The sequence below is a fragment of the Prochlorococcus marinus subsp. marinus str. CCMP1375 genome, assembly GCF_000007925.1.
GTDB classification, from domain to species: Bacteria; Cyanobacteriota; Cyanobacteriia; order PCC-6307; family Cyanobiaceae; genus Prochlorococcus_E; species Prochlorococcus_E marinus.
In genome coordinates, this window is record NC_005042.1 from 1080119 (window position 1) to 1133927 (window position 53809).

Annotated in this window: 79 protein-coding genes (2 of these 79 cut by a window edge); 37 read left to right on the forward strand and 42 right to left on the reverse strand. The window is 34.5% G+C overall.

The features are described from left to right. The 3 genes in view from PRO_RS05680 to PRO_RS05690 are tightly spaced (at most 47 nt apart) and all read left to right on the forward strand, a layout consistent with a single transcriptional unit that may run on beyond the window. A protein-coding gene (locus PRO_RS05680) for a hypothetical protein (RefSeq protein WP_225866372.1) crosses the window boundary here: on the forward strand, positions 1–164 show its 3' portion. Its footprint begins 13 nt before the window's first position; only the last 164 of its 177 coding nucleotides appear in the window; its start codon lies off the left edge, out of view; it ends in the stop codon at positions 162–164. Between the two features lie 47 nt (positions 165–211). Beyond that, positions 212–1813 (forward strand): ABC transporter substrate-binding protein, encoded by a 1602-nt coding sequence (locus PRO_RS05685; protein ID WP_011125304.1) that lies wholly within the window; start codon positions 212–214, stop codon positions 1811–1813. Next, positions 1806–2825 carry an ABC transporter permease gene (locus PRO_RS05690; protein WP_011125305.1) on the forward strand — a complete coding sequence of 340 codons (1020 nt, stop codon included), beginning with the start codon at positions 1806–1808 and terminating at the stop codon, positions 2823–2825. Before PRO_RS05685 ends, PRO_RS05690 begins: the two co-directional genes overlap by 8 nt. Here the strand turns inward: PRO_RS05690 and PRO_RS05695 are convergent. Next, positions 2822–4447, reverse strand: coding sequence for an alpha/beta hydrolase (locus PRO_RS05695; protein WP_225866373.1), 1626 nt, complete (start codon positions 4445–4447; stop codon positions 2822–2824). The genes PRO_RS05690 and PRO_RS05695 overlap by 4 nt on opposite strands. Here PRO_RS05695 and PRO_RS05700 point away from each other — a divergent pair. Further along, a complete protein-coding gene (locus PRO_RS05700) occupies positions 4438–5700 on the forward strand; it encodes an MFS transporter (RefSeq protein ID WP_036892288.1) in 1263 nt (420 codons plus the stop codon). The two genes, PRO_RS05695 and PRO_RS05700, sit on opposite strands and share 10 nt — an antisense overlap. A gap of 5 nt (positions 5701–5705) precedes the next feature. On the opposite strand, the gene PRO_RS05705 is transcribed toward PRO_RS05700, so the two are convergent. After that, a complete protein-coding gene (locus tag PRO_RS05705; RefSeq protein WP_036892290.1) occupies positions 5706–6065 on the reverse strand; it encodes a DUF2834 domain-containing protein in 360 nt (119 codons plus the stop codon). A 334-nt stretch (positions 6066–6399) separates the two neighbouring features. Here PRO_RS05705 and PRO_RS05710 point away from each other — a divergent pair, with 334 nt between their 5' ends. Together PRO_RS05710 and PRO_RS05715 are read left to right on the forward strand one after the other, a co-directional pair. After that, entirely contained in the window at positions 6400–7224 is an 825-nt protein-coding gene (locus PRO_RS05710; protein ID WP_011125309.1) for a carbohydrate kinase family protein, read from the forward strand. Positions 7225–7241: 17 nt separating this feature from the next. Continuing rightward, positions 7242–7445 (forward strand): hypothetical protein, encoded by a 204-nt coding sequence (locus tag PRO_RS05715; protein ID WP_011125310.1) that lies wholly within the window; start codon positions 7242–7244, stop codon positions 7443–7445. Positions 7446–7623: 178 nt separating this feature from the next. Here PRO_RS05715 and PRO_RS05720 read toward each other — a convergent pair whose 3' ends face one another. From PRO_RS05720 to PRO_RS05735, 4 genes are all read right to left on the reverse strand, one after another. Further along, positions 7624–7881: a hypothetical protein gene (locus PRO_RS05720; protein WP_036892294.1), complete on the reverse strand. Its 258-nt coding sequence runs from the start codon at positions 7879–7881 to the stop codon at positions 7624–7626. Positions 7882–7999: 118 nt separating this feature from the next. Continuing rightward, entirely contained in the window at positions 8000–8194 is a 195-nt protein-coding gene (locus tag PRO_RS05725) for a hypothetical protein (RefSeq protein WP_011125312.1), read from the reverse strand. Between the two features lie 124 nt (positions 8195–8318). Next, positions 8319–8870, reverse strand: coding sequence for a pentapeptide repeat-containing protein (locus tag PRO_RS05730; protein ID WP_011125313.1), 552 nt, complete (start codon positions 8868–8870; stop codon positions 8319–8321). Positions 8871–8994: 124 nt separating this feature from the next. Next, positions 8995–9177 (reverse strand): hypothetical protein, encoded by a 183-nt coding sequence (locus tag PRO_RS05735; RefSeq protein WP_011125314.1) that lies wholly within the window; start codon positions 9175–9177, stop codon positions 8995–8997. A 315-nt stretch (positions 9178–9492) separates the two neighbouring features. Between PRO_RS05735 and PRO_RS05740 the strand changes: the two genes are divergently transcribed. Further along, positions 9493–9696, forward strand: coding sequence for a hypothetical protein (locus tag PRO_RS05740; RefSeq protein ID WP_011125315.1), 204 nt, complete (start codon positions 9493–9495; stop codon positions 9694–9696). A 56-nt stretch (positions 9697–9752) separates the two neighbouring features. Here the strand turns inward: PRO_RS05740 and fldA are convergent, their stop codons facing one another. From fldA to PRO_RS05750, 3 genes are all read right to left on the reverse strand, one after another. After that, complete coding sequence (gene fldA, locus PRO_RS05745; protein ID WP_011125316.1) at positions 9753–10274, reverse strand: flavodoxin FldA; 522 nt, start codon at positions 10272–10274, stop codon at positions 9753–9755. A 482-nt stretch (positions 10275–10756) separates the two neighbouring features. After that, positions 10757–10900, reverse strand: a complete 144-nt coding sequence (locus PRO_RS09390; protein ID WP_011125318.1) for a hypothetical protein — start codon at positions 10898–10900, stop codon at positions 10757–10759. Positions 10901–11163: 263 nt separating this feature from the next. After that, positions 11164–12249, reverse strand: a complete 1086-nt coding sequence (locus tag PRO_RS05750; protein ID WP_011125319.1) for a chlorophyll a/b binding light-harvesting protein — start codon at positions 12247–12249, stop codon at positions 11164–11166. 597 nt (positions 12250–12846) lie between these two features. On the opposite strand from PRO_RS05750, the gene PRO_RS05755 reads away from it, so the two are divergent. Next, on the forward strand, positions 12847–13059 hold the full coding sequence (locus PRO_RS05755) for a hypothetical protein (RefSeq protein WP_036892297.1): 213 nt from the start codon (positions 12847–12849) through the stop codon (positions 13057–13059). A gap of 177 nt (positions 13060–13236) precedes the next feature. On the opposite strand, the gene PRO_RS05760 is transcribed toward PRO_RS05755, so the two are convergent. Beyond that, positions 13237–14286, reverse strand: a complete 1050-nt coding sequence (locus PRO_RS05760; protein ID WP_011125321.1) for a chlorophyll a/b binding light-harvesting protein — start codon at positions 14284–14286, stop codon at positions 13237–13239. Positions 14287–14319: 33 nt separating this feature from the next. Between PRO_RS05760 and PRO_RS05765 the strand changes: the two genes are divergently transcribed. From PRO_RS05765 to PRO_RS09395, 3 genes are all read left to right on the forward strand, one after another. Further along, entirely contained in the window at positions 14320–14625 is a 306-nt protein-coding gene (locus tag PRO_RS05765; protein WP_011125322.1) for a hypothetical protein, read from the forward strand. A 486-nt stretch (positions 14626–15111) separates the two neighbouring features. Next, positions 15112–15354, forward strand: a complete 243-nt coding sequence (locus tag PRO_RS05770) for a hypothetical protein (protein ID WP_011125324.1) — start codon at positions 15112–15114, stop codon at positions 15352–15354. A 133-nt stretch (positions 15355–15487) separates the two neighbouring features. Then, positions 15488–15655 (forward strand): hypothetical protein, encoded by a 168-nt coding sequence (locus tag PRO_RS09395; RefSeq protein ID WP_011125325.1) that lies wholly within the window; start codon positions 15488–15490, stop codon positions 15653–15655. A gap of 119 nt (positions 15656–15774) precedes the next feature. Here PRO_RS09395 and PRO_RS05775 read toward each other — a convergent pair whose 3' ends face one another. Together PRO_RS05775 and PRO_RS05780 are read right to left on the reverse strand one after the other, a co-directional pair. After that, positions 15775–16833: a chlorophyll a/b binding light-harvesting protein gene (locus tag PRO_RS05775; protein ID WP_011125326.1), complete on the reverse strand. Its 1059-nt coding sequence runs from the start codon at positions 16831–16833 to the stop codon at positions 15775–15777. A gap of 106 nt (positions 16834–16939) precedes the next feature. After that, the gene (locus PRO_RS05780; RefSeq protein ID WP_164923232.1) at positions 16940–17110 is read right to left on the reverse strand and encodes a hypothetical protein; all 171 of its coding nucleotides are present in this window, start codon (positions 17108–17110) and stop codon (positions 16940–16942) included. Between the two features lie 229 nt (positions 17111–17339). Between PRO_RS05780 and PRO_RS05785 the strand changes: the two genes are divergently transcribed. The 5 genes from PRO_RS05785 (at position 17340) to PRO_RS05805 (ending at position 18949) form a co-directional block, all read left to right on the forward strand. Then, entirely contained in the window at positions 17340–17447 is a 108-nt protein-coding gene (locus tag PRO_RS05785; RefSeq protein WP_011125327.1) for a high light inducible protein, read from the forward strand. Positions 17448–17461: 14 nt separating this feature from the next. Beyond that, the gene (locus tag PRO_RS05790) at positions 17462–17671 is read left to right on the forward strand and encodes a high light inducible protein (protein WP_011125328.1); all 210 of its coding nucleotides are present in this window, start codon (positions 17462–17464) and stop codon (positions 17669–17671) included. A gap of 341 nt (positions 17672–18012) precedes the next feature. Beyond that, the gene (locus tag PRO_RS05795; protein WP_225866374.1) at positions 18013–18279 is read left to right on the forward strand and encodes a hypothetical protein; all 267 of its coding nucleotides are present in this window, start codon (positions 18013–18015) and stop codon (positions 18277–18279) included. 187 nt (positions 18280–18466) lie between these two features. Further along, entirely contained in the window at positions 18467–18607 is a 141-nt protein-coding gene (locus PRO_RS05800; protein WP_164923233.1) for a hypothetical protein, read from the forward strand. A 111-nt stretch (positions 18608–18718) separates the two neighbouring features. Then, the gene (locus PRO_RS05805; RefSeq protein WP_011125330.1) at positions 18719–18949 is read left to right on the forward strand and encodes a hypothetical protein; all 231 of its coding nucleotides are present in this window, start codon (positions 18719–18721) and stop codon (positions 18947–18949) included. Between the two features lie 64 nt (positions 18950–19013). On the opposite strand, the gene PRO_RS05810 is transcribed toward PRO_RS05805, so the two are convergent. The 4 genes from PRO_RS05810 to PRO_RS05825 form a co-directional block, all read right to left on the reverse strand. Then, a complete protein-coding gene (locus PRO_RS05810) occupies positions 19014–19229 on the reverse strand; it encodes a hypothetical protein (RefSeq protein ID WP_011125331.1) in 216 nt (71 codons plus the stop codon). A 136-nt stretch (positions 19230–19365) separates the two neighbouring features. Further along, positions 19366–19632 carry a DUF2470 domain-containing protein gene (locus PRO_RS05815; RefSeq protein WP_011125332.1) on the reverse strand — a complete coding sequence of 89 codons (267 nt, stop codon included), beginning with the start codon at positions 19630–19632 and terminating at the stop codon, positions 19366–19368. Between the two features lie 42 nt (positions 19633–19674). Then, positions 19675–20337 (reverse strand): DUF3386 domain-containing protein, encoded by a 663-nt coding sequence (locus tag PRO_RS05820; RefSeq protein WP_011125333.1) that lies wholly within the window; start codon positions 20335–20337, stop codon positions 19675–19677. 398 nt (positions 20338–20735) lie between these two features. Next, a complete protein-coding gene (locus tag PRO_RS05825) occupies positions 20736–20951 on the reverse strand; it encodes a Nif11-like leader peptide family natural product precursor (protein ID WP_011125335.1) in 216 nt (71 codons plus the stop codon). 341 nt (positions 20952–21292) lie between these two features. Between PRO_RS05825 and purT the strand changes: the two genes are divergently transcribed. Next, on the forward strand, positions 21293–22474 hold the full coding sequence (purT, locus tag PRO_RS05830; RefSeq protein WP_011125336.1) for a formate-dependent phosphoribosylglycinamide formyltransferase: 1182 nt from the start codon (positions 21293–21295) through the stop codon (positions 22472–22474). Positions 22475–22609: 135 nt separating this feature from the next. Next, on the forward strand, positions 22610–22921 hold the full coding sequence (locus tag PRO_RS05835; protein WP_052039725.1) for a hypothetical protein: 312 nt from the start codon (positions 22610–22612) through the stop codon (positions 22919–22921). Between the two features lie 368 nt (positions 22922–23289). Here PRO_RS05835 and PRO_RS05840 read toward each other — a convergent pair whose 3' ends face one another. Continuing rightward, complete coding sequence (locus PRO_RS05840) at positions 23290–24039, reverse strand: MBL fold metallo-hydrolase (RefSeq protein WP_011125339.1); 750 nt, start codon at positions 24037–24039, stop codon at positions 23290–23292. Positions 24040–24331: 292 nt separating this feature from the next. Between PRO_RS05840 and PRO_RS05845 the strand changes: the two genes are divergently transcribed. Continuing rightward, on the forward strand, positions 24332–24517 hold the full coding sequence (locus PRO_RS05845; RefSeq protein WP_011125340.1) for a hypothetical protein: 186 nt from the start codon (positions 24332–24334) through the stop codon (positions 24515–24517). Between the two features lie 24 nt (positions 24518–24541). Here PRO_RS05845 and PRO_RS05850 read toward each other — a convergent pair whose 3' ends face one another. From PRO_RS05850 to PRO_RS05855, 3 genes are all read right to left on the reverse strand, one after another. Then, positions 24542–24721 carry a hypothetical protein gene (locus PRO_RS05850; protein WP_036892302.1) on the reverse strand — a complete coding sequence of 60 codons (180 nt, stop codon included), beginning with the start codon at positions 24719–24721 and terminating at the stop codon, positions 24542–24544. A 104-nt stretch (positions 24722–24825) separates the two neighbouring features. Continuing rightward, positions 24826–25002 carry a hypothetical protein gene (locus PRO_RS09400; protein ID WP_011125342.1) on the reverse strand — a complete coding sequence of 59 codons (177 nt, stop codon included), beginning with the start codon at positions 25000–25002 and terminating at the stop codon, positions 24826–24828. Between the two features lie 54 nt (positions 25003–25056). Next, positions 25057–25533 (reverse strand): hypothetical protein, encoded by a 477-nt coding sequence (locus tag PRO_RS05855; protein WP_011125343.1) that lies wholly within the window; start codon positions 25531–25533, stop codon positions 25057–25059. Positions 25534–25797: 264 nt separating this feature from the next. Here PRO_RS05855 and PRO_RS05860 point away from each other — a divergent pair, with 264 nt between their 5' ends. After that, entirely contained in the window at positions 25798–26757 is a 960-nt protein-coding gene (locus PRO_RS05860; RefSeq protein ID WP_011125344.1) for an aldo/keto reductase, read from the forward strand. A 4-nt stretch (positions 26758–26761) separates the two neighbouring features. Here PRO_RS05860 and PRO_RS05865 read toward each other — a convergent pair whose 3' ends face one another. Then, a complete protein-coding gene (locus PRO_RS05865; protein ID WP_011125345.1) occupies positions 26762–27037 on the reverse strand; it encodes a SemiSWEET transporter in 276 nt (91 codons plus the stop codon). A 188-nt stretch (positions 27038–27225) separates the two neighbouring features. Beyond that, the gene (locus tag PRO_RS09405) at positions 27226–27399 is read right to left on the reverse strand and encodes a hypothetical protein (RefSeq protein WP_011125346.1); all 174 of its coding nucleotides are present in this window, start codon (positions 27397–27399) and stop codon (positions 27226–27228) included. A gap of 143 nt (positions 27400–27542) precedes the next feature. Between PRO_RS09405 and PRO_RS05870 the strand changes: the two genes are divergently transcribed. Together PRO_RS05870 and PRO_RS05875 are read left to right on the forward strand one after the other, a co-directional pair. Further along, positions 27543–27860: a hypothetical protein gene (locus PRO_RS05870; RefSeq protein WP_011125347.1), complete on the forward strand. Its 318-nt coding sequence runs from the start codon at positions 27543–27545 to the stop codon at positions 27858–27860. A gap of 157 nt (positions 27861–28017) precedes the next feature. After that, entirely contained in the window at positions 28018–29949 is a 1932-nt protein-coding gene (locus PRO_RS05875; RefSeq protein WP_011125348.1) for an ABC-F family ATP-binding cassette domain-containing protein, read from the forward strand. A 138-nt stretch (positions 29950–30087) separates the two neighbouring features. Here PRO_RS05875 and PRO_RS05880 read toward each other — a convergent pair whose 3' ends face one another. After that, complete coding sequence (locus PRO_RS05880) at positions 30088–30384, reverse strand: RNA recognition motif domain-containing protein (RefSeq protein WP_011125349.1); 297 nt, start codon at positions 30382–30384, stop codon at positions 30088–30090. 231 nt (positions 30385–30615) lie between these two features. On the opposite strand from PRO_RS05880, the gene PRO_RS05885 reads away from it, so the two are divergent. From PRO_RS05885 to PRO_RS05910, 6 genes are all read left to right on the forward strand, one after another. Beyond that, on the forward strand, positions 30616–31047 hold the full coding sequence (locus PRO_RS05885; RefSeq protein WP_011125350.1) for a hypothetical protein: 432 nt from the start codon (positions 30616–30618) through the stop codon (positions 31045–31047). A gap of 324 nt (positions 31048–31371) precedes the next feature. Continuing rightward, the gene (locus PRO_RS05890) at positions 31372–31581 is read left to right on the forward strand and encodes a hypothetical protein (RefSeq protein WP_011125351.1); all 210 of its coding nucleotides are present in this window, start codon (positions 31372–31374) and stop codon (positions 31579–31581) included. 47 nt (positions 31582–31628) lie between these two features. Then, positions 31629–32261 (forward strand): 2OG-Fe(II) oxygenase, encoded by a 633-nt coding sequence (locus tag PRO_RS05895; protein ID WP_011125352.1) that lies wholly within the window; start codon positions 31629–31631, stop codon positions 32259–32261. A gap of 44 nt (positions 32262–32305) precedes the next feature. After that, a complete protein-coding gene (locus PRO_RS05900; protein ID WP_011125353.1) occupies positions 32306–33226 on the forward strand; it encodes an AEC family transporter in 921 nt (306 codons plus the stop codon). 184 nt (positions 33227–33410) lie between these two features. Then, the gene (locus PRO_RS05905; protein WP_011125354.1) at positions 33411–33656 is read left to right on the forward strand and encodes a hypothetical protein; all 246 of its coding nucleotides are present in this window, start codon (positions 33411–33413) and stop codon (positions 33654–33656) included. Positions 33657–33844: 188 nt separating this feature from the next. After that, positions 33845–35152 (forward strand): NRAMP family divalent metal transporter, encoded by a 1308-nt coding sequence (locus PRO_RS05910; protein ID WP_011125355.1) that lies wholly within the window; start codon positions 33845–33847, stop codon positions 35150–35152. A 53-nt stretch (positions 35153–35205) separates the two neighbouring features. Here the strand turns inward: PRO_RS05910 and PRO_RS05915 are convergent, their stop codons facing one another. The 10 genes from PRO_RS05915 to PRO_RS05960 form a co-directional block, all read right to left on the reverse strand. Continuing rightward, entirely contained in the window at positions 35206–35544 is a 339-nt protein-coding gene (locus tag PRO_RS05915) for a phenylpyruvate tautomerase MIF-related protein (RefSeq protein ID WP_011125356.1), read from the reverse strand. A 92-nt stretch (positions 35545–35636) separates the two neighbouring features. Beyond that, positions 35637–36029, reverse strand: coding sequence for a DUF2237 family protein (locus tag PRO_RS05920; protein ID WP_011125357.1), 393 nt, complete (start codon positions 36027–36029; stop codon positions 35637–35639). Between the two features lie 316 nt (positions 36030–36345). Next, positions 36346–36558, reverse strand: a complete 213-nt coding sequence (locus PRO_RS05925) for a hypothetical protein (RefSeq protein WP_036892430.1) — start codon at positions 36556–36558, stop codon at positions 36346–36348. Between the two features lie 227 nt (positions 36559–36785). Continuing rightward, positions 36786–37898, reverse strand: a complete 1113-nt coding sequence (locus PRO_RS05930) for a fatty acid desaturase (RefSeq protein WP_011125360.1) — start codon at positions 37896–37898, stop codon at positions 36786–36788. 355 nt (positions 37899–38253) lie between these two features. Beyond that, positions 38254–38502, reverse strand: a complete 249-nt coding sequence (locus PRO_RS05935; RefSeq protein ID WP_011125361.1) for a hypothetical protein — start codon at positions 38500–38502, stop codon at positions 38254–38256. A 403-nt stretch (positions 38503–38905) separates the two neighbouring features. Continuing rightward, positions 38906–39370, reverse strand: coding sequence for a nucleoside 2-deoxyribosyltransferase (locus tag PRO_RS05940; RefSeq protein WP_011125362.1), 465 nt, complete (start codon positions 39368–39370; stop codon positions 38906–38908). 4 nt (positions 39371–39374) lie between these two features. Next, positions 39375–39761: a phosphoribosyltransferase gene (locus tag PRO_RS05945; RefSeq protein WP_011125363.1), complete on the reverse strand. Its 387-nt coding sequence runs from the start codon at positions 39759–39761 to the stop codon at positions 39375–39377. Between the two features lie 88 nt (positions 39762–39849). Beyond that, positions 39850–40341, reverse strand: a complete 492-nt coding sequence (locus PRO_RS05950) for a hypothetical protein (RefSeq protein WP_011125364.1) — start codon at positions 40339–40341, stop codon at positions 39850–39852. Positions 40342–40625: 284 nt separating this feature from the next. Then, positions 40626–40826, reverse strand: coding sequence for a hypothetical protein (locus PRO_RS05955; RefSeq protein WP_036892307.1), 201 nt, complete (start codon positions 40824–40826; stop codon positions 40626–40628). Positions 40827–41025: 199 nt separating this feature from the next. Then, the gene (locus PRO_RS05960) at positions 41026–42132 is read right to left on the reverse strand and encodes a fatty acid desaturase (protein WP_011125366.1); all 1107 of its coding nucleotides are present in this window, start codon (positions 42130–42132) and stop codon (positions 41026–41028) included. Positions 42133–42514: 382 nt separating this feature from the next. On the opposite strand from PRO_RS05960, the gene PRO_RS05965 reads away from it, so the two are divergent. Beyond that, positions 42515–42736: a hypothetical protein gene (locus PRO_RS05965; protein ID WP_011125367.1), complete on the forward strand. Its 222-nt coding sequence runs from the start codon at positions 42515–42517 to the stop codon at positions 42734–42736. A gap of 135 nt (positions 42737–42871) precedes the next feature. Here the strand turns inward: PRO_RS05965 and PRO_RS05970 are convergent, their stop codons facing one another. Next, positions 42872–43204, reverse strand: coding sequence for a hypothetical protein (locus PRO_RS05970; protein WP_011125368.1), 333 nt, complete (start codon positions 43202–43204; stop codon positions 42872–42874). Positions 43205–43693: 489 nt separating this feature from the next. Between PRO_RS05970 and PRO_RS05975 the strand changes: the two genes are divergently transcribed. The 3 genes from PRO_RS05975 to PRO_RS05985 all read left to right on the forward strand — a co-directional run bounded on the left by PRO_RS05975 (position 43694) and on the right by PRO_RS05985 (position 45336). Continuing rightward, positions 43694–43891 (forward strand): hypothetical protein, encoded by a 198-nt coding sequence (locus tag PRO_RS05975; RefSeq protein WP_011125369.1) that lies wholly within the window; start codon positions 43694–43696, stop codon positions 43889–43891. A gap of 533 nt (positions 43892–44424) precedes the next feature. Further along, positions 44425–44685, forward strand: a complete 261-nt coding sequence (locus PRO_RS05980; RefSeq protein WP_011125370.1) for a DUF1651 domain-containing protein — start codon at positions 44425–44427, stop codon at positions 44683–44685. 96 nt (positions 44686–44781) lie between these two features. Further along, the gene (locus PRO_RS05985; protein WP_036891862.1) at positions 44782–45336 is read left to right on the forward strand and encodes a hypothetical protein; all 555 of its coding nucleotides are present in this window, start codon (positions 44782–44784) and stop codon (positions 45334–45336) included. Between the two features lie 62 nt (positions 45337–45398). Here the strand turns inward: PRO_RS05985 and PRO_RS05990 are convergent, their stop codons facing one another. The 3 genes from PRO_RS05990 to PRO_RS09605 all read right to left on the reverse strand — a co-directional run bounded on the left by PRO_RS05990 (position 45399) and on the right by PRO_RS09605 (position 47125). Next, positions 45399–45986: a rhomboid family intramembrane serine protease gene (locus PRO_RS05990; RefSeq protein ID WP_011125372.1), complete on the reverse strand. Its 588-nt coding sequence runs from the start codon at positions 45984–45986 to the stop codon at positions 45399–45401. 9 nt (positions 45987–45995) lie between these two features. After that, the gene (locus PRO_RS05995) at positions 45996–46475 is read right to left on the reverse strand and encodes a glutathione peroxidase (RefSeq protein ID WP_011125373.1); all 480 of its coding nucleotides are present in this window, start codon (positions 46473–46475) and stop codon (positions 45996–45998) included. Between the two features lie 515 nt (positions 46476–46990). After that, a complete protein-coding gene (locus tag PRO_RS09605; RefSeq protein WP_268741273.1) occupies positions 46991–47125 on the reverse strand; it encodes a hypothetical protein in 135 nt (44 codons plus the stop codon). A 182-nt stretch (positions 47126–47307) separates the two neighbouring features. On the opposite strand from PRO_RS09605, the gene PRO_RS06000 reads away from it, so the two are divergent. Next, positions 47308–47709 carry a hypothetical protein gene (locus PRO_RS06000; RefSeq protein ID WP_011125375.1) on the forward strand — a complete coding sequence of 134 codons (402 nt, stop codon included), beginning with the start codon at positions 47308–47310 and terminating at the stop codon, positions 47707–47709. Positions 47710–47853: 144 nt separating this feature from the next. On the opposite strand, the gene PRO_RS06005 is transcribed toward PRO_RS06000, so the two are convergent. Beyond that, a complete protein-coding gene (locus PRO_RS06005; protein WP_225866375.1) occupies positions 47854–48138 on the reverse strand; it encodes a hypothetical protein in 285 nt (94 codons plus the stop codon). A 99-nt stretch (positions 48139–48237) separates the two neighbouring features. Between PRO_RS06005 and arfB the strand changes: the two genes are divergently transcribed. After that, positions 48238–48669: an alternative ribosome rescue aminoacyl-tRNA hydrolase ArfB gene (gene arfB / locus PRO_RS06010; protein WP_011125377.1), complete on the forward strand. Its 432-nt coding sequence runs from the start codon at positions 48238–48240 to the stop codon at positions 48667–48669. Positions 48670–48920: 251 nt separating this feature from the next. Here the strand turns inward: arfB and PRO_RS06015 are convergent, their stop codons facing one another. The 4 genes from PRO_RS06015 to PRO_RS06030 all read right to left on the reverse strand — a co-directional run bounded on the left by PRO_RS06015 (position 48921) and on the right by PRO_RS06030 (position 50933). Further along, a complete protein-coding gene (locus PRO_RS06015) occupies positions 48921–49070 on the reverse strand; it encodes a hypothetical protein (protein WP_164923234.1) in 150 nt (49 codons plus the stop codon). Positions 49071–49354: 284 nt separating this feature from the next. Further along, the gene (locus tag PRO_RS06020) at positions 49355–49642 is read right to left on the reverse strand and encodes a hypothetical protein (RefSeq protein ID WP_011125378.1); all 288 of its coding nucleotides are present in this window, start codon (positions 49640–49642) and stop codon (positions 49355–49357) included. Positions 49643–49908: 266 nt separating this feature from the next. After that, positions 49909–50628 carry a potassium channel family protein gene (locus tag PRO_RS06025; protein ID WP_011125379.1) on the reverse strand — a complete coding sequence of 240 codons (720 nt, stop codon included), beginning with the start codon at positions 50626–50628 and terminating at the stop codon, positions 49909–49911. 53 nt (positions 50629–50681) lie between these two features. Further along, a complete protein-coding gene (locus PRO_RS06030; RefSeq protein ID WP_011125380.1) occupies positions 50682–50933 on the reverse strand; it encodes a hypothetical protein in 252 nt (83 codons plus the stop codon). Positions 50934–51238: 305 nt separating this feature from the next. Between PRO_RS06030 and PRO_RS06035 the strand changes: the two genes are divergently transcribed. From PRO_RS06035 to PRO_RS06045, 3 genes are all read left to right on the forward strand, one after another. Continuing rightward, positions 51239–52135: an NAD(P)-dependent oxidoreductase gene (locus PRO_RS06035; RefSeq protein WP_011125381.1), complete on the forward strand. Its 897-nt coding sequence runs from the start codon at positions 51239–51241 to the stop codon at positions 52133–52135. Between the two features lie 192 nt (positions 52136–52327). Continuing rightward, on the forward strand, positions 52328–52585 hold the full coding sequence (locus PRO_RS06040; RefSeq protein ID WP_011125382.1) for a TatA/E family twin arginine-targeting protein translocase: 258 nt from the start codon (positions 52328–52330) through the stop codon (positions 52583–52585). A 640-nt stretch (positions 52586–53225) separates the two neighbouring features. Further along, positions 53226–53809 carry the 5' portion of a hypothetical protein gene (locus PRO_RS06045; RefSeq protein WP_011125383.1) on the forward strand. It continues 34 nt past the right edge of the window, so only the first 584 of its 618 coding nucleotides appear in the window; its start codon is at positions 53226–53228; its stop codon lies beyond the right edge, outside the window.

Sequence of the window (53809 nt, forward strand, 5' to 3'; positions counted from 1 at the left end):
ACCTTAATCAAGGTGACTGCGTTCAGCTGTTAGACGAAGAAAACCTTTTTCAAATAATAGGTATTGATACTGAGCATGAGAAATGTTGGGTAAGACAGTGGCCATTATTACCTAAAGGTTCTCCTGTATTCGAAATATCAATCCAACAAATTGCATCCCCATGAAAGAAATTTAAGAATATTGTTAGTTAAAAGTGAAAGAGAATGATTTCATGAAATTTCTAAGCAAACCCAAATTTAAAAAAAATTTAACTCTAACAATTAATTTCGTAGCTATTTTATTAGTTGTCAGCCAAGTATCATGCAAATCGGATAGGAATTCTAAAAATATAGTTCTTGCTAGTAATGGGAAGATAGAGTCTCTAGATCCAGCACAGGCAAACAAACTAATTGCCATTCAATTAATAAGTAACTTAGGTGATACCCTCTACAGAATTAATTCTAAAGGGTCTCTAATACCTAGGCTGGCAATGGATATGCCTAGAGTTAGTAATGATGGGTTAACTATTTCTATACCTCTTAGAGAAGATGTTCTTTTTCATGATGGAACGATTTTTGATGCAAAGGCAATGGCTTTTAGTATTAGGCGTTTTATAAAAATAGGAACCCTTAATTATATAATAGATAATCGGATTAAGTCTATAGAGACACCTGAGAAATTTCTTCTTAAAATTAACCTTTCAAGACCTTCAAGTTCAATTAAAGGATTACTCACATCTATCAATCTTACACCAATATCTCCAAGCTCATACTCTCAACATCAGAACAAGTTTTTAAACAATAATTTCATAGGAACTGGTCCATACAAATTAAATAGCTATTCTCCCGAAAGGCTAAGTCTTGTTCCTTTTGAAGACTATTGGGGGGAACCCCCTAGTAATTCGGGCATAAGTTATATAAATTTCAATACCTCAACAGCTCTTTTTAGTTCCATAAAAACAGGTCAAGTCGATATACTTTTATCGCATTCATTAGAAGATGGTCATAGACTCGCACTACATAAATTATCCAAGAAAGGTTTGCTTCTTGAAGAAGAAGGGCCTCCGATGCAAATTGGTTATATTGTTTTTCGTTCAAACTCAAAACTTTTAGAAAGAAAAGAGATTAGACAAGCCCTTTTATATACGATTGATAGAAGTTTGATCTCTAGACAAGTAAGCTATGGGTTAAGAGAACCTTTGAAATCTTTAATTCCCCCTATATTAAATAAAGAAGGCAATTCTATATGGCCAAGTTATAATATTGGATTAGCATCAAAATTGTTTAGAAACTCTGGCTTATGTGATAACAATAAACTTGTTCTTCCACTAACTTTTAGATCTAATGTTCCTGCAGATAAACTCTTAGCGCTTACTTGGCAAGAACAAATCAAAAGAGATCTATCAAACTGCTTGGAATTATCATTAAATGGTGTTGAATCAACAACTGTATACAAACAACTAGCTGAAGCAGTTTTTGATGCTGTAATACTTGATTGGACAGGAGGATATCCTGATCCATATGCATATTTATCACCTTTACTTGATTGCAAAAAAATAAATAGAGATTTATGTGAAGAAGGAGAAGCAGTATTTGGAGGAACTTTCTGGGCTAATAGTGAATTACAAAAATCCCTAGAAAAAAGTGAGACTTTATTTGGAGACAATAGGCTTAATGAGTTAAAAAAAGTTGAAAACCTTGCAAAAGATGGTGCTGCTCTTTTACCAGTTTGGATTGTTAAACCAAGAGCATGGAGCAAAACAAACTTAAGTCAACCTAAATTTGATGGAAGTGGGAAATTGCTTTTAGGTGAAATAATTAAAACAAATGAATAGAGCCAGATCACTTCTTAAATACTCGTTAACTAGGCTGGCTTTAGCTCCTGTTATGTTATGGCTTATTTCTAGCTTAGTTTTCTTATTACTAAGAGTTGCACCTGGCGACCCAGTAGATGCAATATTAGGCAATCGTGCAGATTATGCAGCACGAGAAGCAATGAGAGCAAAATTAGGTTTAGATATCCCTCTAATAAATCAATATTTTAAATATCTAAATGGTCTTATCCATGGAGATTTAGGACAATCTTTAAACAACCAAGAATCTGTAAGGGAAACAATTGCAAATACCTTGCCTGCGAGTATTGAATTAGGAATTATTGCATTATTAATAGCATCAATTATTGGCCTTATAGTTGGATTTACAGGAATCGCTAAGCCTGAAGGTAAAACAGATCTTGCAGGACGCTTATTTGGGATTGGCACTTATGCCTTACCTCCATTCTGGGCAGCAATGCTCATCCAAATGCTTTTTGCTGTCGTTCTTGGATGGCTTCCTGTTGGAGGGCGATTCCCGCCAAGCCTTTCACCTCCTCAAGGGAGTGGCTTTTTAATTTTAGACAGTATTAGAAAGGGCGACTTGGATGCTCTTGGAGGAGCAATTAGGCATCTTGTACTTCCTGCCAGCACACTAGGGATTTTACTAAGTGGGATCTTCAGTAGATCTTTAAGAATTAATCTAGAGAAAGTACTTAGTACAAATTATATTCAAGCTGCTAGTAGTCGGGGCATAAAAAAATCTCAAATTATTTTTTCTCATGCTTTGCCTAATGCATTGCTACCGGTTCTTACAATAGCTGGTCTTACGATATCCTCCTTAATTGGTGGTGCACTTCTAATAGAAGTTACATTTTCATGGCCAGGGATAGCATTAGGACTAAAAGAGGCTATAAGTCAGCGAGACTACAATATGGTTCAAGGTATTGTTGTCATTATTTCAACTATAGTTGTTATGGTTAGTCTAACTATAGACTTATTAATTGCCTTTATAGATCCTAGAGTTAAATATTAGTTGGCTATAATTTTTTTAATAGAAATACGATCTATAATATGAAATTTTAAATTTGTTGATAAATTATTTGTTTTCACAGTTAAAGGTTTTTCTTTTTCAAGGTTATCAAGGAATCTAATAATTTCTGTTGCTAATATACTTCTAACAGAGGAAGGATGTGAGCCAACCAAAGCATCACTAATCTGATATATGTCACTATTAATGGTTTGATCTTCTTGCTCATCTACTTCAATAGGGGAAAAATGACTTGCTCCTTCAACAATTAATGCTCTACTAAACTTATTTGGCTTAGTAGAAAGAAGAAGGCCCAATTGTTCTGAAATAGCAGGAGTTATCAGATCAAAAGTACCTCCTGTTAGAAAGACAGGTACATTTGTTTCTGCGCTTAAAGATTCAGGCCATAGCAATTTACCAAAACTATTTATACCTACAATTGCGGACAAATAAGATATTCCTTTAGTTTTCTCTAAAGGAATATCTACTATTTGGCATTGAAGGAGCCTAGAAAGATTTGTTATTGATAAATCATATAAAGCTTGATTACAACGACCTTCCAAACCTTTCTGAGGTAAAGCTCCAGAGGCAAAAAATGCGGTCAACGCCCCTAAAGAATGACCCATCAGAACAAGTCGCTTCCCTTTTAAATCAATAGTTCCTTCTTTCTTGGCTTTCAAAACAGCTTGTAAATCAGCTAAGCGGTAAAGAAAGACTTCTGCACCTCCAGGGAAGGGGTCCGTTCCTTCCACAAGTGAATGCATCGCTTTTGTATTGCTGCCAGGGTGATCAAGAATAACCACTTCCCATCCCTGATGACTCAAGCTTCTTGCAAGCCATCGGAAATGATCTTGGTCTCCTCCTAGCCCAGGCATAAACGCAATCCAATTCTCCCTAGAAATTTTTCTTTTTAAAGGCTTCCAAACCTGCACTTTCAACTGTTCAGATCGATGCGATGCATTTATGGCTACGAATTCATTTAATGACTCCTTCAATCCTCTATCAGTATTTTGAAGAGGAGTTAAAAGGCTTACCTTTGGAGATAGATCTCTCAAGTCGGTTAAAAGTTTTTGTTGAAGTTTTAACTCATTACGCCAGTTGTCTAAGACCTTAAACCATCCATCTAAATCAAGATGAATTACTTCTGCCGGTAAAGCTTTTAATAGATCTAATAAAGAAACAGTTTCTTGCTCTTCCAAAAGGATCTCAAGTGTATTAAAAACTTTTATTCCAGTTTTATCTTGATCAAGAACAACCAAATCACTAATTTGATCTAGTAACTTTCGCCCTACCCAACTTCTCAAAAGCTGTCTAGCCATACTTTTATCTTTTACAAGAGGTGTTTCAAGAAATTCTGATAAAGCTTCTCTACTTTTAAAGCCAAGCATATTAAGCCAAAAAGAAAGCTCTGACTTGTTGGTTGGATCTATTAATTTGTCAGAGTTTTTTTTATTGAGATCACTATTCCAAAGATTTAATTCATCTATTGGGATAGGTATAGTCATATCATCAAAATGAAAATCAACTCTTTCTGCAGCATGAAGCCAATTACCTGTGCAATTTCCTGCTGTCAGAATTGCAAGCAAACAACTAGCTATTATTCTTCTTGCTGAGAGAATTGAATACAACGACAAATATCAAGAAGTGGTGGAACCAGTTTCCCGCAAAATTGCGCAGAATCACAATATGTCGATTTCTAGCATCAATAGGTGCTGGTGGAGTGTTGTATTTAACACCATTAGTTTTCAATAGTCTTTCTTTCAGTGGCACTCAAATAGGGCTAGGTTTTTGCGCTGCTGCTATTGCCGGAACAATTTCTAGGCTATTTACAGGTATATGGCTCGACAAAGGAATTAGTTTCTCAACCCCTCTAAGAGTTGCAGCCTTATTTGCTGTGACTGCTGACCTAGTTCTTTTTGGAGCATATACAACCACAAGATATTTGTTAGGAGAAGTGTTTTTAGGATGCGCTGCTGGTTTTTACTGGCCATCAGTAGAACTAGCTGTGCCTATATGTTGCGAAAATATCAGCTCAAGTAAAGGTTTTGCTTTGGCTCGAAGCGCCGATGCACTAGGAGTAAGTATAGGAGCATTAATAGGTTCATTATCATCAACTATTGGCCATATACGCTTTGTATATGTAATAGAAATATTGTGTATGTGTTTACTTATAGCCCTTATAAGTAATAAGAAATTCTATAACTTTGCTAAAAACAATAGTATGGTTAAAAACAAGGCGACCAAAATATCACTTGTACCAAGAATTGACAAGATCTATTCATTGATAAAAACACTATATCCTATAATTATAATTAGCATTCTTGGCACAGGTGTGCTTTGTTTAATGCAAATTGGATTACAACTTGATCTAGCAAAAGGTGGTATATACAGACCTGCGATAGAAGATAGTTCTATAAGTTGGATTGTAGCCTATAAGCTCATCTTACTTTTAGTGATTCAATGGCCTATTGGTAGATGGTTATCAGAAAGAAATGTAAAGCTTGGCTTAAAACTATGTCTAATTAACTTCTCAATTGGTTCATTAATACTATGTATATCAAGCTTTTATATTAATGGTTTGTTTCTATTTTCTACAGGTTTGATAGCTATTTCTATAGGTATTGCAATGTTCCTGCCTACTGCAACTGAAACAATAGTCCAAGTATCTCCACTAGAGCAACGCGGAATCTCTATGGCTATTTACTCTCAATGTTTTGGCATTAGCTTCCTAATTTTTCCAATAATTGCAGGCAAAATAATCGATAATCAAGGAACAGGAATGCTGCTTTGGTTATTAATAAGTATTTGCTCACTTTTAGTATATCCATTAACAAATAGAATAAATCCGATTAATAAAGTTAAAGTTAAAATTAATAATTAAATAATTTAATTTATTTCTTCATTTTTTAATTGTATTATTCTACGTTCACGAAGGAAAAGGAATAGCGGTGCTGAAAAAGCTATTGCAATAGTAAATGTCCCTACGACAACTACCCAAAAATGACGAATACCCAACCTTCGAGACTCGACGAACATCCAGACAAATACAGCTGTTGCTAATATAAATAGATCGAAAGACAGAGATCGAGAGGCCGGATTGCTATTAGCCAAAGCTATAAAATTAAGCAGATCAAAACCAGGCCCATAATCTTTAATGAATTGGATATTTGCAAGAGTTGGCATGACAGCCCCAAAAACGGAGAGAAGCAAATACACAACAGATATCAAATTAATGTTGGGTTTCATTGTTTTTAAATAGCATTAATTAATAGTAGATGATCAGAATAAACCTTACACCTTATTCTCAAGGCAAGAGAGTAACCGTCTGAATAATCTAAAAGTGCGTGGCTATATATTATATTTAAATGAAGACAAATGATTCCTTTTATTGATATATTTAGAATTAAGTTTAATACTTTTAAGAGGATAACAAATTATACTTATCTCTAAATTCTAGAATCTCAAGTTGAGTATAAGCAATGCCTCTTGAAGTATTGCTTTTAATAAATAAGATTGCTTTATATATTGCAAAGATAAATAATTTAGTCGAGTATAAGCAAGAAGAATTAAGCAGAATAATATGAGTGGAAACAAAGAGCTCAAGCTTGCTGTAGTAGGTCATATCGAATGGGTGTCCTTCCTTTCCGTTGACAAAATGCCTAGACAGGGCTTGATAAATAGAAGTAATAATTTTAAAGAGGAGCCTGCTGGGGGCGGAGCAGTCGCAGCAGTACAAATGTCAAAACTAACTGATGTGCCTGTTCACTTCTTCACTTCTCTTGGTAATGATTATATAGGTGAAAAAAGTTTTGAGCGGCTTTCTTCATTTGGCATCACTATGCATACAGCTTGGCGAAATAAACCCACTAGAAGAGCTCTAAGTTTTATCGACAACAATGGGGATAGAGCGATTACAGTCATAGGTGAAAGGCTGCAGCCTCAAGGAATGGATGATTTACCCTGGTCCATATTAAAAGAATTTGATGGAGTTTTTATTACTGCTGCTGACAGTAAAGCTATTCAATTTTGCAGAGAAGCAAAGATTCTTTGCGCTACTCCCCGAGTAAAGTTTAAACATTTAAACGATGCAAATATACAATTAGACGCCTTAGTGGGAAGCAACCTTGACCCTGACGAAAAAGTCCACAAAAACAGCTTATTAATCAAACCAAAGGTCACTGTCCTAACAGAAGGTGAATCAGGAGGAATAGTCAATCCTGGTGGAAGATATAAAGCTGTTGAACTTAGGAGTAAAGCAATAGACAGTTATGGATGCGGAGATAGTTTTGCTGCTGGCCTAACATATGGAATGGCAGCAAACATGGATATTCAAAAAGCAATTAACTTAGGCGCAAAATGCGGTGCTGCATGCGCAACTCAATTTGGTCCTTATAATAGTAGATAGAAGAATCTATTTAGAACATGGATAGTACAAATAAAATAAGCAATAAATCTAATGAGAAAGATCTAGTTTCATTATTTATCTCTATATTATTAACAATGATAATTATTTTTATTGAATCAATCTATATTTTAATAAGAGCAATTGACAAAGGAATTTTAAAAAAAGAAGTTCTTTCTAGAAAAAGTAATCTAGGCTTTGATATTGATATTATAATAAAGTAATATCAAATCTATTATTGGATTATTACTTGTATAAGAAAATCAGATGTTGATAAAAATTAAATAAGTAGCTTTTAGCAAATTAATATCTAATCAAGCAAAATTTATAAAGATAAAAATATTTACTAGTTTTTCTTTGTTTGCATCCTAAAGGATTTTGATTAAAGGTAAAGCATCAGGCTTAAGCTGCTTTGTAATGTTCACGAAAGTCCCTATTAGCCCAATGTAAAAAGTCGTCCTCTAATCTATTTGAAGAATAAAGTCTTTGCTTAATCTTATTAGATTCTTTAAAGCTATCCAAGGAAGTAATATCTGTTCGATTATCTAGAGATTCCTTATGCTTAAAAGAAAGCTCTGTCAACATAGCTCTATGTTTTTTAGCCAGTTTTTCTATTGAAAAGCCTTTTGGGGCTGATCTCTTTGGCCAATAATCACTCATCAACCTATTTACTAATAAACCAAGCAAAGCATATATTTATATATAAGCAATAGAGGAACGCAATTTCATGCTTAAATCAAACATGAGGTGATCAATCATCTATAAAATGGGGCTTGATCTAATTTGATAGATGCGCAAGCAGCTTCTCTTCACAACGAATTAAATCTATGCAATTTGGATGATCATGGATATATTTATTAAATTCCATAGCAAGCATTCTTGCTTCAAAGGAATCACTTGCATAAAAGCAATTTTCTTGCCTCCCATTATCGAAGGATCGATAACGAACGGTATAAGGTTTCAAGGGAATCATTGACTCCTTAAATTAGGATGTCAATTTAACTATCACTCTTTGAGAAGGGTAATTACCAGCTATGTCTTCCAATGAATATATTCATCAGAGGGTGCGTCAACACCAAGAAAATAATTCGTAAGAATTAGCTCCCAGGCATAGGAGGCTTGTATCCAACTCCTCGCTCTGAACACTCAAGGCTTTCCCTAGTAGATATACCAGTTTGAGGATTTGTTCCTTCTGCAATTTCGCACAAGTTCCGTTGATCATCACTATCAAGAACAGCGTAGCTAAAGTCAGCTCCTTCAATTTGAGCTCCAGCAAAACTGCTCCCCGAAGCAATCATATTTACAAGTACCGCATTCCTTAAATCCGTTTTTTGAAAATTAACTCGATCAGAAAGAGTATCTGTAAGATTAATACCGTTTAGATTTGATCCTTTCAAATCAGCTAAAGTCACTACAGTCCCATGTAAGTCCACATCACTTAAATTCGAATCCCTTGCAGTTGCTCCAGCAATAGAAGACTTGGACAAGTCCTGTCCATGAAGGTCTATACCTGTGATCTGTGAGCGAACATAGTTAGGGACTTCATCCCCTACATTTAAAACAGCTTCTACTGATGATGCAGGTGAAAAAATGAAGGTCAATACTATAAAAATTCCAAATATTCTTCTAGCAAGATGAATTGATGACATTGGTTTTAGTCACAACTAGATTGTTCTTTGATTATCATGCTTAATTGAAGTATCAATAACATAATAGATGTAACCATTAACTATTTAAAAAATTACAGGCAGGTATATTTGATTGACTCAAGCTTCAAAGAGGACTTCCTGAGAAATATTGATGAACAGCCGTATTAGTCCAATAGATTCCGATGCAAGACATAAGGACTAAATTTAGAACTACTAAAGCACTACCAATAACAAAAGAATGCTGAAATCCACTGGTTTCGAACTCATCAGATTGATTAGGAATTATCGAATCAAGCTGCTTATTCATCTTTCCATAATTGTAAAAATATCAAAATGGAATATAACCAATTAAACCAAGCGGTGCGTTCATTTTCGATACTAATTAAGGGAAAAGCCTATTTCAATAGAATTGCTTAACGATTGGCTCTTAACCTATCTAGCCTTGAAATCTCTTAATTGTATTTAATTATGGATAATCATTTTGAACCTATTTGTTAGATCTCTAGGAAATACTATTGTCTCCCAAGGAAGAAAAAGTAGTTGCTCCAGAATTCGATATTGTTAGAATTAGGATCTTGCAAACCACCCATCGAGTATTAGCATTTTAAATTCATAAAGATCTATGTCCACAAGTAAAAGAGAAGAAATCAGCTCACATCTGCGTTATATACGCCAAGAGCTAAGAGACCTAGACCAAATTCTTACTCAAGATGGCTTGCTACCAGAAATAACTGAGTTAAAAGAGGTTTATAACTCATTAGATGCTTTGCATCAACTTCTTACAGGAAAAATAAAGAAAAAACCTAAACCCGAATTTGATGATTAATTTTCCTGCAATTTATAAATAAGCCTTCTATCTAAACATATATAGCTTTTAAAGGTTTATAAACCAGGCATTTCACCTTTAAGCTGTGTAGCCCATTGGGATATTCTTGCATCTGTCATATCTGATTCACTATCCTCATCTAAAGGAAGTCCACAAAATGTAGAGCCTACAACACTTTTTGATTCATCAAAAGTGTAATCATTAGTGCTTACATAACCAACCATTGTCGCTCCTGCTTGTTGAAAGTATCTGTGCAATTCTTCCATAGCATCGCAATAGTTTTCTGTATAAGTTGATGAATCTCCTAAGCCAAATATTGCAACTTTTTTGCCAGTTAAATTTAGCTCCCCTATCTCATCAAGGATAGTGTCCCAAGCTGTGCCAGACCTTTCTGAATCTGCGCCAGTATTCCAGGTAGGAATGCCACATATAATGCCATCATGATTAGAAAGCTCACTGAGGTCATCAACATCGGACATATCTTTAGGTGACTCAGCACCATCCAATAATCCATGAATTCTTTCTGCTATGTCCTCAGTTTTCCCTGTAGTTGTTGCGAAATAAATCCCTACTGTCATTGTAATTTGTAAATCAAATATGTCCTAGACGATCCTGAAAAAGAATGAAGTAAAGAAATCACTTTCTGAAGTTTAATCTTATACCTATCAAAGTAACCATCGATTCACCCCGGATAGATGAATTCAGAGAGTCCACTATGCAAGCCGTAAGTAATAAGTATAAAAGACATCACGCCAAGACTTAGCAACATAGAGGTATAAAGTCTATTGACACTGTAATTAGCTTCTACAGGTGTAAAATCAGCTATCACTAATGATTTTCTAGAATACTTAGATCTGTCAATTAAACCAGATGGCTTTATTGAAGATGAATTGTACGTTGCAGAATAGCTTTGTACTTTACTGTCTTCGTTGAAAAATCTAGGGAACATATAAGTGTGCCACAATGCTATTACACAAACCCAGAAGATAAGGCTTAGGCCAGAAATACCAAATAAAAAATACTTAAAAAATTCCATGAAAAAATTAATTAAATGTTTGAACTAACTCAAAGGACTATTTCCTGAAGATGGATTCCCCTCTATAAATTTTCCTCTTATATACATAAATATGCAAAGAGTTCCAATAATAATTGGTGGATGAAGAGAAATCATATTACTGACAGCTTGTATTTCCTCAGATGTCATAGATTCTATTCATTTGATTTGTATAAGTTAAACCTTTATTCCATCAAGGTATGTGACATAGGTAAACGAGTAAAGAATTTTATTTTACTTTTTAAGAGATCATTTATTGAAGATCATTGTAAAGAATAGTTTTTCTAGGACATATTTAAAAATGCTTTTACAAGAAATAAAAACAATAAAAAAGCCTTGTCTATTGACAAGGCTTTTTTATTGAAAAGGTTGCTTTAACCCAATTCAAGTCAAACAGCTAAAGAGAAATTAGATTAGGACTTAATTGTAAAAGTTGCCTTCTGCTCATTACCTATAGAAGCGGTTACATTCTTGAAATTAAACCCTAAAGCTCTCAAAGCATGCCAGAAATGTCCTTGAAGGAAGAAAAATCCAAGATAGTAATGAACATTAGTTAGAGCAGCACGAGCAGAATGCCCCCAAAATGCTGTCGCATCAGAAAGGTCTCCTGTATCAACCCAATAAGGTGAAATAGCGAATTTAAATTGCAAAGGCTCTCCATACCATGCTTCTGGATAAACAGTGGTATTAGAAGCACACCAGAAGGCTGCAACTATCGCCATCCAACCTATGCCTGCAAGAGACCAGGAAAGTACAGCTTCTGCTGAAAGTAATTCTGAACCTTTGAATTTGCTCCACTCACCAAGCTTCTTATCTTCCCAAGGGGTTGATCCAGCAACAATGTGAAAAGCTCCTCCAGTTATTTCTGCAAAAGCTAAGAAAGCATGACCACCCATGACATCCTCAAGGCTATCGATGGTAATGAAATCAAACTGCCTTTGCCAAATCATAGAAAGATCAAGATTGTAATTGACCTGACGAATAGCTCCTAAAGCTGGATCATAAATTCCATGAATCCTTGCCCATTCAACGAACCAAGCACAAGCAACACCCATGAAAATCAAGTGATGACCAAGAATGAAAGTCTGATTATCAGGATTATTCCACTCAAGCTTGAATTTCTTAGCTTGTAAAACCTCACTATCTTCTACATTCTCATCAAAAAGAATTCCGTGAAGAAGACCTCCTCCTCCATAAACCATTGAGAGAATAAGGTGCACAATTGCAATAGTTGCTACACCAACACCTGTCCAAGCACCAGCTTCATCAAAGCCAATACCAATTGAGGCAAGGTGAGCCAAGAATAAAGAGCTTTGGTGCCCCATAGGTATTTCTGGGTTGTACCTAGCCAACTCCCAAAGAGTGCTACCACCAGCCGCAAAGCAAATCAATCCTGTATGGCCTACATGAGAGGCGATAAATCGGCCAGAGCGGTTGGTAACCACAGAATTACCAGCCCACCATCCATAGGTAACTTCTGGATTTCCATAGGTCTGCATAATTTTTAAGCAATACAGGCAAATATGCAATGCAGATTACACTGTGCTCAATAGATATGCGCAGAATAGTTAAAGGTCTTTATTTAGTTTGTGAGAATTTGTGAGAAATATCTTTTAATCTGTAAAAAAAAACTGACCTCCTAAGGCTATTTCTCTAAAAATTTTCAATTCTTAATTGCCGAGCAAGAAATTCAAAATGACTGCAGCGCAATGATTTATACAATTAAAGCAAAAAGTTTTTCTTTAGGGAGCGAGCATCGCACCGTTTAATTATGAAGTCAAAATAAAAAAGTAAAATAAATAAAAAAATCATTAAGAAGTCAAGCAAAGCTGACTTGACCAGAAAAATGAGGGAATAAAACTTCACCCTAAGAACTTCTAAAGCTCTTATTTTAAAAATCTCTTGTTGTGGAAAGCGCAAGCATTCAAACTAATCAAGGTCAAAAGCACAACATCATATTGAACTGAATGCTAATTAATTAACCAAGAGTTCCTTTTTTATTTTTTCTAGATTTCTTTAATTAAATGTCAAAAAAACTTTTTCTTGCAAATAGCCTTAAAGTCTAGGTTATAACTTACCTAACTTTTATTGACTTGATGATTGATTTCTCGCATTTGCTGGATTTCGCAACGCAACTACCTCACCCATCAGATATAGGTTTAGTAAAGCCATCAGGTGGGTTCCAACTTCTGCCAGTTGTATTTGGAATACTTGCAATTATTCAAGTGTCTCAATTCCATTGGTATGCAAGAGACTGTAACGATCCTGAAAAGTTTGAAGGAACGGAAAGGCAAAAATTATCACGTTAACAATCCGACAAAGCTTTTAAAGATAAATTAATTTTTTTGATCGTTCCAAAAAAGAAGCAGAGATAAAAATCTCTGCTTCTTTTTTATTTTGCTTAAAAATCAAAAATATCAAATAAAAAAACCCCTATAAAAACAGGGGTTTTTTAACCTAATTAAAAATAAAGAAAGGCTTTAAATTCAAAGAGTCCTTGGAATACCAAATGGACCAGTTTTATCAAGCAGGCGCTTGAAATCAAAGCCCATAGCGCGCAATGCATGCCATAGATGGCCTTGAATAAAGAAGAATCCAAGGTAGTAATGAACATTTACCAAAGCCGCTCTAGTTGTATGGCCTAAGAAAGCTGTACCACCAGGCACAGTATCTATCCAATAAGGAGAAACACCAAACTTAATTTGAAGTACTTCTCCATACCAAGCCTCAGGATAAACAGTTGTATTTGTTGCAGCCCAAAAAGCAGCAACACATGCCATCCATCCAATACCAGCTAATGACCAAGAAAGAATTGCTTCCGCTGAAAGTAATTCTTTGCCCTTGAATTTTGTATAAGTTCCAATTTGCTTAGTTGCGATATGGAAAGCGCCTCCTCCAAGCTGGAAGAAAGCTAGGAAGGCATGCCCTCCCATTACGTCTTCAAGACTGTCAATGGCAAGGAAATCAAATTGATGATTCCAAATCTGAGTGAGGTCAAGATTGTAATTAACTTGACGTATTGCTTCAATGGCAGGGTCGTAAATTCCATGAATCCTTGCCCATTCAACAAACCATATATTGGCAACACCAAAAAACAACAAATGGTGACCAAGAATAAAGGTTTGATTGTCTGGGTTGTCCCATTCCAATTTGAACTTTCTAGCTTGTGGTACTTGTGAATCCTGCATATCTCCAGTGAAATATACGGAATGCAAAAGTCCTCCTCCTCCATAAACCATAGAGAGGATTAAATGAAGTATCGCGATATTGGCTACACCAACACCAGTCCAGACTCCAGCATCATCAAAGCCAATGCCGACAGATGCCAAGTGAGCGAGGAAAAGAGAGCTCTGATGACCCATAGGCAATGAAGGGTCAAATCCTGCTAATTCAACAAGCGTGGCTGCACCGCACCCAAAGGCAATAAGTCCTGTATGAGCTGCATGAGCTGCAATAAATTTGCCTGAGCGGTTGGTGACTCCAGAATTACCAGCCCACCACCCGTAGGTGACGTTTGGGTTTCCGTAGGTCTGCATAATTTTTTTTGAGCGAAAAAGGCGCTATTCCCCATGAACACTACATGGTGCTTCCTTAAAATGTACGAAATAGTTAAAGGTCTTTATCTAAGAGAAATAAAAAAACATTTTTCAACATGCAACGAGATGAGATTTTCTGTACTCTTTATGTATATCTATAAGGAAATTTCCCAACAAAACCTCGATTCAATAATTTCTCTGCTTCACTCATCAGATTTATTAGCAACTATTACTGTTGTTGGTTTCAATACTCTTGCAGCAATTTTTGGAGTGATCACTTTTATTCAAGTGACTCATTTTGTTTACTATGGATTCGATGCAAATGATCCATCCAACTAACTGATCTTGGCACTAATTCAAAATTGGTTTTTCAACACAAAAAAGCTCCTCCTAAAAACGGGGGCTTTTTTAAAGTCAAATAGTGCTGCTTAATTTAAGAAATCCATTAAGAAAGCCTCTAAAAGTCAAGTTTTTAATCAAGAAAAATTCAATAAAGTTTTTTCCCATTAAAACAACCAGATATTTGAAAGGCAAAACAGTCAAATTTGATCTCAAAAAATTTTTGATTATCTCGGAGATTTTTTGCGTTTTAGAACCATTAAGCCTAATGACTACCAACTGGGCAACTATTAGCAAAGTCTTAGTTCCCGTTAAGAGAAATAATTATTTTGGGACTGTGGTGGTGATGGCCCAAAATAATTTCCGCAACAAATTCATTTATTTGACCTTGGTATATAAATATTTTTATTTGTTTGTCAATGTAAGTAGAGTTTTAGCCTCTTTTGGAAAGCTGATGTAAAATCCTCTGAGCGCGGGTTTGGCAAAGTGGCCACCTGGGTTATCTATAAACAAATTTGCAAACCATCTCAAATGATTATTGATCCAACTCATTTACTTGATTTCGCCACCCAATTACCTCATCCATCTGACATTGGAATCATTAAACCTACCGGAGGTTTCAATTTAGGAGCTGCTCTTTGTGGTTTAGGTGCATTCTTCGGTGCTTCTCAATTCTTCTATTACTCAGATGATTCTAAGAGAATTGATCCTTGGGCAAAAAGAGATTGATCAATAGGTTCTAGGAAATAAAAACCGAAAATCTCATTGCAAAGCACCTTCTATTTAAATATCAATTAAATTAAATAGAAGGTGCTTTGCAATGCTTCCCATATATCTTTATAGAAAATTGCATTATTCCTAAATGATCGATCCATCTCATTTACTTGATTTCGCTACTCAACTCCCTCATCCTTCAGATATTGGAATCATCAAACCATCTGGCGGATTTAACTTAGGAGCAGCTTTAGCTGGTCTGGGTGCTTTTTTTGGAGCCTCCCAATTCTTTTACTACGCCCAACAAAAAGATTGAAAGTCTTGGAAACTTCTCTTAAATCAATCTCTAAATCATCTATTTAATAGAAAAGAGAACCTCATAAAAAAAGCCTCGCTAAATAGCGAGGCTTTTTTTTATGGGGTAAAACCTAATCCTTAAGAAGAAGTAGATTCAGTTAAACCTCCTATTGCCTTAGCAATTCTTCTAAAATCAAAGCCTAAAGCACGCAAAGCATGCCATAAATGCCCTTGAAGACAGAAAAATGCAAAGTAATACTGCACATTCACTAAGGCTGCCCTTGATGTATGTCCAAAGAAATACTTGCAATCTGAAGTATCTCCAGTATCAGCCCAGTAGGGAGAGATGCCAAATTTGAATTCCAATGGCTCCCCATACCACTCTGTTGGATAAACAGTAGTATTAGAAGCTGCCCAGAATGCTGCGACTACACCCATAAGGAATAGACCAGCTAACGACCAAGAAAGAACTGCCTCTGCAGATAGCAATCCATCCCCTTTGAATTTGGTGTATTCACCAATTTGTCGTGTTGCTATATGGAAAGCACCGCCACTTATTTGTAAGAAGGCCAAAAATGCGTGACCACTCATTACATCTTCTAGACTATCAATCTTGATGAAATCAAATTGATGCCCCCATACCATTCCAAAATCTCCATATCCAGGGAAAATTGTACGAACCTCCCCTAAAGCTGGATCATAAATTCCATGGACTCTTGCCCATTCAACGAACCAAATATTGGCTACCCCTAAGAAGATCAAATGATGACCAAGGATAAAAGTCAGATTATTTGGGTTGTCCCATTCCAACTTAAATTTATCTACTCGGCCAATTGGACCTTCGTTTAGATCTGGGTCGAAGAAAAGTGAGTGTGCTAATCCTGCTCCGCCATAAACCATTGAAAAGATTAGGTGGAAAATTGCAATAGTTGCAACACCTGCTCCTGTCCAAACACCAGCTTCATCAAAGCCAATTCCAAGAGAGGCTAAATGAGAGAGGTATATAGAGCTTTGATGCCCCATTGGTACTGAGGAATCAAAACGTGAAAGTTCCCATAGACAACTTGCACCAGTTGCGAAGCAAATAATTCCTGTATGACCAACATGAGAGCCAATAAATCGGCCTGCTCGGTTGGTAACTACAGAATTACCAACCCACCACCCATAGGTGACATCTGGGTTTCCGTAGGTCTGCATAATTTTTTTTGAGCGAGAAAGGCGCTATACCTGATGAAGGATACATGCTGTGCAATAGATATCGTCGGAATAGTTAGAGGTCTTTATTTTTAGCAAGAAGTTTTTTTTATTTTTCTGAACAAGAACGATTTTGAGAATCTTTTCGGGAAATAACTTGTTCTTTTCGGGTTAGAGAATGGATGAACTCTGACAAATCAGCCTCAGAACAGTTAGTGATTTTCATTATTTCCTGACAGAATTTTTTTAATTGTTCCGTTTGAGAAAGCTCTTCAGACATGGGGTTTTAAATAAAGCGAAACGGAAAGAACTAAAAAATAAGATCGCACTAGCCAAATAATTATAAATTTCTTTAATGCCAAAAAGATAGGTCCGAAAAATCAAAAAAAAACCTTTCAAAAGCACAAAAGGAATCGAATCTCAATCAAATCAAATAGCAACTTTCATTAAATGCTTTACAAAGCTTTACAAAATATGTAATAATGCTTTACATAACTTCACTACTTCTCATGACTCCTGAAGCAGAAAAATTTAACGGTTGGGCCGCAATGCTTGGCTTCGTTGCAGCTTTTGGTGCTTACGCAACCACAGGGCAAATCATTCCAGGAATTTTCTAACCACTAAATACCCCATGACATCATCCGCACAAGCTCAAATAACAACAGAATCTGGCAATCGTCAGAACATGTTTCCAGTAGAAGCTCAACCTCAGCTAGTTGAAAATTATTCTGGATATATAGAAGATGCAGAAAAAGCTAATGGCCGTTGGGCAATGATCGGCTTTATAGCGTTACTAGGTGCTTACCTAACATCAGGTCAAATAATACCTGGAATCTTTTAAATTAAGATCAAAAATATTAATAGCAGTAGATTTAGGCTCTTAATTCTCATACTGCTTTAATAGGAATGGTTACTGCTAGTATTTGGCTACACTTTTTCCTTAGAATTGCAAATACATTTCGATCTATTTAATCTATAAATTGATTGAAATGTATTTCTATAAAATCATAATTTAAAATATATATTAGAAAACAATTGATTGCTAATATAAAAAATTAGAATAATTTTATTGTCTGCTAAGCAAATCTGCATAAAGTAAATTATAAATAAATTTAAGTTAGAAAATTGTTAGCCCCTACAAAAAGCCAAATCATAGCTGCCTCATCAGCATGGATATCTGCCTTGTTAAACTTGTTACCTGGTTTAGGGACTGGATATCTATACCAACGAAGATGGAGAGCCTATTGGATCACAACCATAATTTCTGCTTCCTGGGTATATCTTGATTTTTCTAGACAGATATCAATAGATCCCTCAGACCCAGCTTCTATTCAAGCTAATAATGGAGGCGTATTAGGCTTGCTGATCATTTCTATAGTCACAGCTATTGAAGCTGCAATAACAGTAAAAAGAGAAAGAGACAGGTGCATTGCAGACCATGGGGATTGAAAGACTTCGACTTGCTCGGAATAAAACAATTTAAAATCTTTTGCTCTACATTGCTTTAATGCCTTTGATTAAAAGAAAAATCCTCCTTTGAAAAATTTGTCAGCCAATATACCTTTGTAATATCTTTCTTTAATTTTTTTTTAAATCACCCATTATCGACTAAGGTCTGTTGAAATTTCAAAAAATCTTGAACGGATACCAAGAGCTAATCATATCTTTTTACTTATCAGTACTTGTTTTTGCTGTGATATTTTTTGAGGACAGTGGCGATGATGATGATGAAGGCGGTGGATTAATGCAACCTGTTTACCAAGGATCTAGAAGCTAACAAACTAAATTCATAAACTTTGGCAGCTCCTTAGATAAACCTGTCCTTGAATATTAAATTTAGGGGCTTTGGCCAACAAAAGGTTAGAATATAAAGAGAATCTTAAGAGCAATGCAATATTTATCTGGTCACCCGGACATGAGCATTAGAGTTATTGACTCTTATTTATCTGAAAGGCTTAAGTCTCTTCAAGGAAAGGACAGGAGAGCTCTGATTATGGAATTTAAAGAATGGTTGATAGAAGAGAATTCAGATGGAGTGGATATCTGGACTATTCCAGATTTGACTGACGAGGGCTTATGTGACTTCTTTAAGAGGGCTATTTCAAAAAATAGTTTTTAATTAAAAGGTAAACAAGAATATTCAGCGAATGAGGTAGGCGGCGTCCTTTTTAATTGAAAGCAATTTATTCTTCAATATCTTCATTGTCATTTAAATCAACAGCAGTTGCTAATGCCTTAACAAAATCTGAGAAGTTACATTTTTCTGTTCCATCAGCTCTTTCAATTCCATAACCAGCTGCCATGCAAAGTGCATCTCCATTACCATCGAAATCATTACGATGATCAGCTAAATAAGATGCCAGCTCTTCTCCAGTTAGTTTTTCAACCTTCTTTGCCATTTTTCAAGATCTTTCTATTTTTATAAAATGGCAAATATAAAAATGAATTTGGCCTGAAAGTTATAAATTTTAAAAATTGCCTACTTAGCTTAATTCCTTGGGTATGAATTCATTTAGAAATTATTCCTTAAAACTATTATTCAGGAATTGATTTGCTCATTGAGACCAAAGTCTTGTGAGCATCTGAACTATCTATAAGAGTATGGTCAAATGGAATCTGTAAGTCGTTCCCGTCTACCTTTAATTTCATCCATAATGAAGTTATTTCTAGCATTTCTACAGTTGATACAGAATTAATTCCACCATAATGAATCGCATATTTGGCAAGTGTATCCTTATGATCACTATTCATATGGTTACAAATCCTGGCACTGACTTCAGTTGTCATAGGATCATTAGTCATAAGAAATACTCTAAAATCTATAATAATAATATTGGTAATTCACTAAATTTCTTGCAAGTCCAAGAAAGAATACTTTTCTTTAGTATAAGGAGAAGAATTAAATTCCTCCTTTTCAATTTCCCTACTATTTAAAACCCAAATACTAGAGTTCTTTAAAGGTTTAAATTCATCTCTAAATAAAGATTTACCAGAAGTAGGCATACCAGAAGTAGGATCATAATATTGACTACTATAATTTCTACTTAGATATCCATTCCCAGTATCAACAGTTTCTATAGTATAAATTTCAACTATAACTCCATGTATATGCCTAAAAACCATAGTTACAACATTGTTTTTAATTCTATATTTATCCCCTACATTTTTACCTCCAACCAATACCTCTAGCCCATATTGATTAATATCACCAGCAGTAAAAGTATTCTCACCGTGAACTTTTTCAAATCCACGTCTAACTCTATGAATTGCCACTTCCCACAATTGTGATGAAATTGCTTTAAGTACTTCCTGATCAGCTATGCCGGTAACATTCGATTTTAGATCCTTCCCTAATAAAAATGACCCTTCAACTACTTTAATTCCATTATCCCATATACAGGAACCTTTATAACCTTTAAATTCATCGCCCCAGGTATAACGATTTTCATAAGCATTTTTGAACAAGATTCTGCAATCATTTCCTTCTATTTCTTTTGACTGGTTCATTTTTCTAATTTTTAAATCATTAATAAAATGAATCCTAGTCGTTAAAGATAGAAAAAAGCAATCATAATGTGGAAGTATGATTGAAGATTATTAATAAAAAAAGAAATTTCTCTTTAAACCAAGACCTGCTATAGGTATTAGTTTGATCTTAAGTTAATATCATATTAATTCAAGCAAGAACTTTGGCCATCGAACCAGAAGTTATTCCAAGCAATAGCAAAGAAGGTGAAACCGCTTCAGTCATATACCCCAATTGGTTAACAATTTTACTTCTAATATTTTTCTTCTTTATAATTTATATCTCTATAAAGACAATTTTTACACTTACTTTAATTGCAATAGGGTTGATTTTTATTTTAAATCAAGCAAGGAAATTAATTTCTTAATATCTAGTAAATTTAATTATATTCTCCTGGAACATCATTTTTTTTAACAGTAACTTTTCCTACTTTGCCTCCTGAGAATCTAAGAAGCTCATCGCCTGAGAACTCATATCCAAGTTTTAAAGCTATTTGAGCTACATCATCTGCAGTTGAACATGACAAAACATTAGCTTTAAGAGAAGGCTCATCCTGCATTTTCTGTAAGAAAGCCTTGAGTTGATCAAGTGCCATAAACTAAGCTTAAAAGCTAATAATTAATTTACCAATCTAGCAAATAGAAGCAAAATACTAAGAAATTTTTCACACTACTATTAATTTTTTCAAATTATTAATAAGTAAAGCCTAACAATAGTAAATTGATAATATTTTGCAATTTTTAGTTAGCCTTTAGGCAAATAGTTTTAAATAAAATAGAATAAAAAGCATCAATATTTAGATGTGAATTAGAAATTCATAACTATGCTAAATGGTTTAAAATTATTAAGATGAAATTATATTAATAAATAAGGTTGCTTGAATTTATAGGTTTTTAGAAGTCGTGAGAAAATAAATTAGTAATAAGCCAAACAACAATGACTATCTTCCCAAAAACTTTAATGCTTCTAGGTAGTGGAGAACTTGGGAAAGAAGTTGCAATAGCGGGGAAAAGACTTGGGTGCAAGGTAATTGCTTGTGACAGATACGAAGAAGCTCCTGCTATGCAAGTTGCTGACTTAGCAATAGTTTTAGATATGAATAATCACAATAGTCTTCAAAAAACAATTAGAGATTATAAGCCGGATGTTGTTATTCCAGAGATTGAGGCACTGGCTGTAGAAGCTTTAAAAGATATAGAAAAAGAAGGCATCAATGTAATTCCTAATGCAAGAGCTACTGCAATAACAATGAATAGAGATCAAATAAGAAATCTTGCAGCAGAGAAATTAGCAATCAAAACAGCAAACTATGGTTATGCCTCAAATATAGAAGAATTAAAAGAAGTCTCTAAAAAGGTTGGTTTCCCTTTATTAGTAAAACCTGTAATGAGTTCATCTGGTAAAGGACAAAGTCTTATAAAAGATAAAAATGATCTAGAAAAAGCTTGGGATCTTGCTATTAAGGAAGCTCGCGGAGATTCAAAGCAAGTAATAATAGAAGAATATATAAATTTTGATCTAGAAATTACACTCCTAACAATAAAGCAAAGTAATCATCAAACAATATTCTGTCCCCCGATTGGGCATGAACAAAAAGGTGGCGATTATCAATGCAGTTGGCAACCTCAAAAACTAAGCTTTGATCAATTAAAAGAAGCGAAGTCTATTGCAAAAAAAGTTACTAATGAACTTGGAGGGATTGGTTTATTTGGCGTAGAGTTTTTTATTAGAGGTGAAGAAGTCATATTTTCGGAATTATCCCCAAGGCCTCATGACACAGGCCTTGTAACACTTATCAGTCAAAATTTAAATGAGTTTGAATTACACCTTAGAGCAATCTTAGGACTCCCAATCCCAAGTATCGAATGTGTTTCTCCATCTGCTTCAAGAGTAATTTTATCTCAAGAAAGTTTTGCAAAAGTTGCTTATAAAGGAATTGAAAAAGCTTTAGAAATTCAAAATAGTAAAATTATGATCTTTGGGAAACCAAACACAAAAAAAGGTCGAAGAATGGGTGTTTCACTAGCTCAAGGGAAAACCCTTGAAGAGGCAAGGTTTAAAGCAGACAAGTCAGCAAAATGTATTCAAATTTTTGAAGCAAAAGAAGCTCAAAGCTAAATATGGTTCCAAAAGCTACTGAAATACCCAAGCAATAAGGCGATTTGACTAGCCAGAAAAGATCTCTTAATAATTACTAAAGGACTTAAAAAGCAAATAGTCATTGTGTTGATGTTAACTTCTCTGCAGTTATGAATGAATATCATGTTGAATGGTCTAAATCTCTGCACTTTGCTAGAGAAATACTGCTATTCAAAAAAAATATCAGATAAAGAGGTTGAATTTCTTGAGAGGTGTTGGCTTGATTCCCTAAATAGCCTTCACTACAATAGATATCCAGGAATTGCTCCTGCAATTGTATGCGATGAAGCAGGTGTCGCTAGAGGTAGTTATTGGATAAGCTGCAATGCTGCTATTTTAGATAAGCTAAAACCACTTGGGACAACAAGAAGCAGAAGTGCTCGTATATTTGATGTTCTTTTTCAATCTGGACTAATTGCAGCTTAAAAGATAGGCAACGCCTATACAATAATTCTATATAAATATTTGAAACAAGTTTATTTGTATCTAACATTTAAGTAACCATCTAAGGAATAAAGAGAAAGTATTTACTAGGATTAATGTTCACAGTTCTTTCAGACTTTGGTTATAATTAATATTGCGCAAAGCCTGAAAGGCTAAAATCACTTACCATGTTTATAGGAGCAGGCTTCAATGGCAAATGAAGAGTCAGGAGGAATGGTTCCAGGATTATTTGCTATTGGCATATCAGTTGTATTTGCAGCAGCCATAGGTTTTATTATTCTACATTTCCTTCCAAGTACACCTTTCTAATTATATTTTTGTGAAGTAAATCTATTAAATATAGATTCTTTTTATTGATTAATATAATCATTCAATTGATAAATCTCTCCTACTTTAGGGTTAATAAATTCAGCTTTATCCTTAATAAAATTAGAAGCCTCTTCATTACAGCCATCAATAGAAATCAAATAATTCAATAAACCAGTAAAACTTGCATCACCACCTGTAGTGCTTGCAAATACTTTCTTAGGTTGAAACTTTTTAATAAGTTTTGGCAATACATACTTACCTTTAATAAAAGCTCCTGCCAAAGGCAGCTTAAGATTTATAACCGGCGTGAAAACTGCGTCAAGTCTACGAGGTTTGATCTTTTCATCAAGAAACCCATGGGGCTCAATATAAAATGAAAAGTTTTTGGAAGAGACAATGTAACCATTCTCAAGTCCTGGAACAGCAGCGCCTTCTGTAGCTTCAATAAAAGTTTGATCTAGGTTCTTTGATTGTCCTGGCTTAAGACTTGTCTTATTCGAAAACCCTAGTTTTTCTAAAACCCTTCCAGCACTGTAAGAACATATCGAAGGAATGGAGCGATCAAGAAGTTTTAATGAAGCAGGATGAGCATGATCTGGCAACCCTTGAGTCAAAAGCAAAAGGTCTATTGTTTTAGGGACAGTTATTTTGGTATTCAATCTGCCATTTATAAGCCATGGTCCAGGCGCAAAGAAAAGGTCCCCTGTGAGCCATGGATCAATCAAGATTCTCAATCCATCTAGATTAATGAACCAACTGCTAGAACCAAAATACGTAGCTTCGAATATCATTACCTTAATTAATGCAATTACTAGACTTTAATTCAAGCATATTGAAAATTTAAGAGAGCAGCTCTCTTAGAATTAGATATTTCCAAATCTGTCTAAAGTAACAGCTCTTGGTTAAAAGGAAATCTGTTTTATTTTGGTATAAATTAAGTCTTCACAAAATTACTCCTTAGAATAGATAATAAAAAAGCTTCTTAGGGAGTTTTTTTTAAGGGGCTAATAAATTTTTCTGCCTCTTAGGCAGCTAAACACTTTTCTCTGCAATTTTACCCTCACTGCAAACCCAAAATCAATTATGTCTACAGAATCAGGGAGTCTCGAATGTAGAAGACTTATTGAGGCTAAAGAAAATCTTATCAAAGCAATGCAAACTCTTGATAGTCTAAAAGATGTAGAGCATATAAATATTAAATTAAAAGATATTTATAAAGAAATAGAAGAGATGCATGAAGAGAGAAGAAGACTGGAATTTAAAATATAAACACCTTGGCATAAACTTATATTCTTATTTTCTTTTATTTTTTCTTCTCAATTCATCATTTTCCAATGTAGTTTTTATCAAGTCATTATATCCACCTGTGGCAGAACCAATAGCAAACATTATGATAAATCCAAGACCAGAAAAAATGATAACTATTTTTTCTACCACTCCTAATCCCATTATCACTGAAAATGTATGAATCATGGTTTTATCAAATAATATAATTTCTTAATTTAGCATTAGATCTTTTACATAATTAAAAAAAATATATTCATTTAATTATGCAAACGATCTGATTCTATAGCTTGCTACAAATCAGATTCCTGCGATAAATAAAAATCTGCGACATTTCTAAGCATCTCTATAACCACTTGATTTGAACATTTTGTTTTTTCCTGCAATCTCATGCAAGCTTCTTTTACATTAACAAAGGCATCTTCACAAATCTGATTCAACTCACTTTCACTATAATTAGATTCAGGCATAGGATGATTTGGTAGTAACTGTACTTTAAGTATAGTATATTCTTATTTATTTATTCAAAGCCAAGTAATTTTATGATCATCTTTTGAATCCTGACGAGCTAATATAATCATTGGAATTGTATTGATAGAGCTATTAATCTTCAATCTATATTCTCTAATTAACCCTAAATATTTAGTATAGGTCCACCCATTGTTGCCTACATCATTGACATGCCAACAAAGCCTTAGTGCTCTATGAAAATCTTCCATCCCAAATTCATTCCAACATTCCTGGACAGCTAACAGCTGATCTTTCCCTTCACTAAGAAGCTTTCTATAATAAATCATCTCAGGAGCCTCATTTGAAGCATCTGGGGGCAACATTAAAGGCAAATCAATCAATCTAACTTGGTCAAGTCTTAACCAACATCTATCAAAAACAAGGACAGGTAGGTCAAGCGTCCATGACTTCCCTCTAATAGAGTTTAAAAGTAATTGTGTTCTATACCGCTGTTGAAGAGAAAGATTAAAATAGGTTTTTGTTTTTTCCATCCTTTTATTTTAAAGTCAATCAATATTCCTTATATTATTATATACATTAATCAAGGACAATTTGATCCTGAAAAAGGATTTTTAATCTGAAGTAATGGCTCTTTTAGATAAATAATGTTCTTGTTATCACTTATTTAAGTCTAAAAATATTCTTTGAAATCAAAACATAAATAAATAAAACCTTACGAAAAAACACTAATTCAAATACAAAAGGTCATTTGAGCAAGGAAGAATTCATGATACAAAAAGCTTTAGATTGGTACCTTGATAAAAATTGGGTTTGGAACATGGGCTTGGGGGAATAAATTTCTTTGGGGGTATTTACCTGAAAAAGATGATGAGCTTCTTGAAAAAACCTTTAAAATCGCCATTAATAATGGCTTAAACCTAATCGATACAGCTGATTCTTATGGCACAGGCTCATTGAATGGACGAAGCGAAAAACTACTTGGGAAATATCTTTCTGATCTATCCCCAACAAGGCGAAAGTCCATTGTTATTGCTACAAAGTTAGCACCATACCCTTGGAGATTAGGGAAAGAAGCTCTGACTAAAGCTTTTCATGCAAGTAAAAATAGGCTTAAAGGGAAGCTCGATAGAATTCAACTTCATTGGAGCACTTCTAGATATGCTCCATGGCAAGAAGTTCAATTAATAGATTGTCTTGGAAGTATTTATGAACAAGGTCTTATTTCAGAGATAGGAGTTTCAAACATGGGACCTTTGCGACTGAGGTGGATATATGATCGACTAAAAAAACGTGGCATACCTCTTAAAAGTCTACAAATACAATTTTCTCTTTTGTCTCCACAACAAAAGAGAAATTATCAAATTAAAGAAGTTTGCAAAGAGTTAAATATTCAACTTTTAGCTTACAGCCCTTTAGCTCTAGGTGTTCTAAGCATAAGTCCCTCAGAGAAGAAAGTCCCTGAAACTTTTTTACGGCAAAGAATTTTCAATAGATTAATCCCATCAAGTATTGATTTAAGAAAGGGGCTGCATAAAATTGCAAATGATAGAGGAGTTTCACAAACACAAGTTGCATTGAACTGGTGCCGTTCTCATGGCAGCATACCTATACCTGGCATTAGAACGCCTAATCAAGCACTAGATATTAGCGAAGCTTGCAAATGGGAACTTAATAAAAAAGAAAAACTTCTTCTTGATGAACTTAGTATCGAATCCAAGCAAAGAATGCCTGCCAACCCATTCCAGAGTAATTAATTTTTTATCTCCATTCTGTTTTTATTTTATTCTTTCCATAAGCTAATTTAAGTGTCAATATTGATACATTAAAAATCAAGGTAATTACATTTGCAACTACAACTGGAAGAGCATTAGAACCCAATCCATAAATAATCCAAAAAATCAATCCAGTTATAAACAAAACAAGCATTAAAACAGATACATCCTCAGCAGACTTTGTCCTAAAGGTTTTGATCACTTGCGGAAGAAAAGCAATTGTTGTAAGGAAGGCAGCAAAGAAACCGTAAAAGTCAGTCAAAGGATCGTTCTTTAAAGTATCTATTATTATCTATTACCATTAAAAATGACATTCAGATCAACCTAGATATATGTGTTCAAGAAGAAAAACCTCATAAGTAAGCCACTTAAGCATTTAGCTCCAAAACTAAGCTTATAGCTATAAATGTGCAAATATCACTGCCCAAGTTTATACCACCTAAGAATGCATCAGGCCTTTTCTTGCTTTATTTCATAGTATGGGCGATCGTCATAATCAGCATCAGAACAACATATATCAGCATAAATTTCATCAAGCAAATCATAAGCATCATCATACTTATCAAATTCTTGGCAAGTAATATGATCTTCAATCCCGTCTTGTCGTTTAATGCGAAATTTCATGCTTCCAGTACAAACATAGTTAAAGCATTTTAAGCTAAAAACTATATTATTTATTTATTAACATCTGATTTTATAAGTCTAAACCACACTTCTACAATTTAAGTACTATACTCTGAGAAAATTAAGACCAAGAGGAAACTCCATTGTTTAGAAAAGAAGAAAAACAAGCTCTTACTAGATTGGCTTTGCTTTCAGTTGGTTGGGGCTTAGGCTTGGACAGGTTTTATGATGGGAGAATCAAGGATGGCTTTCTTTCTATCATTGGATGGGGACTAATTTTTGCTGGACTATTTTATTTTTCCCCTTGTCATGGAATTGACTACACAGATGGCGCCAAGACTTACTCTGAAATGTCACCAAATCCTTTAGCTATTTTCCCTATCGGATTAGGAACATATGGTGCTGTTTTAATTATCCGAAAAGCATTTAAGCTTTTGCGTTCTTTTGAAACATCAGAATAAGGATTGGAAATTCCAAGAAATTAATTTCACAGGCGTTTAAATAATAATTGTTGATATTTTTATATAGAATTTATTAATGATGAAGTTTTTAAATCACTTAACTATTAGCATTGACTTACTTTTATTGTTTAGATGCTAATCAAGGCAGGAGTTATTTTTGACTTTAATTAGTCTAATAAATGCATCCAAGGATTTCGGAGTTCGTACTCTTTTTGAAAATCTAAATTTACATATAAATAATAAGGAAAGACTTGGCCTAATTGGCCCCAATGGAGCAGGCAAATCAACCCTTCTTAAAATAATTGCAGGGCTCGAACCTCTTATGTCTGGAGAAAGGAAATGTTCTTCTTTGACCAAAGTGGCTTTGGTCGGGCAAGAGATTCACTTAAATAAACACAAATCTGTTTTACAAGAGGTTCTCAAAGGATGTGGCGAGAAAAGGGAGCTATTAATTCAATTCAATGAAGTAACTAAACAACTTGCAAGTTCTCCACACGACCAAATTCTTCTAAATAAGCTTGGCAGGGTCTCTGAGCGTATGGACGTATCAAAGGCATGGAATCTAGAGCAACAATGCCAAGAAGTGCTAAGAAGACTTGGCATTAGAGATGTTCATAAGTCTATTAACGAACTCTCTGGTGGATATCGGAAAAGAGTAGGCTTAGCCTCAGCATTAGTTTCAAACCCTGATGTATTGCTTCTTGACGAACCAACGAACCACTTGGACGCATCAGCAGTTGAGTGGTTACAAGATTGGCTTCAAAATTATAAAGGGGCTCTAGTTCTTGTAACTCATGACAGATACGTCCTTGATAAGGTAACTTCACAATTGATTGAGATTGAAAGAGGAAAGAGCTATAAATACATTGGAAACTACAGTAAATATTTAAACCAAAAGGTTCAACAAAAAGAATTAGAAGAGTCTTCGAACAAGAAATTTCAAAGCATATTAAAGAAAGAGTTGAAATGGTTAAAGCAAGGTCCTAAGGCAAGAAGCACTAAGCAGAAAGCAAGGCTTCAAAGAATTGCTGACATGCAATCTAATCAATTTACTGAGACTCAGACAAGTCTAAAGATGAATTCTTTATCACGAAGAATTGGCAAAAAAACAATAAACGCAGAAAAGCTTTCCATAACAATTAATGGGGCGATTCTCCTCGAAGATTTTAGTTATAGTTTTAGTTCAGAAGATCGCGTGGGCATCATTGGAGCAAATGGCAGTGGAAAGTCAACATTCCTAGATCTACTAGCAGGGAAAAGAGAGCCATGTAATGGAACAATTGAAGTAGGGGAGACAATTCAAATTGGCTACTTAGATCAACACACTAATGAGTTGACTGCAGGGAAAGGCTTAGAAAGAAAAGTTATAGAATTTGTTGAAGAAGCAGCTCAAAGAATTGATATAGGAGGGAAACAATATACTGCTTCTCAATTGCTGGAACAATTCCTCTTTTCCCCTTCAGAACAACACAGTCCTATAGCGAAACTTTCGGGGGGGGAGAAAAGAAGATTAACCCTCTGTAAGATGCTTATTAAGGCACCTAATCTATTGCTTTTAGATGAACCAACAAATGATTTAGATATTAAGACACTTGCAGTTCTTGAAGATTTCATAGAAGATTTCAAAGGATGTGTTGTTGTCGTATCGCATGATAGATATTTCCTAGATCGAACAGTAGATAGAATTTTTAATTTTGAGAATAACCAATTAAACAGGTATGAAGGTAATTACAGTTCATTTCTTGAGCAAAGAAAAATAGCAAAAGGCAATCTAGAAGAACCTTATAAAGATAAAAGAATTGCGACAAAAACAAAGCACTCAGAAAAGTCAAATCAACTCTTAAAAGAAAAAAAGTTTAGCGTTGGGAAGCAAAAGAGATGCCTCAGTTTCAAAGAAAAAGAAGAGCTAAAAGAATTAGAAAGGGAATTACCTTTATTAGAAAAAGAAAAATCGTTGTTAGAAAAATGTATTCAAGAAAATCTCAATGGATCTAACATTGCAATTCAAAGCCAAAAACTTGCCGATATAATAGAAACTATTCAAAATTCAGAAGAGAGGTGGTTATATCTTAGTGATATCGACATTTGATCATTATATAAACAAACTTATGGTTAGAACTCATAGCAGGGTTCAAATATGCTCACTAATCTTTTGTTTGATTTATCAATAGATGAATTGTATCTGCTAATTTTTTTTGCATACTCAATCCATAATTACCAATCAAAATCACCTGCGATTTCTACCTCCTCCGTAATCTGAGCGTCTACCATCCCTTGAATCTCTTCTAGGTTCAGCTTTGTTTACACGAATATTGCGCCCCATCCATTCAACATCTTGAAGATCATCGATTGCTTTTTGCTCATCAGCTTCATTAACCATTTCAACAAAAGCGAATCCACGCTTTCTTCCAGTTTCACGATCAAGAGGGATCTTGCAATCTTTCACTTCTCCATAACTAGTGAAAACACCAATGATGTCTTCTTGTTCAGCATCAAAGGAAAGATTACCAATGAAAATTGTCATACAAAAAAAGGACCTAGGGAGGCAAAAAAACGAATGGTCCTCAAGGAAATTCTTTATTGCCAAAGCTCATAAGCTTAAGCCAATCTAGATAGCCATTTGGAGCAGACACTAATAGTTTATTTCAAGACAGCCTTCAATCAAGTGACTTATAAAGAATTTAATGAAAATAATTCCCTAAAACATCTATTAACCCAAAGAAGATCCTATGGTTGGTTGAACTAAATTCATCAAATGGCGAATCCAGTTGAATTCGGCTCTTTTTATAAACTTCTTAGATCAGTAAGAGATGGGAGCGACGAAAAAAGCAAAGAATTAGAGTGGATGCTTGCTGAATATGAGCATGCAAAAGATGCTACAAGTGCATACGATGAACTAGGACAAATTTTTTGCCACCATGGAGTGATGGAATTGTACGATTATACAGGGACAGACAATATAAAATATATTAACACCCTAGATAAATCAGTATGGAATTACTTAGAAGTAAGAATGAACATAGGACTTGAAGACTATATGGTTAAATCTATGCTAACCCATGCAAAAGATCACCAACTAGCCAAAAAAGTTTCTGAAAAATGGAAATCTAACCTCAACGAGATTGAATCTAATATAAAAGATCTTGCTAAATATGTAACGGACGGAATAGTTGAATTAATTATTTAAATACTGCGCGTTTCACTTTTCTATATATGTCATTAAATAACTTTAGCCGTACAGTTGCTATTGCTTAAGTGTTGAAAGGTTTTCTAAATTGTTAGTTTATGACTTAAGGTCAATAGCTTGTAGAAACTTGTACTCAAAAAAGCCCCCATAGCATAATTCATAGGCTATTCTTTCCAAATGGCCTATTTTAATAGGCATTTCATAACTATCTCCTCAAAAGAAGGGTCAATTATTTGAATTGGCTCAAAAACAACCTGCCTCATCAAGTTTAAGGAGTAGCGTTTGATACTTATATTAGGTATCTTGAAGTAGTTCAATAAAAACATGCAAGAAGTTAATTCAGCCATTGAATCACTATCCCTTGCAGTGATTCATGTTTTAGACAGATCAAAGCATCTAAAAGGTAAAGACCAATATGCTCTAATCAATGAATTTGCCGAATGGATTGTAGATCTACCTAGCTATGAAGATGTTGTAGCGTTCCCAGATATGACTATAGAAGACCCTGACAATCCTATTATCGAGAATATATAAGAAAAGAAAACTCAAATGAACTCAGCAATAGGTCTTAAAATGTGCATATGGAATTAATTGCCCGTTATCATAATAAAGGGTTTGAATCTGTTGCTGATGGTGTTATAGCATTCTTTAATAGACGTCCAGACTTACACCGGAAAGGCATCTCTTTTGATAGCAAAGAATATTCTTCTGCAACAGAATCTAAGGTTTCAACTGATATAAGTCTTGTAGCTATTGACCAGTCAGACCCAGAAGCATATGCATTATCTGAAGTGATAATGCGTGGTGTCGATGCTGCTCTAAATCGCTATCTAATTGAACGGCCTCTCTTTAAAACTTGTTGTCCAGAACAATCTCTTTTCGTTAACCCAATCTTCAACTTACAAAGATATGCGCCAAATGAAGGCTTCAAGCAATGGCATTGTGATTGGGCTACTAATGAAGAGATTACAAAACCTATATATCGAGTACTTGCATGGATACTTTATTGCAATGATGTTGATTCAGGAGGAACCGAATTTCATTGGCAAGAACATCATGAATCGGCTAAACGAGGCAAACTTATAATTTTCCCAGCAGGCTTATCTCATATTCATAGAGGACGCATAACAAAAACCGCAACCAAAACAATTGCAACAGGATGGATTAATGCAGGCAATAAAAAAACATTCATTTCCAGATTAGCGCAGAGCTAAAAAGCTCCTAATAAGAATTTAGCTAACAAGTCAATTTTAAATCAATGGAAATTGTTTATCTCCTTTTTGAATTAATTCCCTGCCTTTCCATAGGGTATCTGATTGGACGATTCAATCAAAACTTATCTTTAAAAATAGCAAAGCCTCTTACGACTTTTGGTATCCCAATAAGTTTGATGGGACTTCTTCTGAAATCTGGAATGAATTGGCAGTTAATAGAAGCTGCCGCTATTGCCCTTTTAACAATAGGAATATCCATTTTTATTATTAATATATCTCCATCACTTCAAAATCTTTTTTCAAATCAAACCTTTTTATTAGGTAGTCATTTTGGTAATACAGGCTATTTTGGGATTCCAATCTCATTAGCATTACTTCCTACAGAGGCTCTCAGCTTTAGTATTGGTTTTGATATTGGAGCCACTTTAATAATCTGGAGCTTAGGGCCATTGATAATGGCTCATACTGAAAATAGATCTAAGAAAATTTCTCAATGGAGAATTTTTCTTAGATCTATTTTAAATAGTCCTGCAAGCAAAGGTCTACTTGGGGCCCTAGTAGTTCAATGCACTCCATGGAATCAACAGATTACTTCTTTTCTTTGGATGCCTTCGAAAATTGTCATTTTTTTGGCTCTTATCATTGTTGGTATGCGAATTAGTTTTCTAAATATCTCTAAAAACAAATCTGCCCTTACTCAAATCATGCTTATCAAAAATGCTTTAACAATTAAATTACTTTTTCTTCCTAGCCTAATGCTGAGTATATGCACAATCCTTAAGGTCGGCACCACAATGAGAAATTCATTGGTTCTTCAAGCTGCCACTCCTACTGCAATCTCAATACTTCTAATCTCTGAAGCTAGTGCAAAAAATCAAAATTCAGCTCGATCATTAGTGGTATGGAGCACTTGTTTCTCTCTAATTTCAATACCTCTTTGGGCAATGGTTTTAAAAATTAGCTAGATCAACAGGATTTTGTTCTAATTGACTTATTTTCAAGTGCTGCACTTAAAAAGTCTAGGTTAAAGACTAATTTGAGAGAAACCTTTAAGTTCTGAAAGCAAAGAATTTATCGCATTTAGTTTCATTTCTTGTCATTGTGTAAGAGATCTAACTCTTTTAGTTCAATAACAATTATCAAAAAAGCATGTCAACTCAAGAACTACTAGAGGATTCACTCAAAGAACCTGCTATAGGGCAAACATCCAAATTCCAATGGCATGCTACACCTATTGGGATAGCTGCCTTATGTAAACAAGAAATTTCTGATTCTTCTAAAAACTCTTATGAAGATGCTCTTAAAGAAGGGCTAGAGGTTGGACTTGACCTAAGTAGAGAAGAAAGAGAATCTCATTATTCCAAAAAAGGATTGGTAATTCTTTTCTATTCATAGAGATTAATTAAAGGAAAAACGACTTAAGTTAATTGATAATTTTTACTTTGACTCAATACAAATCCTTTTTATTGTTTGTTAACGCAATTTGATTTCAAGAAAATAGTCTTTAAAATCATCTATTTTTGTTGTTTACCTTTTACAAAAGTTGATTTTCTTATCACCATAGGGAAAGTAGTTATTTGATAATGAAGCTCTCAAGACAAGGTATTCAAAAGAGTTTAGGTCCTGGGATTGTTTTAGCTGGTGCATGTATTGGTGGGTCGCATTTAATGTCATCTACTACAGCTGGTGCAAAATTTGGATTTGCCTTAGTGGGCTTGATATTACTTACCAATTTATTGAAATATCCTTTTTTATTGGTCGGCACTCGCTTTACTGCTGTTACGGGACTTTCATTATTAGAAGGCTTTAAAGCTCGAAACTCAATATATCTACCTCTTTATTTAGTAATTGGCCTAATAACAGGGACATTTACTATTGCCGCAGTTAGCTTTGTCACTGGTCTTCTACTCACAAATATTCCTTTTTTATCAACCATCCCACCTATGGATTTATCTATTGGAGTTTTAGTTGCAAGTGGCATAATCTTGCTGCTCGGACATTACAAAGCACTAGATAAAATCTCAAAAATCCTTGTGTTGATGCTAACTCTCTTAACAAGTTTTGCAGTTATATCTCTATTACAGCGTGGTTCTCTCGGGAATATCGACATTAATTTTATTGACAGCAATCCAAGTCCTTGGACACTTTCAAATCTATCGTTTTTAATTCCATTAATGGGTTGGATGCCTGGTCCTGTTGAATTATGTGTTTGGCCTTCTCTCTGGATGTTCTCAAGATCAAGAGATACAAAATACACCGCAAATCTTCAAGAAGCTGAATTTGATTTTAATCTTGGATATTTAATTACTGTCATTACATCACTTTTATTTGTCTCTCTTGGTGCATTCACCATGTATGGGAGTGGCGAGGTGATGCTTTCAGAAAGTGGGGTTTCTTTTGCCCAAAATCTTATTCGTCTATATACATCTTCAATGGGGGATTGGGCTAAGTGGGTCATTATCCCAGCATCTTTTGCCGCAATGTTCAGTACGACATTGACATGCTTAGATGCATATCCTCGAAGTATTTCAGCAGTTCAAGGACTTCTTCAAGGAAAAGATAGAGGAATAACCTCATCCTTGTCTGAAAGGAAGCGACTACAATTTTGGATTGTTATACATATTTTCACTTCTTTAACTGCGCTTCTAATCGCAAAATCAGGAGGCATAAGTGTTAAAGATTTTGTCTTTGGAGCTATGACAGGCAGCTTTTTAACCGCACCTATATTTGCTTGGATGGCAATGGATACTCTTAATAGCTCATTAGTATCTAAAAAATATCGCTATAGTCCTTTAATGAATTTATTATGTTGGGTCGGCCTATCTTTCCTTGGAGGGTTTAGTTTGCTTTTCATTGCAAACTCTTTTTTTGGCTTAGGAATTGTAAATTAATTAAAATCCCTAATTTAAAGACCTACACTCATCATTAGGTATTAAGAGTCGAATTATCCAAATACTCTTCCATCCCAACCCCAAGAATCTGGAGATACATCTTCAAATGCTATATAAATACGATTAGTAGGTATTGTCGTGTTCTTTGAAATAATTTCGCAAAAAGCCGCTGTCATTTTCGCAGGTGTGATTGCCCCAATCGATTTAATCTCAACATAACAACAGGGTGCATTAGTGCCTGCGAATGTCATGGGTACATTTGTTTGCATCAAAGTCATTACATAACTTTCTGGTTTACCAGTTAAAGCAGACAATTCTTTTGAAAGTTCTTTCAGTAACGTTTGAGGCTTTTCAAATTGAGCTACTGAAGTCCGAACATTAATTAACGGCATTGAAATAATTCCGAAAAAATAGAAAATGAAACTTAACTATCTTTCTAGCATTGATTTAGGATCTTTACCTTGACAATTCTTTAAGAATAGAATTATTGGGTGCTTTGATAAGAATGCTTTCTCAATACTTCAATGTCAATTATTTCTAGCGTGCTAATTTCAGTTGCCTCTAGCCTAACCCAAGGAGCCATCCCATCATCATAAGCTTGCTTCCATCTTAGAGCACATAAACACCAATGATCGCCGTCTTTTAATCCTGGAAAATCAAACTGGGGAATTGGCGTAGATAAATCATTCCCTTGTGCTTTGCTATATCTCAAAAAAGCTTCACTCACTACACAACAAATAGAATGTTTACCAACATCGGAAGAATCTGTTTTACAACTACCGTCTCTATACCAACCAGTAATTGGATTGCAGCTACACTGTTGTAATGGTTCTCCAAGAACATTCTTAGATTTAATTGAATCTGAAATATTAACCATAATTAATCAAATAAAGCTTCAAGTCCGCTTAACTGCCAAAGCATTATGCCTCTCGAACCTACAATAGAAAAGGAAAGGCAAGCCAAAGCAACGCATAAAAGACAATGTGGAAACCCCATTTAGGCTTTTAAGACTATTTAAGTCATAGCAGAAAACGTTAGATCAAGCAGAATATTCATTTCTCTTTCCATTATTTGTTTAAAACTATATGCAAGGTTATATAGGAAGGTAAAACCATGAAAAAAACAAGCATAAAGGATGTTTCCTTGGATTCAGAATCAAGCAAATAAATATAGGAAGCTCTAATTCTTCTTAATTAATTATTGAGTTCTTTTTCCGCGCACTCTATAGCGGAGTTTTGATCATTCTTACCTTCATCAACAATTGCTGTTAAAGCACAATTACAAAACGCTTCTATAGCTGTTTCAGGAACACCAATTACAGCAGGGTTTGATTTTGAAGCAAGAATGCAATCTTTGAATTGATCTTGTGGGAAAGCATTCACTTTTGGAGAAAAAGAAACCATCATCAAAAAAGAAAACCATACCAAAGTGAAATTCAAGAATAATTGCGTCATTAATTTAAAAGGCTGAGAGGTAGATAAATATCTTATAATTACTAATAAGGTTATTAATATGAAGAGACACCTTATTTAATTTAAATCTTTAAAAAATATTTTAGGAACCTAAGTGTTCTTAATAATAGCTTCTTAAAGAATGAGTAAGGTCAAGTCCTTACATTCAAACCATAAGTAAATTATATTGTTGCCAATTGCTGTGCATGCTCATCCCAAAGAATATATTCAAAACAACCTGGAATATCACTGATTTTTAGATATTTTGCATTAACAAGTAGGTGTTTATTTCTAATATGACAAGCTCTCAAATTATAATTAGGTATACGGTCACATAAATGGTGCATGCTATGGAAGGAAATGTCAGCAAGGAACCAATTCAATAGTCTAGGTATGTCTAAGTTGCTACTCCCATCAACTGCACCAAGTATGGCACTCCATTCATTACTGCCATTAGCGTAAGAACCTTCAAAATTGTGCTGAACGAAGAATATACAAATAAAAATAGCGGCTGAAGCCGTCATTATTATCGAATAGCAACTCCAAAAAAGACCAGCTCCTAGCCATCTACTCATAAGAATCCAACTGATGATAACAATGACATTGTTAGCAATTAGATCTATCAACTCTCCAGAAGAATTTCCATATCCTGAGTAATTTGCTTGAAATCTTGTAGAGAAAGAAAAGAGATTTGCGAAATCTCTTTTTAGTAATTTATTACAAAGTTCAACCAATATAGACCAAATAAAATGAGCAATGGCATTTATCAATGTCAAACGAGGTTTGATTACAAGATAAAAGAAACCTCCAGGGAATAACATCAACCAATGACGACTAATTGAATAAAGAAACTGATTTATTTTTGATAGTGCTTGATAATCCTCTAGAGTTATAACGTCAACAGGACCTCGATACACCTCCCAATTCCCATTGTGGCGATGATGGAAAGCATGGTCACGTGACCAAGGGTATTGAGGTATTGCATTGAGAGTCCCAAGTAAAAATCCTGTTATACGATTTAACCTCCGAGAACGAAAAAGCGAACCGTGACCACAGTCATGCATCAAAGAAAATGCTCGTGATGACAACAAAGTTAAGATGGCAAGTACAGGAATCAATCCAAGTGCTCTAAAAGGAGTCTTAAAAGATGATTGATCAATCCAAGCTATTAAGATCCAGAGAAGGGCTACTGGAATAATTGTCGTTGATACTTGCCAAAATGCTCTCGCATTACTGCGCTTCAAATAAGGAGTAATAACAAAATCACTACGTTGAATTGTTTGATGATTTCTCAACTATTTAACTCCCTTCTAATTACAAGTTTGTCAAAAAGCAATTCCAAGTAAAACTTGCCAAATGAATGCAAAGATTGATTTTCTAAAAAACAAGTCATTACTATAGGGTTTTGCTAGAGAAAGTTGCTTGATTCCACAAGGGATTTTCTTTATTGGCAAAGCATTGCAATAAGAAGTTCGGAAAACAACGAATCAATCAGACCAATTAACTTTAAACCAAAGGGGCTGTTTGACGCCAATTAATTAAAAAGATATAAAAACAAAGCATCTTTTCTTAGATAGCAAAGCAATTTATAAAATATCTCTGAAAAATTCAGTCTATCCATAAATGATTTTTGAATAAATTTAAATTCTATTAAAAGCTTTTAGTCTCTCTAATAACAAAACTACTCTTCGTAATCAAATCAGATCCATCTATTTCTAAGCCTTTTACGCTAGATATTTCTCCTTTGAGACCTTCGATTTTTAATTGCTCAATCATTGTTTGAATGACCTGAGCTTCCACTAATTTCTGATCAATTCGATCAGGGGTGATTTTTTCAAATAACTTACCTGCTTTAGCTTTTACAACTTCAGAAGAATTCGTTATCTTTAGCAAAATCATTTTCAAAAGCATAGATAACAATAAAATAGTTCATTAGTCACACATACGCTGAAGATTTTATTAGATTTAATGTCATTTCAAATAGTGAATTAGATGAATTCTTTACCCCTCCTTTAACGTTAAAGCCAGTCAACCTTCATTTTCTTATAATATTCTTGTGCCAATTTCTCAGCTTCGCTCTTAAGGGGTTGAGGCTTTTTCTTTACCCCTTTTGCTTGGATTTGTGTTCTTGATGTTGTAATCATGATAAGAAAAGCCCCTATGTATCTGTTAATACAGAAATTTTCTCATAAAATCGTGCCTTCTAGTTGCTGTATTTATTAAATAAAACTAATTTTTCTTACCTCCTGATACAAATCCCATTTTGAGTTTCTATTAATTCAAATTTTCCAGCGAAATTCAATCAATCTTTCAACCAAATTGCCAAACTTTTCTTCGGATCTGATAATTCCTCAATTGATGTATAAAAATAATCATTCCATCCAATAGAAGGCAACCCAGCAAAAAGCATTAGATTAAGAGGATATTCTTCAGAATCGCTACAGCGACGAAAGTCATCACGAAACAAAAATGTCGGCTTACCTAATGCAATAGCTGCACCAAGCTCAATCATTACCCCTTCATCAGGGGGGGTGCCATTAACAACCGCAAGTATTCCATCTGAATTCCTTACATCACGTAAATCTGCAAGTGCAATGTCATGAGCCCAACCTGGCTGAAGGTTTTCATATTGAGCATTACGACTAAAAGGCTCCCAAACTTCTGCCCCTAGGTCTTCAAGTGCTGCAATAAACTCAGGCAGAAGATTCTTTTTACACTGTTTTGAAAATCCATATGGAGAAGCTAAGTAAATAATTTTTCGAGTCATCAAATTAATTCCTGTTCAATCGATAAAACTCTTCTTCTTCCTTGGCGAACAAAGGTTCCTCCCAGGGGAAAACAATCCATTCTTCAGGTGCACAAACTTCTATAGCATTCCACCATCCGCATTCAACTTTACTTAACCAAACAAATGCTGTGACATCAGGAATTTCTCTAAATGTATCTAATGTCAATCCTGTTTCATAAACATCATCAACTACCAATGAGTTAGGCGCTGGGTCCTGCAAAAAGGGAATTCTCAATATATGGCTAATTGAAACTGCTAGGCAAAGTCCTCCTCTAGGAACTCCATAAACGCCTGAGAAATCCTTATCCCTACATAAATAGGCAATTTTCTGAACACAGCTATTAAATTCTTCCCAGCTTAGAAGTCGCATAAATATAGTCAGCTTAAAAGCTTTTAAAAAATGAAAAAGATTCTATTTCTAGAAAGTGCTCTAAGAGAGAATCAAGCATTAGCAACATTCAGTTGCTAAGCATCAAATTCTTCAACCTTATAACAGGGGTTTTCCACAAAGCCCAGAGTAAAAAACCTAATTCACTACGCTTTACCTTAATGATCGTTCCTTTAGAAGTTACAAACGTTTTTTCAATGACAAGTCCATTCTTAATGGTAATTTTCTCTACATTGCCAACAAATCTTCCTCTAGTCCAATCAATATTTTCTTTGAAAGGATTTAATTGTTTACCTTGTGTAAACAATCCAAAATTAATATAACTCAGCGTTGACCATGCCTTCCTGTTTGAAATAGATACAGGTGGATTTGTACTTGATTTGGCTGATAAATCATGCTTTGTTCCATCATGATAAGGATTGGAATTTTCACTTACTAAAAGAATTTTCGAACGAACCTGTACTTGAATCAACTTATAGGTCGATTCAAGATGCTCACGAATCGCATGATATTTAGATTGAATATCACTTTGTTTTTCCTTCACATAGGTTCTAACGACCATAAGTTTTGCTTATAACTACTCAGTTTTAACAACTCTATTCATACTTTCAAGGCATATATAAGCTTATTTTAACAATGCAATCAATCTCACATTCATTTGGAAAAATCGAAGAAGTCTTATAAATAAAAGGCAATCTATTAAATACTCATGCATTATCTACTTTGAAGAGTGTATAGCCAGAGTTCATAAATGAATTAAGGATTCAACAAATCAGTCATTATGGTAGCAAGAGAAGAAGAGCTCTGAAGTATCAAAAGGGTCTCTAACTTTTAAATCTCTTAATTTTATAACCTACTCTCAGTCAAGCAAGAAGGAGCAACAAAAGGTGACTTCCAAGAATTCCAAATACATTTCATTCGATTTTCTGCACATCCATTAGCATCTTTAGATGTACATTGCTTAGCAAAGCCAACTAAGAAATCACTTACCAAGCTACCAATAATTACAGCACAAACAATTTGAATAAAGCTTAAAGTCTTCTTCATAAGAAAATACTTGATAAAAAGCAATACCAATCATGTTATACCTAATTTAATGTGATGTTGATCAAAAGAATTTTTTAAGCTCGTCCGATTTTCATTATATGAAAATCTCATTTGTATTTAATACTCATCAACAAATCACTATTTCTATAAAATTTCTTAGCTTTAGAATTATATGTAATAGAAAAACACATGCTATCTATTAATTTAGATTTTTTTCCCAAAGATATCTAGAACTTTGACCATCAGCCTTTACGGCTACACAATTACTAGCAACACTCCAAAGAGCCTTATGTATAGGCGTTGGATTAAAAAGGTAAACTTTAGGGAATGCTTTCTTAATTGCACGAGTAGCTTCTATTGCATGGTAATGAGGAATAGTTGGGGCTATATGATGAATGACATGAGTTGAGCCAATATGGTGATGCAAAAAGTCTAGAATTTTCCCATACGGGCGATCAATTGACAAAAAGGCCCCTCGCATAAAAGAGAAATCCTCTTCTCCTAAATGAGGAACATCTGAATCAGTGTGGTGAAGCCATGTGTAGACAACAAGCCAACAATTAACTACTAGTAAAGGTCCAACATACATAGTCAAAACAGATGCTATACCAAAGGACCATGCCCAATTAAAAAGAATAATTAAAACCACTGCAATTCCACAGTCAGACTTCCAGACTTTCTTTGACCAAGTTGATGGCCACAATTTTTTAGAGAAAGGTTCTCTTGGCCAAAAATGATTAGACATCCCATACTTAGGGCCACCAGTTTTACCAGCCAACAAATAGGCAGGCCAACCTATTATCAAATGCATCAATAACTGCATTGCTCCAAAGGCAACTTTCCCTATAGACCTAGAAAATGCTATTTCCTCTTCACCACCAGCCTGTTCACTAATACCATTGCCACCAATTACTAAAGGCACATGGGTCTCCCCTTCAGTTATATGATTAGTAAATCTATGGTGAACAGAGTGAGAGCGTTGCCAAGAAAAGTAAGGGACTAAAAGTATCGTATGTAGAAAATATCCAATAACTGTCTCTAATCTACGATTATTAGAAAAAGCCCCATGTCCACATTCATGAGCAATAACCCAAAAGCCCATGGCAGTAGTACCTGAAACCAAGGCATATATAATCCAGACCAATGACATCGAGGGTGTATAAGGGATAGTAAGTCCTATCGCAACGACGATTACCTGGATTAGAATTGACCGAAAAAGGTAAGCAAGAGATTTGCTGGTCTGACGGGTAAAGCATTGGCGTGGAATAACCTTTGCAATTGATGGCATTGTTGGAATATCAGACATTGTTACTTCTAATGCCTGTCCATTAAGGCCAGAGAAACAAACGTTTTTCAAACTCTTAGGCTAAAGCGAAAATATTTTTATCCAATTTAAGGCTAAGAGGGGCAGAGAGTAAATATATTCAAAAGTGCGTCTATAAGACCATCTCTCAAAGATATCTTTTTTATAAAAAAGCAAAATATTGTTTTCCTTTTATCAAATCAAATCACAAGCATGACAATAATGAAGTCTTCCGTGTGAGTATTAATAACTAGATCCAAGTAATGGCAATGCATTATAAGGTATTTTTATAACATTTAATTAAGTCTCATAAAGAACTCTAAACGTAGTGCATAATTCTCGATTTTATCGATTATTTATATGAAAGCCTAAAAATGAATTATTCATGAATCGTTCTATGAAAGGATTTTTATATATTTCCGCATGGGTAGTTTCTTGGCTATTGTTCAGCTCAATAATTAACGCGGGTTTTATTACTACAAATGTCTATGAAGCAGGAGGGAAAGGAGGAATATTAACTTTATTTATTAGTGCGATCATTGCAATTGCTGGAGCCTTTTCCTTATACAAGGAAGTTTTTCCAAATGATCTTCCTAAAAGCAAATAAAACTATACTACTCCTATCAACAGACTCCTTATCAAATCCCCCTTCTTACAAAAGAGATCATTCTAAAGATGTCTTTTGGTAAGCAACTTAGAATGATAATGCTTGAGAAGGCTTCATTAAAGAGGTGTATCTTACTTATAACGTCTCTAAAAAGTTTGCTATAAGAGATAAGGAATTTAGGCTGTCCAGTTTTCTTTGTGATTCAGAAATAATCCGTCTTGCATCAGGTACACAATCATGTAGTAAAGAGTTCCCTTCTGCGTACTCAGCCATAGCAAACTCTATAGACCTTTTTATCCTTAACTTAGGATCATCCTTAAGGGCTTCAGTCTCAAGAAATTGCTGATGTCCAATAATTATAGAAAGGAGTTGATTAATAGCACGTTTAGCAGTTTCTCTCTCGGAAGTAACAGAAAGTAATTGGCTTATAGAATTACTTTCCTTACCGTTCTTAGTCTCATCTCCCATGATATGAATAAAAATGTAATTCTAGTATGAATTTAAATTAGTATTTTTAATTTAAATTGCAATGCTCTAAAACATGCTACTAGAAGGTTGTATGGAGTTGCCCAATTCTTAATCAGCGCATTTCGCTCTTTTGATAAAGTTGATTGTCAATAAATATCCAATATCAATAAAAACGAGGCATTTATAAGAGTATAGGTATATATACGGAAGGATTCCATGGAGGCAGTGTCACGTGCAAATAATTTTACAAACAAGTAATCTAGTGTATACCTACTTGATGTATAAAAATTAGAGACTAGAATAATAAAAATACTTTAAAGAGAATGGAACAAAACCCTAGGCATTCTGTACTAAGCAGCAACATTCTAAGATCTAGCAACCGAGGAATCACTACTTACGAGCAGACATAGCTAACATCAGGCCACGACAAGTTAAATACTCAAACAACCAGTCTACACCTCACAAGCAACAAATCCATCAAATAGCATAATGGTTTTCCCTGTACTCAGATCGATGACAGAATTACTTCTAGCTGTAAAGCAGGAAGAAAAAAGGAAGGTGGAAAGGGGGTTCGCGAACAGAGATGCTATGCATAGATATATAAGACTTACGGCGCAAATGAATAAGAAAGTTAAGCGCAAAGGGATTAAAAAGCTAATAGAACAGTCACAAAGAAAGGTTGCTTAGCTGTAACGGACAAACAGTAGAACTAGCTGTTAATTCACTTTCAATATCTAAGTTTTAAGCAAAGGAATGTCATAAAGACATTTTTGCATTGCTGTTAATTCTGAGAATATATCAAAAGAGTATCATGCCTCAAAAGTCCCACTCTCTCATCGCTTTCCCACGACCATGACCATGATCATATATAGTATATTTGTACTATATATGATCATGGTCATGGATTCGCCATCTCCTCTGTATGCTGTCTTTACAGTAGAGAGCTTAAGATTAGTTTCAGCATCTGCTTTTTATTGGTACAGCCTAAGTCTTGGGAACAACGTTGCATCAATGCAGCTATTCAGAGCCAAAAAGGCGGAGACCCAGAAAATAACCTTACAAAGAAATATTCAACTTGCTTTGTGTAATTCCTAGTTTCTCTAACAATTCATGAGCACCAAGCACATTTAACACTTTTCAAATGATTCTACTAAAAGTGAATCTCACTCATAGAGGCCTTAGGCCTATTAACTACTACCAAAAACATTATTTCTCTCATCATGAGATTATTATCAATGAATCCTGAAGGTTGGCTAATTGAGCCAAAGGGGAAGTGGTTGCTTCTCTTCCATAAAGATCCAGTGTCCTTACAAAAACTACCTCAATATTACATTGACAAATGGGATGTATCACCGATTTATACTCCCTTGACATTTATCAATCGTAGAAAAGTTGGACTTGAACCTGCTATAGAGACATGGACAGAATTACTAGGTAATGGTTGGAAGAAAATTGAGCACCAATTTGGAGAAGTAGCGTAAGGCACACATTCGTCACAATATGTCTCCAATTTGTAAGACATAATTTGAGATGCCCCCCTCTTTATGGTAGATATAATAATAGGCAACTCGTATTCAATGTCTCAACTAACTATCAAATTAAGTGCTAAGGCAGATGCCTTAATAGCCCAACTTCAAAAAGAAATTTTTAATCGGCGTCGTAAAAAGATAACAGCTGCAGGAGTGGTTGAATCATTAGTCGAAAGTGGTGCAAAATCCCAATCAGACAAGCGCTACTCGTCTTCTTGGAAGAATCTAATCAAAGATATTGAGAAAGCTGCAAAAGTATCTGAAGTACATGGTAACAAGCCAGCTAATGTTAGCGCTGATGAGTGGGCCATGATCTTGAGCCATCGCACTCGAAAAGGCACTAAAACCACAAAGGAGTCACCTGTAAACAAAACATCTAAAACAAGATCTAAAGCAAGTAAATCTAAAGCAAGTAAATCTAAAGCAAGTAAATCTAAAGCTTCTACTGTTACAAGTGCAGTAGCAAAAAAAGCTGTAACTAAAAAAGCTCCTGCAGTCAAAAAAGCTCCTGCAGCAAAAACAACCTCAACTTCTAGACCAGCCAGACGTGCAAGAAAAGCAACTAAAGCAACTAAAGCAACTCCACAAACTGTTTTAGCTTAAAAAACGTCGTCAGATCCGTAAAAGCGGGTTAAGAGGTGCAATCCCTCTTGCTGACCTTATTTTTAAAAAAGAAAAAGAATTAAACCTGCTAGAAATCCAGTAAAATGGCCGCTTAAACTTACTCTTGGGAACAAGGAGAAAATGAATCCTAGGCCTGTTAACACAGACATGGCATTCCTTACTTGAAGATTTCTAGATAGTCCTATATCAAAATGAAGGAAATTATTTTTTCCATAAATTGAACTCAACAAAATAAAAGCATCTACTCCATAGAGTAATCCGCTAAATCCTATTAGCATAGATAGAGGGTTATTGATGAGATATATATCTAGAACCCACTGAAGAAAAGACTGAATTGGTATTAACAAAAGCAAGAGGACTATAAAAAGACTTGAGCTTTTGAGCCGTAATTGCATAAAGAAATATCTAACCACGACTATTCCAAAAGCGTTAGCTAGTAGATGGCGTAAATCAGCATGAATAAAATGCGTGGAGATAATTCGATATGGTTCTAGTAGAAGTCTTCCGGAGATATACGCAAAATCAAATTTATTTATGATTCTCAGTACATCAGTTGCTATAAAAACTATGGCTAGCAAAGAAAAAGTAATCAGATATTGCCAATCATCTTTTGAAGTCCTTTTTATCACCTTTGAAAACTATGAAGACAACGCAACTTCAATTGCTGTTATCAATTCCTCACTTGATGGTTCAACGCTAGGTTCGAATCTTGCAATAACATTACCATCCTTGCCGACTAAGAATTTTTCAAAGTTCCAAGAAACATCTCCTTTAGGTTCAACTTTATTGAGTGTTGTATAAGGCTCAGTTGTTAGACCTTTTGCATGAACCTTGTTAAAAATTTCAAATGTGGTTCCGTATTTTACCGAGCAAAACTCCTTGATCTCCTCGATAGTCCCGGGCTCCTGACCAGCAAAATCATTACAAGGGAAGGCAAGAACACAAAAACCGTTTTTCTTATACTTTTCAAAAAGTTTCTCCAAACCTTTGTACTGAGGAGTATTTCCACAAAGGCTTGCTACATTTACTATTAATAAGACGTTGCCTAAATAATCACCAAGATTTTTCTTTTCTCCATCTGCAGTTTCTACTACTGTTTCTTTTACGTTGATCAACATGATTTAATTGTTATGTAGTGAGGAGATAGAAATAATCTCATCCCGAGAGAAGTAATTTTTATACAAATCAATCCAGATGTCAATTGATTATTGAACAAAGCTTGCTTGTCCAGAAAATCTTAGAGCCAGGAGACAAAGCAATTCTCAGCATAAACAAATTCAATAAGGACTATTTTGTTAAGAATCTACTAGTTAAAGGCGGTATGGCAATAGAAATAAACAGCGCTAGCTCTCATGAAAATTAATTTCCTACTTATTCCATTTACCTTCTAAAAGACCTAATAGCCAAAGCTAAGTTTGCGTCGTCAAAAATAATTTGCTAATAATATGAAAATTTTTACACTCAAAAGAATTTCCATGGAATTTTAAAATGAAGATTTGTGCTGATCTAATTAAATTTTTAGTTAAGAAAAGTTAGTTCTAACGAACTATAATTTATCAATAAATTGTGATTAAGTAATTAATGACTAGTTAATAAACTATAAACCCTCAAGCAAGTGTAGAACAACTTGAAATCACTTTCGATCTTGATTACCTCTTTTCACCCCTCTATAAAGAGCAACTACAAAAAAACAGCCAATAAGAAAATAAGCAACTCGCTCTAGCAGTAGAGTTATTGGATTACCAACAAGTTCTGATGTTATTTCCATCAAGATTCAAAGAGGTTATAAAAATGCATGCTAACTTAGATTTAGAATATCACCTAACAAAAATCGCACTTGATATATTCAAAGTATCTACTAATAAGCAATAATTGTACTAAGGTCAATATCCTATAAAGACAATTTGGGGCTTAAAGGCTATAAGATTAATTTGAATTATCATTAAAGTTATGGCAATTGCTATTAGACCCATAATTTCAGCAAAAATATTTGAAGAAGCTATAGAAAGTGCTGCATTATCACAAAGCGAGCACGAATTAATTGACTATATACGCTACAAAGGAGTGTTCTCACAACCTAGTATTGTTAAAGAACTCAGATTAAATCCAAAACCACCTGTTTTATCAATTCTTTGTGAGACATGTAGAAAGATTGGGCATCATATACCAGATCATTTCATTGCAATTAGGGCATGGTCAGAAGCAATAAGTGAGCATGGTGTTCGTTGGGATGGCGATCTCATTTGCAGTACAGCACGAAATATAGAGGGTGAACCCTTAACTCCAGAAGCAAGAACTGTTCCTTATGAAATACTAGTGGTACATAAAGAACTTTTTACAGGTCTTGGTTGACTAATTATCAATTTTCATCTGGATATATATTTATCGATTATTTATTTCTTCTATTGAATAGTGTTGAACAAACCAACGAATAATTTAAATATTAAAACAAATCTATTATTTATTCTTATAGATTAATTAAAGATATTAAACAATCTATTTAAGCTCTTGAAGAACTTGAAATGATTTTTTTCTATGACTAAATATAAGAACGTGGTTTTCACCACAAAAAGACAGCCCTGTTTGATTCTTTAATAAACTAAATGTTATAAGAGCAACGCCACAAGTTTCAATAAAAAGGACAGGTAAAGTTTCCTTAGTACCTGTCATGTACTGTAAGTCAAGAGCTTGTCTTACTGCCTTATTAGACTTGTCAATCCCTAATGACTCTAAAAGGTCTGCCCACAAATAATTAACAGGCTCATAATCAGACAAATTCAATGAAATTCTCATGAGGACATCTTTCTTCCCAAGGTTAAGGGAGAAATATTCGTTACTAAGAAAACACTAAACTATTGAAAGGATAGAAAGCTAGACGATATGGACTTATATATAAAATCCAATTTAACCATCCCAGGGAATGAACTTTGTTGGCGTTTTTCACGGTCCTCAGGAGCTGGTGGGCAAAATATAAATAAAACTGAGAGTAGAGTTGAAGTCATTTTTAATATCCAGGCCTCTAAAGTTTTAAGTACATTCCAAAAGGATAGAATATCTGAACATTTAAAAACAAAACTAATTAATGGCTCAATTCATATAGCTGTTCAGGAAAGGCGCACGCAATATCAAAACAGACAATTGGCTTTAACTCGACTAGCTACTCTTATAAAATATGGTCTGAAGCCATTTGCCAAAATCAGAAGAGCAACGAAGCCAACTAAGTCATCTCAGAAAAAAAGAGTTGCCTTAAAAAAACAACGTGGAAAAATTAAGAAAAATCGCCAAAAGGGGTCTGCATCATATGACGAATAATTTTGAGGATAACTATCAGCCAAATCTAAATAGCTACTACTCTGAAGATGATTTTGCCTTAACAAAGTCTCTTTATCATAGTCTCTTCTATTCCTGCAAGATTAAAGGTTTATTGTAGTTGAACTATCGCAATTATTTTCTTTACAGAGACACTCAAAATCTATAAGCACTAATGATTATGAGCTTTTTATTTACTTTTACATGGAAACGATTAAAAAATCAAATATCTTAAATGTCTTTCTTTGACAAACTTAATCACTTTCCATATCCTTCAAGTCAGGCAAATTATTTTCATAATTGCTTCTAAGATCATCAAACATATCTTGTAAAATGAGCTCCTGAGCATTATCTACTGCTTTAAGATGTGCCTTGGCGGCTTTTATTTCTTCGTGAGTCGGCAAACCAAACCACCCATCTATGTTAATTTCTTTCTAAATGGTTTAGATTATATGTCAATAGATTTGTTTGCTCAAATTATTATTTTAGCAAAACTACCATATGCGAAATAATTTTGCTCTTGCAATCAGCTGATTACAATTTGATATCCATAGGAGTAAAATTTTTTAGCACAAATAGAATTGCAGATGGTTAACTTTTCTTTAAAGGAATTCTGAATGTATCCCACCATTGAATTTTATTCCCATTAAATACTTACTATTTTATTTAGTCAATAGCCTCACAAAGATTAAGCAACTATAGATCCGGAGACAGGATCAGTAACGCCCAACTCAGGCGAGAGCTCCTGCATAAAGCCTCTTACTTCATCAAGGTGCTCTATCATTTTAGGTCTGGCTGCTGCTATTGATTCTTCATTCTTCCAAAGGCCAACAAAGCAGTAATCATGATCGCCAGTTTTCGCAATATATCTACTCAATAGGCCTTCAACATCAAATTTGTTCACGACATTAAAATACTTGTCTTCCATTCCAGGGAATAACTTAAATCGAACAACATTTAAGAAGGTTGGGCTCATTTTTTTTGTATGGGAATTTAACCAAGTGCAATAATAAAATTTTTATTTATTGTTTGCATCAATAGGCTTTAAAAGCCATACAAATGAAAACTATAACTATCCCCAACATCAAAAGTTCAATTAGGCATGAATTGCTCTTGAAAATACCTCTAGGTGTAGCAACTCTATTACCTCTTCTGAACGATATCTAGAGAGAACCGATGTAGAGGAAAGATTCAATCAAGACATCATTTGCAAATAAAATCCTAACCAAAAGCCTATCAATATTAGAGAGAAGCTTCAGCCATTGTTTTTCCTGCTGCAATATAAGGACTGACAACAATGTTGGCTCCTGCTAATTTCAATTTAACTGATGCCTCATCAGTTTCAGCTCTTGCTACAATTCGACATTTTGAATTAAGGCTATTTGCACTAAGAACAACATACAAATTAGATGCATCGTTTGGCAAAGTTACGATGAGGCTTCGACATGTTTTTATTCCAGCCAATAGCAAAGTTGCGTCAAATGTTGCATCTCCCAACAAAACTTTTAAACCCTTCTGATCAGCTTTGCTTTTGATTAATGGATCCTTTTCAATAATAAGAACTTCAATATCATTTAAGACAAGTTGTTCTGCGATCTCTTCACCAATTCGGCCATGACCGCAAACAATTATGTGGTTTTTCATGTTTCTAATTGATCGGCGAAACCTTAGTTCTCTCATTCTGTGAAAATATCCTAATTCAGAAAGAGTAAGAAAGCGTTGAAGGGTTAATTGAACTACAACAAGACCTCCTCCGATAATGAACACAGTTACTGCTCTTCCTGCCGCACTGAGAGGTTCAATCTCACCAAAACCTATTGTTGTAATGGTTATGAGAACCATCCAAAGACAATCGCCCCAATCCCAGCCTTCAGTCAAGAAGTAGCCAAGGGCTCCAAAAAAGAATAGTGCCCCCAAAGCAAGAAAAGGGCCAACCCAATACTTAACAAGCTCCCTAATCATTTTAATTTAGACACTTGTTTTTGAGAGTTCTTACCCAATCTAATTATTTAGAGTCAATAAACTTTGTTTCTAAAAGTAAGTTGTTCATAAGTTTCATGACTTTGTATTTGACTATCCAAAGATTCTAAGCATTTTTCAACTGCTTGAAGCTCATGCCTCAAATGATTTCTCTTGACTTGTAATCCTCTAACTCTTCTTTGCATTTCAAGTAGGCGTCTAACACGATTTTCATGATTCAATAAATACTTGGATGGCTCATTTTGATAAGCTTTTGTTCTCTCTGGATCACTGAATTGGTTGGTCATAGCACTTCTCTGATTATTTTGCGGAAGACCCCCATTCCAAGAAGTCTTCCTAATGTCTTGAGCTAATGTCTAGGAAAAATCAACCCATGACCCTAAACAAGATATATCAAATATAATTTTCTCAGTAAATCCGTGTTAACGCTGGAGTCATTGCACTCAAGCGTTAAAGCCTAAGCAGTAAAGCCTAAGCAGTAAAGCCTAAGCAGTAAAGCTTATACACATCACGGATCGATTGCCATTACTAGTCTTTATTAAGTTCTTATTTAACTTATAGTATGAGGAGCTTCTGGAAGTAAACGTTTTAGATGTTTCATCCTCGTTTGGCATTTGTTGGGTTAGGCACAATTGGGCTTCCTATTGCAGCGAATTTAATATCCGCTGGATTTAAAATGAAAGTGCATACTCGTAGTCGTAAAGCAGAAAAGGACAAAAGGTTAAAAGGTGCAATTTCATGTTCAAGTCCTAAAGAGGTTGTAAAAGGATGTGAAGTCTTACTTATTTGCGTTAGCGATGATGAAGCAATAGAAGAGGTTTTGTTCTCTTCTCAAGGCGCATATAAGAATTTAAAGAAAAAGTCCCTTGTTATAGATTTCTCCACTATTAGCCCTGCCAAATCTAGGTCTATTGCAAAAAGGTTAGCTAAACAAAATGTAGATTATATTGATGCCCCGGTAACAGGTGGGACTGAAGGTGCAAACAAAGGTAGTTTAACAATATTTCTAGGTTGTAAGGATATCTTTCTTAAAGAAATAATTCCTTTCCTGAAGCCAATAGCTACAAATATTTATTGCTTTGGCGAGGTTGGAAAAGGTCAAGAAGTAAAAGCAATCAATCAAATCCTTGTGGCTGGTAGCTATGCCGCTGTGGCTGAAGCAATTGCTTTGGGAGAACAATTAGATTTGCCTATGGATGCTGTTATAAAAGCACTGCAAACGGGTGCTGCGAGCTCATGGGCTCTTTCTAACCGCTCAAATGCAATGCTTAAAGATGAATATCCTTTAGGTTTCAAATTAGGCTTACACTATAAAGATTTATCTATTGCTCTTAATACAGCAGAAAGCATAGGCTTAGAGCTTCCAATAACTAAAAAAGTTAGAGAAATAGAGAAGGAACTCATAAGTGAAGGGTTTGAAAATGAAGATGTCTCTGTTCTTAAAAGATCTATAAGGAAAAGTTCTGTGATCTTTCCTAAAAAAAATTAATTAACAACTTCCAAGCTTTTGAAGATCTTAATCAAGCGAGCTATAATCTTCGAATTTGCTCTCAAGCTGTAAATAATAATGGTTCTAAGAAGCACTTTTTAATTATGTAGAGTGTAGAAGTTTTAGATAATAGTTAAGAGTTTCTTGTATTATCAGGAAAACAAATCAAAAAGAAAAAGGAGTCTTTTTTATATGAACATTTTTGGGGTTGGATTACCTGAGATAGCTGTTATAGCAGTATTAGGGTTAATCATTTTTGGACCAAAAAGATTGCCTGAGTTTGGAAGAATGATTGGCAAGACAGTCAAATCATTACAAAAGGCATCTTTGGAATTTGAAGATGAAGTTAATCGCGCCATCAATGATGAAGAACCTAACAATAAAAAAAACACAAATACTTCAGAGAACGTTGCTAATAGCGTAATTGATATTAATAATAAAGATGTATAAGATTGTTTAAGCTCTAATTAATTTGTTCAATGTTTGATCTATTTAAATTAAAAGCAATTGATTTTTAATTTTATAAATTTAATCTAGGGTGTTAAACTATTTATACAAGATTGAACTTATTCTTTTATATTATTACATTAACAGCTATAATCCTAAGTCTTAGGAACGTTATTGTCTAGAAACTGTTCGCTATTTACTTATTGAATCTCCCTATTACGTTGAGTATCGTTTGCAAAGAATAGGGCAGAGAAGCCTCTAGCCTTGTTATACGACCATTAAATAATGGCTCATTAGGATTCTTGCATAAGTCAACTTGACATGATTTATCAAGCATTTGTAGCCTTTTGCCTTCAAGTATTCCCTGTAAATGAAATATGTTTATTCTTATGTAGACGAAAAGTAGCCATGGGATTTTTCCATGTAACTAATACATCAACTCAATAGATCAATTGCGACGGTATACTTCAATAAATGCATCAAAGCAATAGATCAATTGCACGGTATATTTGTCCATTGCGATATCGTCATAACAATTCGCTAGATTTTCTAGAATATCTATATTGATTGCACAATTTTTTAAGTTTATATATTATCAATTAATAGCAAATAAGAGCATCTAAGCTCATTCACGAAATCCAACATGCCTATTAATTCTAGTAATTCTAGACGACAGCAGTTGAATATAAACATAGATCCGAGTTTACTTTTACAGGCAAAGTCTTGTGCAATTAAAAATGGCAAAACCCTTACAGAATTTGTTGTTGACGCTTTAACATCAAAGATCTGCGAACTAACTAACAACCTTGAGCAGTCTAATGAAATAGAAATGGAATATATAGTTCATCAAATGCTGGAAGAATTAGTTAAGGGCAAAAAGTTTTCAGATCTCGGTAGCATTGAGTACTCAAAAGTTTTATCTAACACTTTTCAACAGTTGGTTATTGAAAAGGATACTACTCTTCCAAAAGCATTAGAAGAAATTGAAAAAGTGATAGATCCGTTCCTTGTTCCCTCATTATTAATTGATAACGAAGGACGAAGGAACCTTGCCACTGCAGAGCAACAAATACTTCTTGTAAAGGAAATTCTCATTGGTAGTTCAGTTGCATCAGCCGATCACTTGAATCAAGCTGTAGCACAAACTGGTACTTGTCCAGCGTTGAAATCCTTAGAATTATTTGCTGGAAGAAAGCTTCCTCTTCTTAATCTTTATTTCCTTAAAGC

Coding starts and splice junctions, on each gene's coding strand:
- PRO_RS05685 (WP_011125304.1), top strand. CDS start 212: ATGAAATTTCTAAGCAAACCCAAATTTAAAAAAAATTTAACTCTAACA.
- PRO_RS05690 (WP_011125305.1), top strand. CDS start 1,806: ATGAATAGAGCCAGATCACTTCTTAAATACTCGTTAACTAGGCTGGCT.
- PRO_RS05705 (WP_036892290.1), bottom strand. CDS start 6,065: ATGAAACCCAACATTAATTTGATATCTGTTGTGTATTTGCTTCTCTCC.
- PRO_RS05710 (WP_011125309.1), top strand. CDS start 6,400: ATGAGTGGAAACAAAGAGCTCAAGCTTGCTGTAGTAGGTCATATCGAA.
- PRO_RS05715 (WP_011125310.1), top strand. CDS start 7,242: ATGGATAGTACAAATAAAATAAGCAATAAATCTAATGAGAAAGATCTA.
- PRO_RS05720 (WP_036892294.1), bottom strand. CDS start 7,881: ATGAGTGATTATTGGCCAAAGAGATCAGCCCCAAAAGGCTTTTCAATA.
- PRO_RS05725 (WP_011125312.1), bottom strand. CDS start 8,194: ATGATTCCCTTGAAACCTTATACCGTTCGTTATCGATCCTTCGATAAT.
- PRO_RS05730 (WP_011125313.1), bottom strand. CDS start 8,870: ATGTCATCAATTCATCTTGCTAGAAGAATATTTGGAATTTTTATAGTA.
- PRO_RS05735 (WP_011125314.1), bottom strand. CDS start 9,177: ATGAATAAGCAGCTTGATTCGATAATTCCTAATCAATCTGATGAGTTC.
- PRO_RS05740 (WP_011125315.1), top strand. CDS start 9,493: ATGTCCACAAGTAAAAGAGAAGAAATCAGCTCACATCTGCGTTATATA.
- fldA (WP_011125316.1), bottom strand. CDS start 10,274: ATGACAGTAGGGATTTATTTCGCAACAACTACAGGGAAAACTGAGGAC.
- PRO_RS09390 (WP_011125318.1), bottom strand. CDS start 10,900: ATGACATCTGAGGAAATACAAGCTGTCAGTAATATGATTTCTCTTCAT.
- PRO_RS05750 (WP_011125319.1), bottom strand. CDS start 12,249: ATGCAGACCTATGGAAATCCAGAAGTTACCTATGGATGGTGGGCTGGT.
- PRO_RS05755 (WP_036892297.1), top strand. CDS start 12,847: ATGATTGATTTCTCGCATTTGCTGGATTTCGCAACGCAACTACCTCAC.
- PRO_RS05760 (WP_011125321.1), bottom strand. CDS start 14,286: ATGCAGACCTACGGAAACCCAAACGTCACCTACGGGTGGTGGGCTGGT.
- PRO_RS05765 (WP_011125322.1), top strand. CDS start 14,320: ATGAACACTACATGGTGCTTCCTTAAAATGTACGAAATAGTTAAAGGT.
- PRO_RS09395 (WP_011125325.1), top strand. CDS start 15,488: ATGATCGATCCATCTCATTTACTTGATTTCGCTACTCAACTCCCTCAT.
- PRO_RS05775 (WP_011125326.1), bottom strand. CDS start 16,833: ATGCAGACCTACGGAAACCCAGATGTCACCTATGGGTGGTGGGTTGGT.
- PRO_RS05780 (WP_164923232.1), bottom strand. CDS start 17,110: ATGTCTGAAGAGCTTTCTCAAACGGAACAATTAAAAAAATTCTGTCAG.
- PRO_RS05785 (WP_011125327.1), top strand. CDS start 17,340: ATGACTCCTGAAGCAGAAAAATTTAACGGTTGGGCCGCAATGCTTGGC.
- PRO_RS05790 (WP_011125328.1), top strand. CDS start 17,462: ATGACATCATCCGCACAAGCTCAAATAACAACAGAATCTGGCAATCGT.
- PRO_RS05805 (WP_011125330.1), top strand. CDS start 18,719: ATGCAATATTTATCTGGTCACCCGGACATGAGCATTAGAGTTATTGAC.
- PRO_RS05810 (WP_011125331.1), bottom strand. CDS start 19,229: ATGGCAAAGAAGGTTGAAAAACTAACTGGAGAAGAGCTGGCATCTTAT.
- PRO_RS05815 (WP_011125332.1), bottom strand. CDS start 19,632: ATGACTAATGATCCTATGACAACTGAAGTCAGTGCCAGGATTTGTAAC.
- PRO_RS05820 (WP_011125333.1), bottom strand. CDS start 20,337: ATGAACCAGTCAAAAGAAATAGAAGGAAATGATTGCAGAATCTTGTTC.
- PRO_RS05825 (WP_011125335.1), bottom strand. CDS start 20,951: ATGGCACTTGATCAACTCAAGGCTTTCTTACAGAAAATGCAGGATGAG.
- purT (WP_011125336.1), top strand. CDS start 21,293: ATGACTATCTTCCCAAAAACTTTAATGCTTCTAGGTAGTGGAGAACTT.
- PRO_RS05835 (WP_052039725.1), top strand. CDS start 22,610: ATGAATATCATGTTGAATGGTCTAAATCTCTGCACTTTGCTAGAGAAA.
- PRO_RS05840 (WP_011125339.1), bottom strand. CDS start 24,039: ATGATATTCGAAGCTACGTATTTTGGTTCTAGCAGTTGGTTCATTAAT.
- PRO_RS05845 (WP_011125340.1), top strand. CDS start 24,332: ATGTCTACAGAATCAGGGAGTCTCGAATGTAGAAGACTTATTGAGGCT.
- PRO_RS05850 (WP_036892302.1), bottom strand. CDS start 24,721: ATGATTCATACATTTTCAGTGATAATGGGATTAGGAGTGGTAGAAAAA.
- PRO_RS09400 (WP_011125342.1), bottom strand. CDS start 25,002: ATGCCTGAATCTAATTATAGTGAAAGTGAGTTGAATCAGATTTGTGAA.
- PRO_RS05855 (WP_011125343.1), bottom strand. CDS start 25,533: ATGGAAAAAACAAAAACCTATTTTAATCTTTCTCTTCAACAGCGGTAT.
- PRO_RS09405 (WP_011125346.1), bottom strand. CDS start 27,399: ATGAAATTTCGCATTAAACGACAAGACGGGATTGAAGATCATATTACT.
- PRO_RS05880 (WP_011125349.1), bottom strand. CDS start 30,384: ATGACAATTTTCATTGGTAATCTTTCCTTTGATGCTGAACAAGAAGAC.
- PRO_RS05885 (WP_011125350.1), top strand. CDS start 30,616: ATGGCGAATCCAGTTGAATTCGGCTCTTTTTATAAACTTCTTAGATCA.
- PRO_RS05890 (WP_011125351.1), top strand. CDS start 31,372: ATGCAAGAAGTTAATTCAGCCATTGAATCACTATCCCTTGCAGTGATT.
- PRO_RS05895 (WP_011125352.1), top strand. CDS start 31,629: ATGGAATTAATTGCCCGTTATCATAATAAAGGGTTTGAATCTGTTGCT.
- PRO_RS05900 (WP_011125353.1), top strand. CDS start 32,306: ATGGAAATTGTTTATCTCCTTTTTGAATTAATTCCCTGCCTTTCCATA.
- PRO_RS05905 (WP_011125354.1), top strand. CDS start 33,411: ATGTCAACTCAAGAACTACTAGAGGATTCACTCAAAGAACCTGCTATA.
- PRO_RS05910 (WP_011125355.1), top strand. CDS start 33,845: ATGAAGCTCTCAAGACAAGGTATTCAAAAGAGTTTAGGTCCTGGGATT.
- PRO_RS05915 (WP_011125356.1), bottom strand. CDS start 35,544: ATGCCGTTAATTAATGTTCGGACTTCAGTAGCTCAATTTGAAAAGCCT.
- PRO_RS05920 (WP_011125357.1), bottom strand. CDS start 36,029: ATGGTTAATATTTCAGATTCAATTAAATCTAAGAATGTTCTTGGAGAA.
- PRO_RS05925 (WP_036892430.1), bottom strand. CDS start 36,558: ATGATGGTTTCTTTTTCTCCAAAAGTGAATGCTTTCCCACAAGATCAA.
- PRO_RS05935 (WP_011125361.1), bottom strand. CDS start 38,502: ATGATTTTGCTAAAGATAACGAATTCTTCTGAAGTTGTAAAAGCTAAA.
- PRO_RS05940 (WP_011125362.1), bottom strand. CDS start 39,370: ATGACTCGAAAAATTATTTACTTAGCTTCTCCATATGGATTTTCAAAA.
- PRO_RS05945 (WP_011125363.1), bottom strand. CDS start 39,761: ATGCGACTTCTAAGCTGGGAAGAATTTAATAGCTGTGTTCAGAAAATT.
- PRO_RS05950 (WP_011125364.1), bottom strand. CDS start 40,341: ATGGTCGTTAGAACCTATGTGAAGGAAAAACAAAGTGATATTCAATCT.
- PRO_RS05955 (WP_036892307.1), bottom strand. CDS start 40,826: ATGAAGAAGACTTTAAGCTTTATTCAAATTGTTTGTGCTGTAATTATT.
- PRO_RS05960 (WP_011125366.1), bottom strand. CDS start 42,132: ATGTCTGATATTCCAACAATGCCATCAATTGCAAAGGTTATTCCACGC.
- PRO_RS05965 (WP_011125367.1), top strand. CDS start 42,515: ATGAATCGTTCTATGAAAGGATTTTTATATATTTCCGCATGGGTAGTT.
- PRO_RS05970 (WP_011125368.1), bottom strand. CDS start 43,204: ATGGGAGATGAGACTAAGAACGGTAAGGAAAGTAATTCTATAAGCCAA.
- PRO_RS05975 (WP_011125369.1), top strand. CDS start 43,694: ATGGTTTTCCCTGTACTCAGATCGATGACAGAATTACTTCTAGCTGTA.
- PRO_RS05980 (WP_011125370.1), top strand. CDS start 44,425: ATGAGATTATTATCAATGAATCCTGAAGGTTGGCTAATTGAGCCAAAG.
- PRO_RS05985 (WP_036891862.1), top strand. CDS start 44,782: ATGTCTCAACTAACTATCAAATTAAGTGCTAAGGCAGATGCCTTAATA.
- PRO_RS05995 (WP_011125373.1), bottom strand. CDS start 46,475: ATGTTGATCAACGTAAAAGAAACAGTAGTAGAAACTGCAGATGGAGAA.
- PRO_RS09605 (WP_268741273.1), bottom strand. CDS start 47,125: ATGGAAATAACATCAGAACTTGTTGGTAATCCAATAACTCTACTGCTA.
- PRO_RS06000 (WP_011125375.1), top strand. CDS start 47,308: ATGGCAATTGCTATTAGACCCATAATTTCAGCAAAAATATTTGAAGAA.
- arfB (WP_011125377.1), top strand. CDS start 48,238: ATGGACTTATATATAAAATCCAATTTAACCATCCCAGGGAATGAACTT.
- PRO_RS06020 (WP_011125378.1), bottom strand. CDS start 49,642: ATGAGCCCAACCTTCTTAAATGTTGTTCGATTTAAGTTATTCCCTGGA.
- PRO_RS06025 (WP_011125379.1), bottom strand. CDS start 50,628: ATGATTAGGGAGCTTGTTAAGTATTGGGTTGGCCCTTTTCTTGCTTTG.
- PRO_RS06030 (WP_011125380.1), bottom strand. CDS start 50,933: ATGACCAACCAATTCAGTGATCCAGAGAGAACAAAAGCTTATCAAAAT.
- PRO_RS06035 (WP_011125381.1), top strand. CDS start 51,239: ATGTTTCATCCTCGTTTGGCATTTGTTGGGTTAGGCACAATTGGGCTT.
- PRO_RS06040 (WP_011125382.1), top strand. CDS start 52,328: ATGAACATTTTTGGGGTTGGATTACCTGAGATAGCTGTTATAGCAGTA.